Below are 46,349 nucleotides of genomic sequence, written 5' to 3'. Positions count from 1 at the left end.
AAATACAGATTTGTCTGGCGACCATAGTGCTGTAGTCCCACCTGTCCCCATTCCGAACACAGAAGTGAAATGCAGTAACGCCGATGGTAGTGCAACGTACGATTGTGTGAGAGTAGGTCATCGCCAGACTTAATTTTTCCTGAAAAGGCCCGCTGAGTAAAAACTCAGCGGGCCTTTTCGCATCTGTACCGTAGACGAGTCTTTTTATCATAGGTGCAAAACAGATATATAAATTACGTATAATGCCTGCTCTGTTTTAGTTGTTCAGGAGTTTAGTGAACATGTCACAGGAGCTGCAGGGTTTTACATGGATTGATATCAGCGTTCTTATCGTCTATATGACAGCAGTGCTCGGTATCGGCATCTACTTTTCCAAAAGCAGAATGTCAGGTAAGGAGTTCTTCAAGGCTGATGGATCAGTTCCATGGTTCGTAACCTCAGTGTCAATCTTTGCTACCATCATCTCCCCTCTGTCCTTTCTTTCTCTGGCAGGCAAGTCTTACGACGGCACCTGGATGCTGTGGTTTGCCCAGCTGGGCACCCTGATTGCCGTCCCTCTTACTATACGTCTGTTTTTGCCTGTATATGCCCGTCTTAATATAGACACTGCCTATCATTATCTTGAGATTCGCTTCCAGTCACCGGCTCTGCGAGTGCTCGGAGCAGTGATGTTTATGATCTTCCAGCTGGGCAGAATGGCTATTGTTATGTATCTGCCATGCGTAGCCATCGGCAATATGGCCGGTATCAGCGTTGATCTGCTGATCCTGGCAATGGGCGTGGTCTCTATAGTCTATTCCTGTACTGGCGGTCTTAAGGCTGTGCTGTGGACCGATTTTATGCAGGGAGTCATCCTGCTTGGCGGCATTGCACTGACTCTGATCTATATCGTGCTCAAGCTTGATAATGGCGCAGCTGACATTGCTGATGCTCTGTTTTCCCAGGGGCGCTTTCTGACCGCGCGTGATCAGCTGATCGACTGGAACAACCTGCTGGGCACTTCTATTGTGGTTACTCTGATTGGCGGCGGTCTGACTACCTTCTGCACTTACATATCTTCTCAGGATATTGTTCAGCGCTTTACCACCACTACCAGCGTTCGTGACCTAACCCGTATGACCATAGGCAATGGCCTGCTGTCCATTACCTGTGCTTCACTGTTCTTTATGATTGGTACTGCACTGTATTTGTACTATCAGCAGCGCCCTGAAGCCATAACTGAGGCATTTCGCAACTCTCAGGATCAGGTAGTAGTTTATTTCATCACCAAAGAGCTTCCTGTCGGAATTACCGGCATTATCCTGGCAGCTCTGTATGCCGCTGCCCAGTCCTCGATTTCAACTGGTATCAACTCCATTGCCACCTCATGGGTAATGGACGTGCAGTCACGTATCTCCCCTGATATGTCGGCTCACAGACAGACCAGAATAGCCCGCTATATTTCCCTTGCTGTAGGTGTTGCTGCTGTAATCACAGCGATGTACCTGGCTCGCATTGATATCAAGTCAGCCTACGAGCTCTTCAAGGCTTTTCTGGGACAGGCTCTTGGAGCTCTGGCAGGCGTATTTATTCTGGGTGCTCTGACCCGCAAAACCACCGCAACCGGCGCCTTTGCTGCTTTTGTTGCAGCCACAGCACTGATACTCTACTGCCAGTTCAACATACCTTCCATCTCATTCTGGACTTACTCAATAATAGCCATTGTCACCACCTTAACTGTGGGCATAGCAGTATCTAGGATCCAGAGCATGATTACCGGCAGGGCCTACCATGCTCCTGAGGGCTCAACTCTGGTCAAGACACGCTCTGGCAGCAGTGCTGCTGCAGGGGGCGCCCTGTCATAGCTGCGAGGCTGTATTAACAGCCTGACCCCGCAATGCTGCTGACATTGAGCAGATGTCCTGGGTAATTTAAACGGCATATTTATCATGTTTTATGAGTACTGGTGTTCTATTGATTTTTATTGATGTAGGGCAGCCACGCCGCTTGCTTGATGAAGGAATCCTTTATTTATCAGGATGATTTTGCCAAGGGCATATACAAGAATCAAGTCATACGCCCCTTAGTGACATCTGATAAAAGCTGATATATATGCAGTTTTTTATTCCTGAAACACTATGGTCAATGTCAGTGCTGCGGCCGATGCTTCGGCCATCTGCTGCCCACAAATGAAACAGGCTCAGATCTGATGATCTGAGCCTGTTTTCTATGTGCTGCCTGGCAGCTCACATCTGATACTCAGTATCAGCCTTGCTTGTTTTTACCTGTACCATGCGGAGCATCAGAGGATTGCGGCTGTACTGCTCTGCACTGGTCAGAAGATTTGTCCTGCGCGTTCATCTGAGCTGCAAGACTGGCAGTTTGGGCGGCCTGCCGTCTAAACGAAACAGGCTCAGATCTAAAGATCTGAGCCAGTTTGCGTATTAGCAGCAGGCTTTATGCTTATGAGGAAGATCTGCTTACTCTCCTGCCAGGGCGCTTTAAAACTTTAGCAGATCATGCCGGATAGGCTTTAGTATCATAAGGTCACCAAATGAAAGAATTAATGCTGCTAATAACCATAAGGGTTGTTTCTCTTCCTTGCATCTTCATATGCATAATAGGCTTCCATCCTTTTTTTATTAGCCAGTTCCGCTTTTGTTTCTTCCAGCTCCTGTTGCAGTCTTATATTTTTCAGATGCTGGTTATATATATGCTGTTCCATTGCTCTTCTATTCAACTCATCATTAAAAGGATCGTTATTGTCTTTCTGAGCATTGTATGTTTCGGAATTGAAGTCGTAGGTTGCTCTTTCTTTACTGTAAGGCTCCATTTCGCTGAATACGTTTGGTTCTGGCTCTACTATTACCAGTGCCTCCAGAGGTATATCTCCATACCTGTTGGAAGAATCAGTGCTGTCGGATCCAAAAATAACGTATAGGAAGACCAAATTAATATATAAACTTATTCCAAGACATATGTAAGAATTATATCCAGTGGTCAAAAATTCGCCGATATATGGTGTACTAAGGTATTTTAATATCTCACTTTGTTCAGCAGCCAAAGGTAGAGAAAAAATAACAAATACGAATGAAGATGGCGCTGCTATAATCGGAATTAACAGCCATAATATTGACTTATTTGAGTCGTGAAGTCGCCTTATAGTTGCTGTAAAAATAGCCAAGATAAACCATAGTGATATGGCATGAATAACATATGTATGGTAAAAATAAGCCATTCTAATTAATTCAGGTATCCCTTCAATAAGTATTAATTGGGAGACCAGAAACTCGCAGAAAATAAGATAAAAGAGAAATGCAGTAACTATTGCATGATACTCATACTTGCTTGCTCTGCCACGAATATTAAAGAGGTTGGTAAAAAGGCTTAGTCTTGCCAGATTAATTCTATGATACATAACATCTCCACTAATAATCATATTATTTGCAAATTAAATGATTATTAAAAGGTTATATGGCCATTCGTGTCAGTTTTTTTAATTAACCCCATAAGAAAATCAAAGGTAGATAACAGCACGGACAGGCCAGTTGGAGCCATCAGTATGTAAAAGAGTCCTGCTAAATAACGTCCCGTATAGAACTTATGAATACCTAAAGCCCCCAGAGGTAAAGGAAAACTTAATAAGGAATAAATAGACTTCCTGGCATTGCTGATAGTGTCAACTTTTGGTGGTAGTGGTGGGGGCGGGTTGATGTCAATTCCTTTATTCAATACATATGGGAATCCATTAAATAACATCAGATGTACGTCCATGCCCAGCTCAATCTCGCCTCTTGATCTGATGAACGGAACAGAAATTGTGCTTCCATCCCCAGTTTCAACGATAAAAAAGCCTTCCTGAATTCCGACTATAGTTGCCATAATTCCTCCGTTCAAGAATGAAATAATGCATGCAAGACCCCAGGGAACATGCGATTAATTACTATAGCTTAAAATTATATTTTTAATATATTAAGCATAACGAATTATTACATTCTAAGTAAAACAGGCTCAGATCTGATGAACTGAGCCTGTTGTCTATGTGCTGCCTGGCAGCTCAGATCTGATACTCAGTATCAGCCCTGCTTGTTGTCACCTGCACCTGGTGGTGGCGGAGGGGTGAAGCCCTGCGGAGCCTCAGGGGCTGGCTGCTGTGCGGCTACGCCCTGTTCTGCTGCCTGGTCCTGCTGGGCCTGGGCGCTCATCTGCGCTGCAACAATTGCAGCCTGGGCAGCCTGTGCAGCCTGGGCAGCCTGCTGGGCAGTATAGACAGCCAGTGGGTCAGGTCCGAACTGATTGTCACCTGTGGTGCCTGGACGCACAGTCTGAATAATGAGGTAAATGGCAGCTGCAGCAGTAAGGAGCCATAACACTGCACTGAGTGTCAGCATGCCTTCGCTTAATAACAGTAAGCCAAGAACGCCGAACACAGTTGCAAGGAGGCTTAAAACTGGAGGCATAATGATTGCCAGAATAGCTGGCATACCGCTCTTGTCCAGATCATGGAAGCGTCTTACTGAAACGGCCAGATATGGGATGAACATGGCAATTGATATTGCCAGAGAGGCAATAGGACCAATATAGGAAATGGCAGAGATTTGAGAGCTTACTACGTTCACAATGCCGTAGAACAGCATGAACCACCAGTACTCTGAACGTGGGGCACGGCCTTTAAAGTTGCGATAGTTAACAGTCATGCATGACTTGACTGCATCCTGGAACTGGATCATAAGTACTCCTGAATGTTTTGTACTAACAATCATGAAGATCTGACTGAGCGGATCTCAATGACATAAAGAAAGAACAGACCTGCTGCAGACTGTAAACTGCTGCTTCAGTCCTGCGGTGCATGCCTCATGACTGAATAAGCCAGCTAAGCATGTGACGGGCTGACAGTAAAGCCAGCCGAAAAATATGTGAAGCAATTTCCAGGCCCATGCTAATTTAGCAGCATTACTGTGCTGTTTATTTCTGGCAAAACCTTATTAGCATGCTGTTTATCTGAACTTGACACTCCAGTGGCAGTATATTTTGCACTGTTATGGATCGGACAAAATGAACATGTACGATGCTGTGCTTTTCCTGTTTTTCTTATGTAATGATAGAGACATTGTTAAACAAAATTATTTCAGGAGTAACGTCACATGCGTTTATTAATCTGTCTGGTGTTTCCATGGCTGGGCTTCTTTACCATCGGCAGACCATTGGCCGGTTTTCTCTGTTTTGTTCTGCAGTGTACGCTTATAGGATGGATTCCGGCAGCAATCTGGGCAGTATACTCGCTGAGCCAGTACAATGCCGATAAGAAGATTGAAGCTGCTTTGAGAATGAAATAAGTACAGACCTTGCGGTCAGCTTCAGACATAACGGCCCGGAAAGCCCCGCTTCATGGTGGGGCCCCGGGCCGTTTGCCATTATGGAGCCGACATGTGATGATCCGGCTTTGCACATTACTCTGCAGAAGGTCAGTCAGCGATGCCCGGATCTTGATGTCTGAATGCGGCTCAGATGTTGATGAATCCCTCACTGTCAGGTTGGCTTGCTGCAGTTTTTTGAAAGTCTGCAAATACCACCTCCAGGGGCAGGTAGATGCCATGGCAGCCACCGGCGGCACTCAGAGTGTCGTCTATGCTATGTGCAAGGCTCTCGGGCAGCATGGACTGCTGTTGTGATAGCTGGCTGGTTATGGGCGGTAGAACAAAGTCAGCAGCAGGTAAGCAAAGCCCTGAAAGGGATGGCCTGAGTAGAACTTATGAGCACCGCCGCATATGAGTGTCAGACACAGTATCAGACATACACTTTTCTTTATGCGCCTGTATCCGGACTCATGGTAAGGCGCGCCATTCTCCACAATGATGCTGACCTGGTTACCTGCATAGACCTAGCTACGGCAGTGCTTAACAGGTATCTGGACCATCTGACCATTGCCCCTGTCCACAAGGCAAATCCCATCTCTGATTTAAACCACTCTGGGCATATTCATATCCTGTGTGCCTGATTCCCCGAAAGGCAGCGTGCCTGAGGGCATCATCCGTGGGGCTCTCTTGTGCCTGTCATCTGACGGCGCTACTGTAACTTTATCTGAGCTGCACCATTCCTGTAACCACTGGACAGAGCTTTGTCCCGGCTATGCAGCTGCCAGGTGGAATCTTTTTGACCGCGTGCTCAACTTTATCCATTAGGCCTCTGGGCTGCGGGGGCAGCTCATGAGCATGATTTTAGTCCATGCTGAGCCTTTCTTAGCTCACATGACTGGGGCTGACAGCTGTCCCTGGCATGCGCATGCAGCGGCAGCACTCCGTCCATGAGCTTGCAGCCTCCAGACTCCGTCTTTTAGCTTGCAGCCTCCAGAATCCGTCCGTGAGCTTCCAGCCGTCAGCGCAGGCCCACAGGGCATGGTCTGTGGCTGCAAATGCCAGCAGCTTGGGCTGATGGCGGGGCGGTCAGTAGTGCGGAGGCGGGGTCTCTTCGCTTTCCGGGCGTACGGCTGAAGGCTCTGACTGCATGGAGGCCAGAAAGCGTATCTGCTTTTCGGCCTTATCCATACGGCGCAGCATCTCATCAAGGAAAGTACCGTTCTCATGGAGTGAAAGCTCAAGCCAGGCTATTCTTTCCTGCATCTTTTCATTGTCTTGTTCTAGGCGCTCGCAGCGCTTGAGCAGCTGCAGGTATTGTTCTTCAGTGTGCATATTTATCCTTCAGGTTGTAAGGATTAGTCAGGTGAGCATATGACCCGGCGGAGCCGGGTATGAGCTTGCTTTGGCAGTGGCTGCAGCGGCTCCAGCTCAGTAACGTTCGCCGGGTACTGCCAAGTTCACAGAGTAGTTCCGGCATCATGGCCGATGGCTCGGCTATGAGCTCAGCAGGTCGTCATAATGCTGCTTTCAGTCTCAGTATGGGGGAGCGCAGGTCCTGCGGCAGGGGCTGAAGCTGGCTGCGGCCATTGCGTCTGTCCAGAGCTCCTGTCGAACCACAGCATGTCATCATCCCTGAGTGTGCACCACGGCGGGCTGCAGGTCTGTGGCTGTGCGTCAGGCATTATAATAGTCACGGGCTGCAAATGCAGAATTATCCCGTTGACGATCGGCCTCAGGGCTGTTTGCTGCGCAGCGTACTGCTACGCAGCTGCGGCCGGAGAGCTTGTCTTAACTCACCTCAGGAGAATGCCATGGCCAAAGTAGAAATGGTCGATATTATTAACCGTGATGATGAGGTCATTGATACCGTACCACGCTCTGTTATGAGGGCCAATCTGCTGCCGCACCGCTCTACCTACGTGGCCGTTGTCGACAGCAAGGGCCGCATCCTGGTAGAGCTGCGTACCCTGACCAAGGATTATGCTCCTGGTTTCTTTGATGCCTGTGTAGGCGGTGTAGTACAGAGCGGTGAGGATGTGCATGAAAGCGCTGCCCGCGAGCTGCTTGAGGAAGTGGGCATAGACGTGTCAGCCAACAAGAACCTGACCTTTACTCATCTGGGCAAGCTGCTCATTCCTTATGCCGTATCCGACGGCTTTGTCATGGCCAATCTCTACCTGTGCAAGGGTGACTGCATCACCTCCCGCCAGAAGAGTGAAGTCAGCGGCATCATGATGCTCTCCGAGTCCGAGCTTATGGCCCTTAAGAGCCAGTGTGCCCGCGACAGCTTCATTGCCTTTGAGGAGATTATGCGTCTGTCCCGCGAGCGCGGCCTGCTCTGATAACAGCGGCCTTACCTGAGCTGATGCTCTTTCGCGGCACAGCATGGCATCATGCTTTGTGCACGCAGCACTGTGCTGCTGATGTCAGCGGGTTGAGCTGACAACTGCTGGACATGGCCATGAGCCATAATGCTGCCTGACCTGTTGTAGCTGCAGCAACCGCTGCTGCGCAGCTGCATGGCCACATGGTATGAACAGCATGGCTGACTGCAAATCACAGAGCCTGCCTACCTTGCATGTGCGCAGCTGACATGTATGAGCTGGGCTGAAAATGTCTGAGCTCAGACATCCTGGCCAGGGAGGTTGCCTGGGCGGCTGCCTGGGGGCCGGAGTGCCCGGGCCGAATCGGATGAAAGGCTCGTGTGCAGATATGACAAAGGCACTGTCTGAGTGAATCGGACAGTGCCTTTGTCTTTATGGGCCGGCCGGGACGCCTGCAGGGCAGCCAGACGGGCCAGTGAGGCGGCCAGCTGGAGCCTGCGGCGGCCGGGTGTGCCAGGGCTTAGCGTTCGAGCAGGCTCTTGTGCAGGTGGGTCAGAACCTCAACAGCTTCGCTTTCGCCTACCAGGAAGCACAGGTTGTGGCTGGAGGCGCCATAGCAAATCATACGTACAGGATAGCTGTCGATAGATGAGAACACTTCTGCGGTGATGTGAGGAGTGCGGGCCATGTTGTTGCCAATTACAGCTACCAGAGCCAGACCGCTTTCTACCTTGACATGGCAGAACTCACGCAGCTCATGGAACAGGGCCTCAGGGATGTTGGACAGACCTGAGGTCTGAGAACCGGCATCGAGGGTAATGGCAATGGATACCTCTGAGGTTGATACCAGATCAACGGACAGACGGTACTTGGCAAAGATGCTGAATACTTCGGCAAGGAACCCGGTAGCACCAACCATCTTAGGTGAAGAGAGCACAATCAGGGTCTGATTGCGGCGCAGGGCTACAGCGCGGAAAGATGGTGAGTGATCGGTAGTTGGACGAACCCATGTACCGCCCTTCTCAGGCTCCTTGCTTGAGCCTACATATACTGGAATGCCGCATCTTACGGCAGGTACCAGAGTGGAAGGGTGAAGGATCTTGGCACCGAAGGTGGCCATCTCAGCAGCCTCAAGATAGGTCAGCTCAGAGATAGGCATGGCCTCAGGAACCAGACGCGGGTCGGTGGTGTAAACACCTGGTACGTCAGTCCAGATGGAAATAGTGCTGGCATGGCAGGCCTCACCAAGCAAAGCAGCTGAGTAGTCAGAGCCGCCACGGCCCAGAGTAGTAGTCTGGCCGCTGGAGTCAGCGCCGATGAAACCCTGGGTGACCACAATGGTGTCACCGCTGTCCAGAATTGGCTGCAGATGCTGCCTGGTCAGAGTTGAAATAACCTCAACCAGAGCCACTGCCTTGCCATAGGTGGAATCAGTACGCATTACCTGACGGACATCAAAGCATACGGACTTGAAACCGCGCTGCTTGAAGATCTCGGTAATCAGATAGGAGGACATGAGCTCGCCGTGGGAGACAAGGCGGTCGGTAACCATGTCAGTACGGGTCATGGTAGCCTGAACGGACAGATCGCGTACTGTGGACAGATACTCGTTGACAACTGCCTCATGGCGCTCGCTGTCAGGGAGATTTTCGAAAATAGCTTTATGAATGGCAAAAATCTGGGAGATGATTTCCTCACGTTTGGTGCTGTCAGGAGCACCTGAGGCAAGTTCAACCAACAGATTGGTAACACCGGCACAGGCACTGACCACGACCAGTTTGGTGTCAGGGTTCTGGGTAACCACATCAACACACTTGTTCATGGCCTCGTAATTGGCAACGGAGGTACCACCAAATTTTGCGATATCAAGATTCTGCATAGCTATCTAATACATTTAGTTACACTGGTAAAAGAGACACGCCATATTATTGGACATGAAAAATCCCTTGTCTGAAACGGACTCAACTGAGAAGTTGATTAAATATTAAGGCCGCCAGGCAAGTGCTTGCAAGCGCAAAAAAGCAGCGCACATAAATTGCGCAAATTTATCGTAAAGGCCCGCAATCCCTTATTTCATGGCATTTGTGGTCATGCCTGCGATAAATACCAGTTTTGCACACTTGCTCCCTGACGGGGCGTTCTTAATAGTGGCACTATTTTAGTGCGGTTGTCGGGGGTGATCTTTATTGTTGCGTTAAAATAGTGCAACAACCCCGCACTAATGTGATCTCTGTATGCTTATTGCCCTGTAATTGTTCATAAGCCTCCCCTCATGAGCCGCAATGATCCCAGGTCATGATCATTAAGCTTCATGACTTTGCACAGCAAGAGCAACTGCAGCACACTCAATTGCGTCCTTGCCAATCAGCACTGCACACAGCCAGCCAGGCGGTCAGCATTGCACACAGCCAGCCAGGCGGTCAGCATTGCACACAGCCAGCCAGGCGGTCAGCACTGCACACAGCCAGCATGGCGGTCAGAGCTGCCTTGATTGGCGGCTCTGGCCAGCTTTTATGCCGGGGCCAAAAAAGATGTGTGCAGGGACGCTAATGTGGCAGGGCAACTGGTTGGCTTCTCGGAGCAATTGCCAGGTAACCAGGGCAAAGCTGCTCCTGGCAATGCGGGGGCGGGCAAGGCGGGGCCAGGCTGGTACGGGCTGCTCCGGTCATGGCCTGGCTGCAGTGCTGTTAAAAAAGCAACGGCCCTGCACCTGAAAGAGTATCAGGGCAGAGCCGTTGAGCCGGAATGCTGGTCCGGAAGTCAGTGCTGCCTGGCGTCTCCTGTGCCATGTCGGCTGCAGCCAACCACACTGGCCGACTGCATGGCCGGCTGTCAGGGGGCTGGCCCGGTGAGCTTCAAGGGGCAGCAGGTGACGGCCATGCTGCAGCTTGCTGCCATAGGCCTGCCGGGCTGGGCAGCCCAGGAGTTACAGGGGGCTGATGGGCCGTGTATGCCTGGACTTATGGGGCCTTACGGGCCTGGTGGACCGGGGCACTTATGGTTACTTGCGGGCTTCAAACTCGTAGCAAGGCACATAATCCTTCTGAGAGAGCAGGATACGTCCCTGGCTTATAAAGTCAGACATGAGCTTGCCCATGTATTCGATAATGTCACGGTCACCATGGAGCTTGAACGGGCCGTTCTTTGCTACCTGTCTGATACCGTATTCCTTTACATTACCGGTTACGATGCCTGAGAAGGCGCGGCGCAGACTGGCAGCGAGCAGATATGGCTCCTGATCTTTGGAAAGGTTGAGTGCGGCCATGCTCTCATGGGTTACATCAAAAGGATTCTGCAGCTCATCAGGGATATACAGAGACCAGTTGTAGCAGTAGGACTCATGAATAAGTGAGCGGTGCTCGTAAATGGTCTTCATGCCCTCGGAGACAGTATTGGCTACAGCCTCAGGATCATCAATGATGATGGTGTAGTGACGGCGGATTTCATCACCAAAGCAATGAAGAAGAAACTCGTCAATGGCATCAAAGTAAGGCCTGGAGTTTTTGTTGCCGGTCAGAATGATAGGCAGGGTGTTGTGGCGGTTTTCATTGCACAGCTTGATGCCCAGAATATAGAGCAGTTCTTCGGCTGTACCAGGACCGCCCGGGAATACCAGCAGCACGTGGCCAAGACGGACAAAGGCCTCAAGGCGCTTTTCAATGTCCGGCATGATTACCAGCTTGGAAACAAATGGATTAGGCGGTTCAGCGGCAATAATGGACGGCTCGGTAAGACCGATACGTTCACACTGAGCGGCATTGTCCTGACGGGCATGACCGTCAAGGGAGCCCTGCATAGGAGCTTCCATAATACCTGGACCACATCCGGTGCAGATATCAATACCACGCAGACCCAGGGCGCGTCCTACATTGTATGCATAGGAGAACTCCTCGTCAGAAATGGCGTGACCACCCCAGCATACAGCCAGATTCGGAGACTGGTTGGCAACCATGGCATGAGCCGAACGCAGACTCTTGAAGATTTCATTGGTAATCCAAGCACTGCGCTCACGCGGATCAGCAGGAAGAGTGCTGTCCTGATTGACACCAATCTGCACAATATCACGCAGTACTGAGTAGAGGTGATTTTGCAGAGTCTTGATAACCTTGCCTTCGACAATGGCTGACTCAGGAGGGTTAATCAGCTCAAGCTTAAGGCCTCGCTCATTGCGCACCACATTGATTTCAAAGCTCTGGTAGTTATCCAGCAGCTCTTTGGAGTTGTCGGTCAGGTTGCCGCTGTTCAATACTGCAAGAGAGCAGTTACGGTATAAATCGTAGAGCTCTCCCTTGGATTTTAAGGAAATAAGATCTGCCTCAATCTGAGTGAGCAGAGCCATATCTCCTTCAGGCCAGACAATATGTACTCCCATAATTACCCGCTTACTGCCATAACAGCAGAGTCATACCCGGCCACAGGCCAGGAAAAATACCAGTGCGGTTACACAACGGGCTCCATCACAGACAAGCCCTGCGTCCTAACCGCGTTCATGGGCCAAACGGCCCCGTAAAACTGCAGTGCAGAACTTCATCTTAGCGTGATTTTGTTTACGCAAATAGACAAAAAGGTAAAAACTGCACAAAATTCCGCCCCGTCATGCTCACGATGTGAGCTGCAACAAAAAAATGAGCCTCCCGGGCACAGCCAGGGAGGCTCATTTGAAATTCATTCATATCACTGACGTCAGTATATCACCTTAAGCGCAGCACCTGGGCCTCATGACGCCCTGAAGGACAAGCTTGCCACATCAGGCAGCATAAGCTGCGTAAGGTGCGCCGCATGCCGCCCGGCATGCATATGCATCTGCCCGGCATGAAGACGGCGGGCATGCAGATGCAGCCGCCCGGCATGAAGACGGCGGGCATGCAGATGCAGCCGCCCGGCATGCATATGCATCTGCCCGGCATGAAGACGGCGGGCATGCAGATGCAGCCGCCCGGCATGAAGACGGCGGGCATGCAGATGCAGCCGCCCGGCATGAAGATGCCCTGGCATGCTCAGGCAGCCGCAGGCTGCCATGACATACGTGACAGGCGGTTACAGGCGCTGCAGGGGCTGTTTTCAACCAGGGAGCGCTCTTCATGGCAACTGGGGCATGAGGGCAGACCATGCGGGCCTGCAGTGCGGCCGGGCATGGGGGCCTTGCCTGCCGTGTCCCATGGATGAAGCGGGCGCAGTGCAGGCAGGATATGCCCTGATCTGGCTGTGCTCTGTGCCCTGTGCTTACTGACGTGAGGTGCGTACCGGGGCGTCGTAGACGCGGGCGTTGGAGCGCACTGGAGAGATGTCGATGCCGCCTCGGCGGGTAAAGCAGGCGGTAACAGTGAGCTCATCGGGCTTGAGGAGATTGCAGATGTCAGTAAAGATGCGCTCGACACACTGCTCATGGAAGCCCTGGTGACGACGGTAGGAAATGAGATAGGCTAGCAGGGAGCCGTGATGAATCTTCTTACCTACATAGGAGATTTCCAAAGAAGCGTAGTCAGGCTGGCCGGTAACAGGGCAGCGGGAGCGGAAGATATTGGTGTTAAGGCTCTCGGCAATACGGGGACCGTTATCCATAAGGCGCAGCAGATCAGGGGTAACCTCAAAGTTCTTAAAGCGCATTTCCTCAATACCGGCCTCGTGCTCAAGCAGAGGATGATCAAAGTTCATTACCGGCATGGCGCGGGCGCTTAAAGGCAGAATCTTAACCTCAACCTCAGTCTGCAGGATTTCATTGAGATCGCGCACGATAATGTCACGCACCTCATTTTCGCTGGCAAATACAGTCTGGCTGAAAGACCCCAGGTAGAGCTTGAGGCTCTTGGACTCAATGATGAAAGGAGACTGGCAGTTGACCTTGAGGGTGGCCATATGACACTGAGGCAGACCCTGAGGATTTAACCAGGTCAGCTCATAAATGCGCCACAGGTCATATCCTGTGAAGGCAGCAGGGGTGAAGTCACTGCGTCCCTGAGCTCGTGCAATAGGAAAGAGCACTGATGGATTGTATTCATCGCTGTAAGAAGTGTCCTTGCCAAGTAAAAGCTGAGATTCAGTCATAAAAATACCAGTATCAGGGGCTGCTCCCCTGAGGCAGCAGCCGTTGTACACAAATAATTGTTCAGTTTCTTTCCCCGCCCATGCCATCAGCTCTGCTTTAACCACACCATGGCAAAAGAGCACAGTGACCGGCCTGCAGGTCAGCACCATGGGCTTAGGCCACGGCGCCGTACCCGGCACGCAGCGTACAGTCAGCATCCTGGCTACGAGCTGCTGCAGTCAGAATCCCGGCCACGACCTGCTGCAGTCAGCAGTACGTCCTGAAATGCCAGGGCCTGACAGCAGTGAGCTGCGCAGCGTACGTGCCTGTTGGGCTGAGCTGGCCAGCTTTGGCTGGCGCTGGCGCAGCTTATGTGCAGGCAAGGGCCATAATGCCGGAAGCTTGTGGCTGCCACTCTTTGTGGCTGTCAGGCATCAGGCAGGGGCAGGCTGCAGCAGCTGCCCGGGGAAAATATGGGGATAAAGGAACCTGCCTTAAGAACAGGTCGTAGCATATGACATGGAAGGGTAATTCAGGTCCTTTGAGACCGCAATACAGACAAATTCTCAATAATCGCAACAGGCTGCCTGTCTGCCCCGTAATAGCCCCTGAGGCCTTGGAGTACAGATACTCAGGACAGCATGATAATAAGCTCCGCTACCTGTCCCATGCTCCATAAAGGACAGGGCGTGGCCCATGGGAAACGGCTCTCATTTATGCCTTGTAAATAAAACTTTCAGCTGTCACAGGCATGGCGAGCATCCCAAAGTAAGCCTGGCATCAGGTACATGAGCCTCGTGCATGGCAGTCCCGGCGGCCAGCATGCCGCCATCAACAGGCACAGCCACACCAGCCACAAATCACCTTACATAAGGCAAAGACATACAGACTGCAGTCGCAGCAAGACTGACAGGATGCCTGTGCTGCCAGGATACCAGTACTGCACTGAAAGCGGCAGCCACATGGCAATGGGCCTGAAGTCATTTCGCCTGGCAGTGCCAGTAAAAGTGGTCCTGGTACTGTCCTGTGCCGACCGCTTAATGTGCTGTAACTGTTTTCAGCATGGGCTCTGATTGTTCCTGGCGGCCGAGGGCCTGGTGACCCGATTTATGTCCTGAGAACCTGTGAAATGCATGTGAATTAAGCATGGGCTGAGAACTCATGAGCTAATGCTCTCAATCCCGGCATGACTGCCGCATCGGTTGCCGCATGGGGCGCTGCATGCCTGAGGGCTGCTGCCGCATAGGCTCTGCATGCCTGCGTGGCTGATGCTGCATGGGTGCTGCATGGGAATAGTAAGTCTGTGCATGAGGCGGCAGTAACGCGTGCGGTTTGATGGTCAGGGCCTTATGAATTCGGCCTGAGGTTCAATCGCTGCAATTATGGACAGTCACTTGCTGCAGGGCTGAGATTATAAAACAATCTCACATACTGTTTTACAGAGCGTATTTTAAGGCGTGTTCTGCAGGTAGCCCTGCACTTTAAAGGTCACCCATGGTGCATCCTAAAATGGACAGGCATACCAGGGCAGCTGTTTCTGTTCTTAAAATGCGCGGGCCCAGAGTAATTCCGGTAAAGCCTGCCTTGCGGGCAAGCTCCACCTCATCAGCAGTAAAGCCACCCTCAGGTCCTATAAGCAAACGGTATTTGCCACTTACAGGCAGCTGGGTAAGTCTGCGTCCTGCTCCCGGGTCGAGAGTCAGGTTGATAAAGCCCTGCTCATCAACAGGACATGAAGAGGCATCATCACCTGAAGATGCCTGATGGGAGTTTACAAAGGAACTCAGGGACTGCAGAGGTTCGACTGGAGGTACTACATTACGGCCGCACTGCTCGCAGGCAGCAATGGCAATACGCTGCCAGCTTTCAGTCTTTTTGGCGGCACGGTCGGCATCGAGTTTGACGCCGCAGCGCTCTGAGGTCAGGGGAATAATGCGGCTGATGCCCAGCTCTACGGCCTTTTGCAGGGTAAATTCCATGCGGTCGCCACGGCTGATGACCTGCACCAGCTCTACCTCAACAGGGCTTTCGACATTATGGCCGAGCTTTTCCTTAAGCATGGCCACAGTCTTCTTGCCTGTAACTGTAAGCTCACTTAAATACTCATTACCCCTGCCATCAAAAAGCCTGATACTGTCGCCAGGCTTGAGGCGCAGCACACGGCTTACATGGCTGGCACCAAAGTCATCTAGCTCCAGCTCGGCTCCAGCCTGATCTGGCATGGCAGCATCATAAATTCTGGGTATTCTCATTTCTCTTTTGTTCACTAATCGTCACTGACAGCACCGGCACCATCGCCAGCATCAGCACCAGCATAAGTACCATAACCATCACTGTGCCCAATGCCTATGCTCATGCCCATGCCCACAGGAAAACAGGTCATGCCCATGCCCGCAGGAAAACAGTTCATGCCCACGGGCGAAGAGCCCATGGCCCCAGGTAAGATGCACCTCAGGTCCTTCTCCCAACGCTCTGCAAACGAATAATCGCTCCACGGGACCGGCAGCTGCACCAGCAGGTAAGGACAGGTAACAGACAGAGGCGCAGGACCTGGTCTTGCTCATACCGGGCCAGTGATGGCCATGGTGTAGCTTGCCAGACACAACAGGGCATAGCCTGGTGCCTGTGCCCGGCTGACATCAGTTCAGACATCTGGAAACGTCCTGCAGCAATAATCAATATCGTCTGTCCGCCCAAAGAGCCTTTCCGGCCACTTGCTGTCAGGTAAGGCAGCACTGGCCTCCATACCTGACAGCACTGACGTCCCGGCCAGACAGTGCATGAATTGCCAGGTATTCTCTTTCACAATGCTAATGAGGCTGGCCAGCCAGGGCGTCCTGGGGCAGCTGCAGGCTCTGAGCTCCATGCATTGCGCTATGGTCTTGCAGGTCATAATTGCCTGAGCATGCGGTGCTGCAGGTATTAAGTGGTCGAGCATGCGGTACTGCAGTTCTTCAGTGCCTGAGCTTGCGGTGCTGTATGTCTGGAGGACATGAGCTGGTGTTGAGGGTTGCAGGGCAGGCTGTCATGGCCCGGCTTGCCGGAGCTTGAGTTAGTGGTGGTTATGCCGGTCGGGGCGGCTACTTGCCTGAGGACAGACGGCAGCTTGCGGTTACATATGGATTGTCATTGCCCTGCTCGCGGGTGATGAGCTCATTGCGGCGGCACTCCATCTTAGTGGCAGGGTACATCTTGTCCCAGGCAAGATAGAGCTTCTTTTGCTGATCTGCAAGGCGGATTTTATATTGATCGGCCATGTACAGGTGGGCGCGGGCGATTGGGCCACGGGCCTCAACTGGTGGCTGGGCACGCTTGCCCTTGAAGTCCACTACCATCTGGCATTTGCCATATTTTGATGGCTTACCATTCCAGTCAGAGAACTGGAAGTTGCCACGGTCACCATTGACCTCGCCAATGGCTGGATAGAGATTGTGCAGATCACCTTCCATCAGGTCAAACTGCTTTACATCGCCACAGTTCTTGCGTCCGCCATCGCGCCAGCATTTGAGCTGGTGGCCAAATTCCCATGCGGACATCACATGCTCAACTTCAATGCGGCTGGCGCGTTCCTTATTCTTGCGTACCTTGTAGCCGCAGCTGTCGAGATCGACAGACCAGCGTACTTTCTTGCCGCTCTTCTTATAGCTGATATCACAGCCACAGTAGATTGTAGAGGTATTGCCAAATTCCTTGTCCAGCTGCTGGTAAATACCAGGCAGGACACGTTTGGCGGCGCTGAATGACTCTACGGCCAGAGCCTGAGGCATGAGCATTACTGAAGAGACAGTGGCAGCTGCAGCCAGAGTGCCCAGCAGCCGGATCAGAGAAAGACGCATGGATAACCTCTTGTGATATGGATACGGGTTACCTATTTTACCTTAAAGCACAGGCCCATGAAAAAAGCTGATTATCCCTGTCATATCCTGGATCATCCCCCGGCATCGACAGTAAGTCACGTTACAGCGCAGGCAATATACAGTCGCATTACAGGCACGGCCGCCCATGTGCAGTACAGTCACGGCCGCCATGGTGCATTACAATCAGGGCTGCCCGGGTTCAGTACAGTCATGGCTGCTGACGTATGCCAAAGAGCGCAGCTCTGATTAGTTTCAGAGCAAATCACCTTGCAGGCAGGAGAGTCTGGTATCAGTCTGTGCAGCAGGGATAACGTGATAACGTGATAACGGGATGACTGGGTGACGGGCGGTCCATGTGCTGCTGTACAAACGATGTGCGGCTGCTGCGCTCTTTCGTTACGGAGCGCAGTGATGCAAGCAGAGGGATACGTGTACTGGCTGCTGGCTCTCTTACAGGACCGTCAGTCACAAAGATCGGGTATTGGGGCTGATGGAAGAGAAAGGAAAGACAAGGGGAGATGGGGGCAGACAGGAAAGAGAGTGGTGATGAGTCGGACAGGAACGACAGGGGGATGATAAGTTCCTGAGGGATGGCGCATCCTGAGCTGACAGGGCAGATTAGTCGGTGCCGGCATGTGGGGGCAGACAGTGATTATGTATCCTCAGCGGAGGTCGGGGCCGCTGTATGGCCCCGGATAGTGATCAGCGGCGTTTTCTGCCTACTGTGCAGGCTGAGGTAATGAAAGGATTGTCATTGCCCTGAAATTCAGCAATAAGCTCATTGCGACGGCACTCAATTACGTCTGGTGGATACTTTTCATTCCACTGTTCAAAAAGCATGTGCTGATCGCCGCCAATGGAGATACGGTAGCGCTGGCACATGTAGAGCATGGCACGGGCAATCTGACCGCGAGACCTGTCAGATGGCTGGGCACGTCGGCCTGCAAAGTCTACGACTACAGGGCAGCTGCCATACTGGGAAGGACGCTCACCCCAGTCATCAAAACGGAAAGTGGCGCGGTTACCACTGATTTCACCGATGGCCGGGAAAATATTGTGCATGTCGCCATCCATGAGATTGAACTTCTCATCGATAATACAGCCTCTCCGGCCGCCATTGAACCAGCACTCAAGGCCCTGGGCAAATACCCATGGGGACATGACACGGTCAAAGGCTACGCTGTTGGCACGCTTTTCAGAGCGGCGTGGCTCATAACCACAGCCAAAGGTATCGGTAAACCACTCAGTACTGTCGCCTGACTGACGGTAAAACAGGGCGCAGCCACAGTAGAGGGTAGTGGTATTGCCTATCTCGCGGTCGAGCTGACTGTAGATTGAAGGCAGGATCTCAGAGGCTTTCTCAAAACTGTCCATGGCATGGACCTCAGAGGCCACGAGAACAGAGGAAAGTCCCACCATAGCAGTTGCGGCTGTCAGCAGCTTTCTGACTGACCAGAGCATACATTACCCTCCTTAAAATGATTTGCTGATTAAGAAAACAAGGCATGGCGATGCCATAAAAACGCAAAAGACGCACAGCCATAATCATGTGCAGACTGTGCCATCGTGCCTGCAGCGCACACATTATAACTGAATGCAAAAAAACCATCATAGACAATATGCAAATGCGCGCCAGTATTGCCAGTGATGCAGCACACAGCCGCCGCTCAGTGAGCTCGGGCAGCCGCCGCTCAGTGAGCTCGGGCAGCCGCCGCTCAGTGAGCTCGGGCAGCGGCCGCGCCGTGCGCTCAGGCAACCGCCACTGAGTGAGCACGGGCAGCCAGGCCCCTGAGGCCGTCAAAGTGTACACGGCTGCCGTCCTGAGCCACGACATAAGGCGGGAATTGCATCATACATTACGGTCAGCAGCGGCATATTTCCAGTAATTTTAACCTGATGCCAGTTAGAAATACTGACAAAGTATGCGCCCCATTGAGTCATGGGTATAAATACATCTGCATATGTGCCTGCGTGCACTTTTTAAAAGTGCACAGGCCTGAAAAGAGCTCACAATTTCATAAAGGCAACAGGCCAAAATGCCTCTGTGCTTTCTGAGCAGGCTTCATTATTTGCAGCAGCTTATGCAGCAACTGAGGTAGATGTTTATGCCACTGCTCTGGTATCAGGCCGGGTAAGGTGGCCTTGAGCGATTGTCATGAGCAGATCGTTAAGCAGCTTTTTCCAGCAGGCAGCGCCTGTTTTCACTGACAATCAGGCGGAAGCTGGGAAAGCCCGTAACCTGGAGCCGGGGCTTGGAACATGGAGCCTGAAAGCCGGGGACAGTGGCGTGGACCATGGAGCCTGAAAGCCGGGGACAGGTGGCTTGGACCATGGAGCCTGAAACTGTGGCCTTGTGACGGGCACGGGACCTGTCCAGGGATCAGGTCTTAAAACGGTTATTACCGCCATCAGATTGTATGTCTTGTATCCAGGCTGTGATAAACAACTGCAGTGCAAGGGAAAATTATAAATCCACTGACAGTAAAAACCGCGTGACCTGGCTAACAGTAATTGATTCCTGTGCCAAAACTGCGCCTGTCAGATCAGCTATCAGTGCACAGCAATCAGTTCAGGCGGCCCCCTTATCTCAGTGCTGTTCAGTCCTGGCTGACTGTTATGCCCATGGATGGCGCTGCAGACTTGCTGTAGCAGGGCGTGGCAGGCTGTGGCAGGCTATGGAAGGTGCTGGCAGTTAATGTACTGCGCCTCATGCAGCGCCTGGCATGGCCAGGGCTGCAGATGTAGAGGGTATCCATGGTAGTAGCTGGTGTGAGCTCCAGACTTGCAGGGGTAAATATGCAGCGTTTATCTTAGTATCAGCATAAGGGCAGGTTGATACTGGCGCGGGCGCTGTGGCTTAAGCCGGCCGGTCAGGACAGGGCCATGCATCTGACTCTGGCTGAAAGGCCAGAGGTGGCATGGTTGTCACGGTGGCCCGGCTTGCCATGGCGGCCCTGGTTGCCGCAGGGCCGGGGCGGCAGGCGGACGGCGGCCGGGGGCTGATTTTGTGCCAAAAGTGCCTGAGTCGATCACAGGTGCGTGCGGGGAATTGTGCTAACATGACCTGATTATGAGCGTTCGGGCTGGTGTGGTGCACTGAGCCTTTGTCAGGCGGTGACTGCGGGCAGGTCAGGACGGCTGTTTTGCCGTTCTTTCGTGTTCGGGCCGTACCGGGCAGATCAAGGATTTTGAGCAATAATTGGGAGTAGCACAGTATGCTGATCGATTTAAAGAAGGTTGCCTGTTTTGGCGTAGCCGGTAATTTCACCGGACATCTTGAGCAGGCCGGTGAGGACAAGGACTTCACCAAGGTAAAGACTGCTGAGGAGAATGCTCCTAAGGCCGTATTCCCAACCTATATCCCTGAGATCGGTGCAGACACCCCTGAATTTCTGGGCACTTTCCCATTTGATGACTACTCCATCATTTTCCCTGAGGGCGAGGAGAAGCTGCAGATTGAGCCTGAGTGCGCCATTGTTTTTGACGTTGAGTGGAACAGCGACAAGGTTGCCGGCTTAAAGCCTCTGGTTTTTGCTGCTGCCAATGACTGCTCTATCCGCAAGCAGGGTGCCACCAAGATCAGCCAGAAGAAGAACTGGGGTCATGCCTCCAAGGGCTTTGCCTCCAACTACATCAAGGTCGACAGCCTGACTGAGGGCGGCATTCTGGACCGTTACCGCATTGCCTCCTTCCTCGTTCGTGACGGCAAGGTCTACACCTATGGTGAGGACAGCGCGGTCAAGGACTACTCCTACTTCTACGAGAAGCTGGTCAACTGGCTTATCGACCGTCTGAACAATCAGAAGGATGAGGGCCCGGCCGAGAACATCAACCTCTACCTCAACCGCGCTAACCGTCCAACCCGCATCATGGTTTCCATAGGTGCCACCCGCTACAGCGAGTTTGGTCTTACCAACTATCTGCAGGTAGGTGACGATGCCCTGGTAGTGGTATACCCAGGTGACGTATACACCCCTGAGGAGATTATCCACCGTGCCGAGCGCGACAATCTTGAAGAGGATGATATCTCCGTACTGCGTCAGGAAATCGTTATCCGCAGCTAAGTCCCTTGAGCGCAGCAGCTGCCACAGCCGCCGCTGCGACAGCTTTCGCTGCAGCTGACCGGCACTTAGTGCCTTTCAGCAGCACAGCCTGCATGGGCCTATCGGCATGCAGCCTGGCTGGGCACAGCGGCATGCAGCCTGTCATCTGCAAAGGAGCGCCTGTTATCAGCACCACTGAGGTTCTGATGACAGGCGCTTTTTCATGCCCGTAAGCAAAGCCACGCCGACCGGATGGTCTGCCTGCCGACGGGCCTGATGACCGGCACGTCTGCCGGCTGGCCTGCAGGACGGCTGTGCGGCTGGCGGCAGGCTGCCTGACAGTTTGCTGGGGCCAGTATCTGAGCAAAGTACTGGTACGGCCCGCTGGCAAGTGCCGCCTGACTGTTCCTCTTATCTGGCAGGCACCGTGGCCGGGCACGTTGCCGGGGCGGGAGCTTGTGGCCAACAGGATCGGGCGGGCGTGCCTTGCTGTGCACTGGTTATGGGGCAGAGCAGCAAAGAGCGATCTTATGCGCAAGATTTGGCTGTTTTGGGCTTAATCATGGGCTTTGTGAGGCTGTCAGCTGGTACGGAGGGCACGTCCGGACTGGACGTGCCCCCTGAAGAAAATGCACAAAAACATGAATGTTGATATGGTCCATATCAGCCCCGTAATATACAATTAATCGGCCTGTACAATACTTTCAGCACCAGGGCTACATGGCCTTATCAGAGCATTATCATCTGGCCGTGCCGGTGCCCGCAGGACTGCCAGGTCCACACCGCAAATCCATCACACACAGCGGTAAGGCAGTTGCTGCAGCCTTTATCACACACAGCTGTATCAGGCTACTGGTTAATGCACGCGCTGCCCTGGCGTTACGGTCCGGGCTGTATCATATCTGCGCCTTGAGTCAGGGCCGCAATGGGCTGTTATTGGCTGTATCTGCAGCCTCAGAGCCCCTTGCTTACCTCATGGTTAGTGCCGGGGCGGGCGCCGGTGCAGCCGCAGGTGCGGCCGGACGCAGCACCTGGCGCTGCCATAGCGGCTGCCCGTGCAGCAGCGCAGGTGGCGCGTGCTTGAGCAGGCGGGGCTTGGATGTGGCATTGCACTGGTGGACCATAAGGCGCGGGCGCATTTGATGTGGCGGCCAGGCCGCATATTCGGTTTAGCAGTAATAATCCTGGAGGAGTAATTATGTGTACTCTATCTATTCAGGACGCCAAGCGCGTTGCTTTTGAATGTATTAGAAATTACGAAGAGAATTCGTCTGTCTATTACCTGGATATTGTCAAACAGGCACTGTCTCACTTTTACTCATCGCTGCTCAATGCCGAGTTCCTTGCTCACCTGGGCTATGAAAAATCATCCTCAGCCACCAAGGAATCACCTAACCGCCGCAATGGCTTTATTCACAAGAAGGTGCGCTCATCCTTTGGCCCTCTTGATGTCATGGTGCCACGTGATCGTGACGGCTCTTTTTCTCCCATTGCCGTACGCAAGCACTCCCGTGCCGTAACCAGTACCGAAAGCAAGGTACTGTCCATGTATGCTCAGGGCATGAATGAGTCTGACGTGCAGATCTGTATTCAGAAAATCTATGGTTATGAGCTGCCCGAGAGCAGCGTCAACACCATTTATGAGCGTGTTCTCTCTGACATCAGAGACACAGGAGCCGGGAATCTCAAAGAGCAGTATGCCTTTGCCTGCATGAGCCGCATTGATTTTAAATTACGTCGTGCCGCCCCTCAGGAAAACGACATGTCCCTGTACATAGTCCAGGGCGTAGACGGCAAGGGCAACCGTGAAATACTCAACTGCTTTTTAAGCCCTCCTAACCGTCGCAAGACACCGGTTGAGCTGCTGCGCAATCTGGAGCTGCGCGGGGTGCGCAATATTGCCGTCCTGATGTGCCTTGGTATGAATATGGACGAGGCTGAAGCAGAAGAGGTATTCCCATACTCAAGCCTCTACTGCCCAGCCCACAGCCCGCGTTTTAACGCCGGTACCGCACGCTGACACCGCCTGTCAGGCAGGCAGCTGCGGCTGCAGCGGCCGGCCTGGCAATCATCCACTGGCGGCTGCCTGGCTACAGGTTCAGATGTTGCGGCCATAAAGCACAAAGGCAGAACCTCCCTTAACAGGGAAGTTCTGCCTTTGTTATTTGTACCGGCAGAGCAGTCTCTGCCGGACATGCAGCCACTGCCCAGGAGCAGTGACTGCAGGAGGGACAGGCCTTGGGGGGCCTGCTGCCATAAGGGAGCAGGTCAGGCCGGGACTTGACAGCAGCTTAGCTTAAAGCGGCGATCAGGCTCTCAACCTTGTCAGTCTTTTCCCATGGGAAGTTGTCGCGGCCGAAGTGACCGTAAGCGGCAGTTTCCTTGTAGATAGGACGCTCGAGGTCGAGCATGTTGATAAGGCCGTATGGACGCAGATCGAATACCTCGTTGACGATATTGGCGATCTTCTCATCAGCTACGGTGCCGGTGCCGAAGGTGTTTACGGAGATGGAAACAGGACGGGCTACACCAATGGCGTAGGAAACCTGAATCTCACACTGGCTGGCCAGTTTGGCAGCAACGATGTTCTTGGCTACATAACGGGCAGCATAGGCAGCAGAGCGGTCAACCTTGGAAGGATCCTTACCGGAGAAAGCACCACCGCCGTGACGGGCAGCACCACCGTAGGTGTCTACGATGATCTTGCGGCCGGTCAGACCACAGTCACCAACCGGGCCACCGATTACGAAACGGCCGGTAGGGTTGATGAAGTACTTGGTCTCCCCGGTCAGGTACTTGACCGGGATTACCTTCTTGATGATTTCTTCCTGAACACCCTCAACTACAGTGGTCAGAGACACATCAGGGGAGTGCTGGGTGGACAGAACAACGGTATCAACGTGGGAGATGGAACCGTCATCATTGTAGGCAAAGGTAACCTGACTCTTAGCATCAGGACGCAGCCATGGCATGATGCCCATGCGGCGTACTTCAGCCTGACGCTTAACGAGCAGGTGAGCATAGGTGATGGCAGCTGGCATGCATACGGCGGTCTCGTTGCAGGCATAACCGAACATCAGACCCTGGTCACCGGCACCCTGATCCTCAGGATTCTGGCGATCAACACCCTGGTTGATGTCTGGAGACTGCTTGCCCAGAGCGTTTAAGAAAGCGCAGTAGTTGCCGTCAAAACCTACTTCAGTAGAGTTGTAACCGATATCGCACACGGTCTTGCGTACTATAGCCTCAAGGTCCACATTGGCCTTGGTGGTAACTTCACCTGCAATGACTACCATACCGGTCTTAACCAGAGTTTCGCAGGCAACACGGGCCTTGCTGTCCTGAGCGAGAATGGCGTCGAGAATTGCGTCAGAAACCTGATCCGCAACCTTGTCTGGATGTCCTTCAGATACGGATTCAGATGTAAAGAGACGTGACATGTATTTCCCTCCTAAACAATGTCAGAAACTGGATAAGGTACGGATCGGAAAAATAACAATAAGAAAACAAAGACAGATGATCCGTTACCGCGATGGCACCGTCCGGCTTCAGTTCAGTCTCATCCGGCAATCCCGAGGCAGGCCAGGAAAGACGGTGACAATACCACAGCATTTATCAGCAACTGCCATGAGCACATGAACCACTGCCTGTAAACACAGATGCATAGCAACTCAAGTGTGCAAGGTGTTTTATGCGCAGCTGCCGCAGTCACTTCATAAAAGAATATGAATACGCAGCAGGACACAGATAAATGCTGATCATCCTTGGGCATGAGTGGTACCGGCTTAAGCGCCATGAACCAGATGCGCCTGACACCATGGCTTAAGCCCGGGCACATTATAAAGCGCCGGACAATGTACCTTTGGTGTCGCGGATGAGCATGACTGAAAGCTGAAAACACAGCCAGGGCCACCAGGATAGAAAAAGCAGGTGTAAAAGCACGCTCTGTTCTTAACAGAACAGCTGCGCCAGATATGTATCCAGCCGCAGGCACAATATAAAAGTGCCTGAGCTGACACATATCGAGCCTGAGCCGGCACACTGGCCTTTGTCAGGTCTTTTCTACAAGCCGTGATTTCCCCCAGCGCCGTATCACGACAGCCGGTATAACCCTTACCTGAAGCCTTGACCTGAGGGCAGCATCAACACCAGGCACCAGCCAGGGATAATGACATGCTCAGAGGTTGATTAAGCAGCTCAGATAGCAGAGCGCGAGGCTGCTTATGTACTGTATGTACTGCCAGGTAAACGTTACTGATAAGACCTGACAGATACAGAGCACAGGGCAGGTGTTATCTGGGCAGCCAGGTCAAAAAAGCTGCCTGGTCGCCAGGTACTGCCGGGAATGTTCTGTGTCCGTGCAGGCCTTTATCCGGCTCTGCCGCCGGGGCGGTCGCATCCTCACAAAAAACTGAAGTACTGAGCATTGCTCAGCTGACAGGAATATGAGGGCAGGAAATCTTTCTAAAAGGTGATAAAAATCAAACCCGATCTCAATCTAGCAATAGGCGCGCCAGAATTTAAAACGGTATTTGATGTATGTTAAGACCTGTGATCCCGGGAGTTTATGCCGGTAGCTGAAAGTACCGGACATGATGGCGTCAAAGCCAATAAATATCGGCATGGAGCGATAAATAAGTGGGGCTGGGCCCCGGGGAATCCCTTGGGGAAACCCCACGTTTTTCGTCTGTTATGGTACTGATAAACTCCCTGAGCAGATGTCAAAAAACCTGCATTGGCGGGATCACAAAAAGTGCCATATTATAGCCCGACACCAGGCAATAGCATCACAGCCTGACGAAAAAAGCATTCATTAACTCACCATCTGGAGGCACAATATTCCCGCCGTTACACACCCTGGGAACAACCTGGAAAACCCCATATAATATCCATATAAACAGCTCAGATATGGCTTTTCCCCGCTCTCCATTCCAGCACAAATAATCATCTCATCCTCACTGCTCAGAAGCGGAAAGCAGCATCAGCACAGATGCAGCTGAAAAATATAAGCAACAGCAAACTGCCACGCATCGCTCTGAGTTCAGCTCACGCCCCTGCAAACTCTCATTACAGTCCGTACACACTATACAAATCCAAAACTGCAGTATCTGTACTCACACAAAAAGTCGCCAGCAGCCCACAGCCTCAGCACCTCAGCATTACCATGGCACCAGGCCCCGCCCAGTTACGAGGGCCTGAACTCAGTCCAAACGCCATGGCATCGTGCTCCTCCTGATTACCATGGCTCCATGCCCGCCCAGTTACGAGGGGCTGAACTCCGTCCAAACACCATGGCACCGTGCTCCTCCTGATTACCATGGCACCAGGCCCCGCCCAGTTACGAGGGCCTGAACTCAGTCCAAACGCCATGGCATCGTGCTCCTCCTGATTACCATGGCTCCATGCCCGCCCAGTTACCAGGGGAACAGTGCACCTTTCCGCTTTCATGGCAGTCAGCTGGAGCGGCAGCTGTCAGATACCGCATAGTGAGTATTTCAGAACTTAAGTAAAAGTACGGCCATCTGCATCTGGTGGCGCATCTCTTATGCAGTATGGAAAGCAGGCCTGCCCACCAGGCATTCACCATGGGTAAGGACCTGCGGTGATATGAATACCAGGGCCGATCTGAAAACTGCAGGCGGGCAGCAGGCAGCTGACTGGCAATGGCACAGTCTGACATTACAGGCATATGACTAAAAGCGTTCCCGGCCAGTCCCTTATTACAGCAGGGCGTGGGTGGACTGGTGGCCTTTGCGAGGTATTGCCAGGTATAAGTATGACCAGGACAGCTTTCAACGGCAGCAGCAAAATGCCCTGCAGCCATGACCAGGAACACGGGCTGAGTTCTGACAATAATGGCAGGGGTATATGTGCAGCAGGCATATGGATAGAACTGACTCTGGTGCCTTCTGCAGACGAAGAACGAGCAGTGCCAGCCAGTCTTCCTGTAAGTGACAGGCGCCATGAGTACTGCCGGTACGAGCAGGAATGAAAAGACTGGCTGTAATCAGTTGGAGTAGCAGGAGCATGGCAGCTGTCGGTGTCTGTGCATAACCTGTGTATACAGAGGCTGGTTGATATAGGCTGAAACTTACTGTTGAACATGCTGCATGAACAGCAAGGTTAGTTTCGCTCATGACTGGCAGGTCACCATATCAGGAGGTACTGACCTGGTAATACTAAGACAGGCACTCTGGCAGCAGGACGAGTCTGTCAGCATGCGGCGCAGCTGTTGACAGTGAAAGCCTGCAGCAGGCGGCAGCGGCAGGCAGCAGTCTGCCAGCAATATGAGTCATGGGTCAGGCAACATAAGTCGTGGTGCAGTCAACGTAAGTCAGGGAGCAGTCAAAGTAAGCGAGAAACATTAAGCATGGCGGGGCAGTTTTCTTAGCCAGTGAAATAATAGTTTTGTCCGAAGCTTATGGGCGGACTTACTTATTAGCCGGCTTGCTGATGGCCGGGTAATCACTAATGCCATATGACGAGACTGGGAAAATGATGGAGTGGCTCAGAATTGCTGAATAACTTGTCAGACTGCATTCACCATGGGACTGGCATTGATGTGATGTGATGTGATGTGAGGTGACTGGCACAGAGGCTTTTCGGATAAGGAGGAGCACTGGTGCTGCTCCATGGATCGGGGGAGTCAATTATGGTGACACTCAAGTGGTAAGACAGGTTGTCAGCAGATTAGGCCAGCGGCAAACACACCGCTTTGGCAGGCCTTGCGCAAGCCCTGGACTTGATACTGCATTTTCGTTGAGAATATTCTTGCCAGGGCATGGATATCCACATCAGATATGGCTATGATCTGTTAGTTAATTATGTAGTGACCGAACAGAGCGTATTTCGGTAACCTGTGCTCAAATCAGCAAACAGCAAAAGTCCGCAGAGCAATATGCCTGATAGAGCATTACCTTAAAGCTCCACAGTATTAAATCTGATGATTTATCAAAGTGCACATTGATGACGGCTGACTGCCGACCTTGCGGCCAATGCAGGGATGGTATTTACAGCTGTTATCCTGGTTAATCTGAGTATGTCCTGCTGTCCTCTATGGCATCCATCACCAGGCCATATTTGTATGGCCCCAGAGGTATGCCCAGAGGTCTGCACTGTAACAGTTTGAGGCAGTACACTAAGCTCTTTCAAAACAGACAGCACGACTGCTCTGTAAGAGCCATGCACTCCGACCGCCACCTGAGTCCCGGCCGGAAAGGTCTTAAGACCTTACTATACATTTCATACTCATTTACATTGACCCTGAGCCTTATAAGGCCCGGAATCAAAGCATAACATTACAGCTGTCCTGACCAGAGTTCAGGCAGCCCAATAGAGAGTAAGAACAATAATTTAACTGCACCTGATGGGTGATGGGATAGTTCAGGTCTTATGCAGCCCTGCTGCTGTAAGTAACAGAAATCAACAGCACATCAGGAGCTCTCCGGGCAAGAAAAACCGCTCCTGGTCAATGCCCGCAAGGCCATGCTGTGAAGGCCAGTGCAGAGACAGCCATTGCAACGACAGGCGGACCAGCGACAGCTATTGCAGCGACAGTGTGTGCCGCTACAGCCATTGCAACGACAGATGGTCCAGCGACCAATGCTGCAGCTCTGGCCGCGCAGGTCGTGCTCGAAGTGCTGCGACATGCAGCCTCTGTCAAATCCATACAGCTCTGCCAGATAAAGGCAGAAATCACCACATAAGAGCAAATAAAGCATAATGCTGAGCTGTAAGGATTTATCCGCAGGACCATAACATCCATATTTAATTTCATTAATAAGCACCCGGGTCAGGCCAGGCAGCTTAGGAATCAGCAGTATTACATTATCCTGAGCCCGCCTGCGTCCTTAATACTTGAGAAAGTAACCTTCAAAGATCGATTGGGTGGTTGACTTACTGGACACTGGCCACTGGGCACTTTGCAGCGGCTGATGTTAAGCCAGTCAGGCACAGGGTGAACATGTAAGGACATCTTAGTGGTAATAATGCATTACAGCAGGATGCAAGGTTGCAGGGCCATAATCTGCCAGGTTTTGCAATCTGCACGGCATTGCCAGGTCGAAATCACAATGAAAATTAAGTGCGAATAAAAGCAACAGAAATCGAAAAAGCTACCGATATAAAACAGGACTAAGATACAACATATATACCTTTGCTCATATGAAAGCCCGGCCCTGCAGTGATGCATGGTACCTGACATATACCTGCAGAGTACCGGACACAAGGTGGCTTGCTCAGCATAAAAAACAGATCTGACCGTGCTGATAAGCAAGGCGCAGCCAGCCAGGCTGCAGATACTGAAGCTGAAACAGGCGGCCCATGTCATTTAGGAATCAGTAAGTTGGGCGATTTGTCCTGTTGAGATTTACCTTGGCTGAAATGCGCTGGCATTGCATTGTAGGGATGTTCAGAGCAAAGAGAAGATAAGGCTCTGTTGATATCCCAGCGGCCCTGATAGCTGAGAGCAGCAATCTCGGCCGCATATTATGGAACAGTTATTTTTCAATTTTATATTTTCCTTTTATCCCTGAGCGGCAGCATCGACTGCAGTACATTCTGCCTTACTGGTTGCCGGGCAGACAGCAGGGCAGGCAGATGCTCTTTGGTATCCGCATGCTTCAGGGCGGGCCGCCGTGACTGCAGCTGTACTGCCCAGTGCTGGCTGCTCTGGCCGTATGGCCTGCAGGGGCTGTAAAGGGATGACATTATCAGATTTATTATGGCCTGAGCCGGCTTAGCAGCTGAGCGGGGCCGCATCATTGTTATTGAGGTTCTTATTTATATGGACATTAAGAAAATCGGCTTTATCGGCTGCGGCACCATGGGCTGCGCCATGGCTGGCCATCTTATGAAGGCAGGTTACGAGCTCAATGTATATACCCGTACAAAGGGAAAGGCTCAGGAGCTGATCAACAATGGTGCTCACTGGTGCGATACTCCTTTTGAGTGTGCCCAGGACTGCGATGTGGTTATCTCCATCGTGGGCTACCCTGATGATGTTCGTCATGTCTGGCTCTCTCCTATCAACGGCGCAATCAAGGGCATGAAGAAGGGGGCTATTGGTGTGGATATGACCACTTCTATGCCTGATCTTGCTGTTGAGATTCACAACAAGGCAAAGGAACGCGGCATCCGTATGGCTGACTGCCCTGTAACCGGCGGTGACATCGGTGCCCGTAATGCCACTCTTACCATGCTCTTTGGTGGCGACCGTGATGTCTTTGACGACCTTGCTCCTGTATTAAAGGTACTGGGCCCTCGTGCCGAGTACTTCGGTCCAGCCGGTAACGGTCAGCTGACCAAGGCCTGTAACCAGATTGCTGTAGCAACCACCATGTTCTCCACCTGTGAGTCCATTGTCTTTGCACAGCGCATGGGCCTTGATGCAGCTCAGGTTATCGATACCATTTCCCAGGGCGCAGCCGGTTCTTTCTCCTTAAAGAGCTACGGACCACGTATCCTAAAGGGCGACTTCAATCCTGGCTTTAAGATCAATCACTTCATCAAGGACCTGGATATTGCTCTGCGTGTCTGCAGCCAGAAGGGTATCAGCCTGCCAGGTGTTGATCTGGCCCGCAAGTCCTTTGGCATGTTAAAGGAAATCGGTAAGGGCGAACTGGGCACCCAGGCACTCTACCTGTTCTATTCCTCTGTCATGCTGCCACACGACTCCGATGACAGCTCCAACAACGATCTCAAGTAATCTCACCAGGCAGGCTCCCGCACTCCCATCCGGCTGCCAGTCAGCCTGACTGGCTTTCAGGCCGGAAGAGCGCAGGCAGTAAGACCAGCTGTCAGCCAGCCCATCAGTCAGCCAGACCTGCTGACCTCAGGCCAGCCAGCACTAAGACCTGCAGTCATGCTATATGCCGGCTGCATGGCCACTACATTGCCGGCACATGCCTGTGTCCAGCTGTGCAGTCATATGTGCATGTGTTTAAGACTGCACCGGCAGCAGCACCTGTACTGCATTTGAAGCAGCTGCCTGGGCGCAATGCGCCTGGGCTTCAAATCCCGCTCTGTTCATGACAGCAGTTCATGGCCAGGCGGGATTTGTGCTTTATGGTCCATAAGAAGATCAGCCCGACCACCGCCTTTTAAGCCCTGCATGGGCAAATGGAAAGCATACCGCGCCAACTCTCCATGCTGGATAAGTGGACATAGAGTGTCATAGTCTGCACGCTCTGCTGCAGGCCGGATTATAAGCCGTAAGAGCATACCAGCCAGCTTTTCCTGCGCCTGAAACAGTTGCAGTAGCCACAATTACCGGTGCATAAAGGCGGTTGATAAGGTGGGCTGAGCGGTTCATTCATGGCTGGCCATGGTATGCCGGGCTCTTACCATATGCCATGGCAGTAATCAGGACAGTGAGGATATTGCAATAGCCATTGTCCTGAGATGCATGTAATACTGCGCTACAGGACGCTCCTGACCATATCTGGCTCAAGGCCTCATCTGATTGGCTTTATAGCCTGCAGCATCGGCTGGCCTATGTGCTCAAAGTGCTGCAGGGCGGGCGCCGTGAGGCCGCCTGGGGATTGCAGGTACGTCGGCCTGTCATGTTGATGGTCCGGGCGATGAAGATGGGAATTTGGTGAGTGAGCAATGTGGCCGTATGGCAAAAGATTAACGTTTAAGTTTGTCAATTTGAAGCGTTTACGGGGCTCGGGCGGGCGCTGCCATAAGATATGCACAGGGCTGACGTGCTACAGGTCATGCCTTGATATACCTTAGAAAAGGGGTGGGGGCGGAGAGCGCCGTGCCGTGCTCTGCAATTATGGGCACGTGAACGTTATTGCGATTAAATGAGATGCACTTTGGCTTGGCATGGAACCGGCATTAATATCAATAAAAGATGAAAAATAAGCCGTAATTATATGCCCTGCAGTGGTGAGTTACTAAAGGCAGTAGCACCAAAAGTACCAGAAACAGAGTGCGTGTTCGTGCACGAAATACCGAAAAGTTCGATCCTGGTCACGTATGTGAGAAGTTATTGAGGGTTTTTCTCAACAGGTGGGGTAAGATGCCAATGAAAGGTGACATCAGCTCTCATAAGCGACATTATGAGATGGCCTATGGCATAAGCCTGCAAGGACAGTATTCATGTCTGTCGGTATTGCACACTGAGGTCACCTTAAGCTGTGGTCTGGCACTTTACTGAGCTGATGCTCTGTTCTTAAATGCTGCAGAGGTGCCCATATCATTTGCCCTGTTTACCCAAATCCTCATCAGTCATCAGATCTCAGGCCTGACACAGGCCTTACCCCTGAACTGGCTTTAACCTGCCGTGCGCCGGTCCCGGACATAGCGTGGACAATCCATGGCACGGACAAACCATGGCCTGGTATTAGACCTGGACTGGATTCTGTACACAAGATTTTCCATGGACGTCTGGTGAAAGTGGCGTCCTGAAATTACAGTTCAGCCATCCAGTCACTCGAGCAGGTAAAGCGGCTGAGCCGGTCTTGATGCCAGGCCAGCCTGTAACTTGAACAGGTAAAGCGGCCGAGCCGGGCTCGATGCCTGGCCAGCAGTAATGGCACTGGAGCTGACAGTTACACCAAAGGCATCTGTCGGTATGAAGACCTCCTCGCTTTGAGTAATGCTCGTGAGGGACAGGACTGTAAGTAAGTGGCATCAAAAGAAAGATCGTGACTTTCTTTGCCAGCAGGGCTTAAGACAGCTGTGGTCTTAAAGCCCGTCCATGACAGCACGACTTCCAGCGTAGCAGAGACCGGAAGCGGTTGCTGTCATAGGTCCCGGAGAAGGTCGTCAGTCAGACTAACGGACAGACAGGCCTGCCTGTCTGTTGGCCTGCACTTTTGTCAGAAGCTGCATGTAAAACAGCGATGCAGCTGCACCTGCAGCTGCATCTGCAGCTAAATTGCTGATGCAATTGCCACTGATGCTGCAAATGCAGCTGCCCATGAGCCGTTTGGGCCATGGCATTGACAGCTGCTGATATTGCAGTTGCTGATATGGCATGGCATGTGACGGCAGGGTTGCAGGTTCTTAACAGGCCTTTGACCTGAACAGCACAAAGTGCTGACATACTGGTGTCTTGCTGAGATAACAGTGAAAGTGACACAGTCGGGTGGAAGACTGTGTTAGCCATATCAGGATCCTGCCAGGGGATACGCTTTTGACTGGCGTCTGCCTGGGAAGACTGATGGAACTGAGTTTCACATTGAGGTTTTTGCTGCCTGTTACTGCAGCTGCGTTATGCTGTGGATTTTTTGCGGCAGTAAAAGAAAGATTTGATATTGAGGACAGAAATACACGTGCAGGTGTCAGGCTGGCGGGGTGCCCGGTCTGGTCGACATTGCCAGCAGGCCCCTAAAGTTTAGTCTGTATGCTGGATAAGCTGTCTTATGATCCATGGTCTAATTGTTGCTCCGGTCATAATGAGCATTGCCTGATGATGCTGTCCTGAAAACGGACTCAGCATAATTGCACTTTGGTGCAGCTGGGAAACCGTAAGAGGCCTGCCAGCCATTTTCTGGCTTTGACCTCTGGGGCTTGTGGGCCCTGTTATTTGTTATTACGCCATCACTGCTGTGCCGGCCTGGTAATATGCATACTTACATATGTATTAATCTTCAGATGCATATTTACTGATTTACATGGGGCTGACAGGGCTGTCCTGGCCTTACACTTATGGGAGTTGTCATGCGTTTTTTCATTGATACCGCCAATGTAGAGGACATCCGCAAAGCCAATGATATGGGTGTTATCTGCGGTGTTACCACTAATCCTTCTCTGATTGCCAAGGAGGGTCGTGACTTTGCCCAGGTGATTGCTGAGATTGCCTCCATTGTTGATGGTCCTATCAGCGGTGAGGTCAAGCCAACTACTCTTGAGGCTTCCGAGATGATGAAGGAGGCCCGTGAGATTGCAGCCATTCATCCAAACATGGTGGTCAAGATTCCTATGACAGTAGAGGGCCTTAAGGCAACCAAAATGTGCAGAGCTGAGGGCATCAGGACCAATGTGACCTTAATCTTCTCTGCCAATCAGGCTCTGCTTGCTGCCCGTGCCGGTGCCACCTATGTATCTCCATTCCTTGGCCGTCTTGATGACATCTCCATGCCAGGCATTGATCTGATTCGCCAGATCTCGGACATCTTTGCTGTAGGCGAGATTGACTCAAAGATCATTGCCGCTTCCGTTCGCAACCCGATTCACATCATGGACTGCGCTCTTGCCGGCGCTGACATTGCTACTGTTCCTTATGCTGTTTTAGAGCAGATGACCAGGCATCCGCTGACCGACCAGGGCATTGCCAAATTCCAGGCAGACTACCGCAAAGTATTCGGCTGATCAGAAAAAAGCGTACTGATGTCTAAAAAGGCCGATCTTTAGATCGGCTTTTTTGGGCTTTTAGGCTAAAATCTAGGGACTTTCCTTTGCCAGGCAGTAATACAAACATTTTGGCGTAAGGCCCATGTCCCAGGACCGCTCTGCCCGTGCCCTGTTTTTACGGCAGTGCCCGGGCAGAACGGTTCGGAATTCTACCTGTAAAGTACAGTCTGAAGAGACTCAATCCCTGTTTTACTGCTATCAAGCACGTAAGGATCTGATGGCTCAGCCCTGTCAGGATCCCTTATGGTCACAAGACCGGACTGCATCTATGATGCAGGCCGGTATGACCACGCCTGTGGGATATTGATAACCATTAACAGGACAAAAGACGGGAGCTCCCAGACGGGCTTATTACACCTGCAGACTGCCTTCAGGCCGTAAGTTGCCTGCTTACCTGGTCATGATACCTGCCATGTTGCCATGGCTGGCATCTCTGGCCCGGCAGCAGAGCACAGCCATATACGGTGAGAACGGTCTGAAAGCGTAAAGCTGCTGCAGCCATGCGCGACATGGCGCTGCACACATGGCTTCTTGCGGCCTCAAAGGCCTTACAACTGTGCTTATGATGCGGCGGTCATGCAGGTGCGGGCGTCTCATGATTATCCTGACAGGAAAGGATCATATTTTTCAGAGTTCAGATTTTCAGCCCCTGGGGGAGCACCATGTCTTTTGATAAGAAGAGCATAGCCGCAGCAGGCGCTGCCGCAGCAGCACTTGTAGTTATTGCCGGCGGTCCGGCCGTAAGTATTGCCAGTTATTCCACCGTTCTTGAGAAAGCCCGTGTAGGCATTGAGCAGTACATTGTTCACAGCGGCGGTCTGGAGCCAGGCAGCATTTCTGTTGCCTTCCATGAGCCTGGCTGGGGGCTGTTCAGCCACGATGTCACCATGGTTATTACCGATGGTGAAGACAGCGTTGCTGTCCCAATGAAGATTAATGCGGGCTACGCCAGATACAATATCGAGTTCGATCTCATCAACGCCCGCATTAACAGAGAGAATGCTCTTAAGTTCTACGAGCTCGATGACATGACTGCTCTTGAGGCTTACGGTACTGTAAACCTCCTCAATGACAAGCTGACCTTTACCTCCAACGGCAGCTTTCTCAACGATGACAAGGCTTTAAGAGCTCTGGCTGACAGCCGTGCTTTTGACCGTTTCCAGAAGTTACAGGCCCAAAAGGCTCTGGAGAAGTCCAAAGCTGAGGCTCAGGCCCGCGCTGCAGCAGCCAGGGCTGCCGGTATTGTAGAGCCTGCTCCTGCCCAGGCAGCTGCTCCAGTTGCTGTTGCCCGTCCATCCACTCCAGCCGCTCCAGGCCCTGCTCCAAAAGTTTCTCCATATGCTCAGGCTCAGGCCAATGCTCAGAAGCTCAGCCAGGACGCCGCAGCTGCTGAGGCTGCAGCTACAGCTGCCCAGACTCCAGCTGATCAGAGCTCCGAGGGTACTGTAAGCATTGCTCTTGGCGGCAATGATAATGTTAAGGCTACTGTAACTGTTGACGGCCAGACCCGTGAACTGATGACCAGGACTAATGTCAAGGGCGACGTAATCGAAGTCATCATTTCTGACGACAAGAATGCCAAGGTTCAGGCTGATGCCCAGAATACCGCTGGTGCTCAGGCCGAAAGTGCTCAGACCGCTCAGGCTCAGCAGGCAGTATCTGCACCTGAAGGTGCCACTCAGAATGCTCCAGTAGCTGAGGCTGCTCAGGCCACCGATGCCACCGCTGACAATGCCCAGACAGCCCAGACCACCGATGCCGCCGCTGACAATGCTCAGACTGCACAGGCTGCTCCTGCCGCTGCTGCTGAGGCGCTTCCAGTTCACACCGGTCCTGTTATTGACTTCCAGATGGATCCTTCCTTAAGCATTGAGGAAAATGCTGCAGCCTTTGTAAACCTGCAGAACAAGGCTCTGATGGATGAGGACAAGAAGAACCACGAACTGTTAAAAGCCATGGCTGCTGAAGAGTATGCCAAGCTGGTCAAGGAAACTGGTTTTAAGAACTCAGGTTCTTTCACCTTAAGCCTCAATGCTGATACTGCAGAGAATATTCACACCAATATTTCCGTAGACAGCTTCCACCGTGACGGCTCCGGCTTTACCAACCTCAATCTTATTGGTGAGAACACCGGTATCGTCAGCGTAAGATCTCTTGGTCGTGGCGAAGCCGCCATTGGTCAGATCTACCAGGTAGAGTTCGACAAGATTTCCCGTGCCTCTGATGTAGTACTCAAGGCCAGCGGCAACCGTCCAGATGCCAAGGGCATGTTCGACCTGAACTACCTGTTCAAGACCGGCACTTACAATGAGTTCCGTGACATCAATGTCAGCGGCAAGGTAAAGGGTCTGAACCTTGATCTGTTCAACAACAAGGAAGGCAGCATCTATGCTCTGGGTGATCTCATTGAGCGCAGCGGTATGGGCATTACCTTTGACAAGGGCTCAAGCTATGTTCAGCAGATTCATTCCCGTGCCAGCAAGTGGACTCCAGTTGAGGTTCGTGACGTAACCGTTAACTTCGACGGTGAGCTCAACCTGCCAAAGGACAGCTCCAGCTTCCTCATGCCAGCACCATCCGGCAAGATCAACATCGATATGGACGTTGATGTAACCACTGTTGCTGATCCGGCCTTTATCTCTGATCCTGATGTTATCAAGAGCTACAACGTAGAGAACGGCCGTTCAACCGGTGTGCTCGAGTTCACCAAGGACGAAGAAGGCATGCTGTGGATCAAGCTCAACGGTAATCCTGTTTTCTAAAGCAAGGCAATATAAGGCAAAGCACCATGGCCCAGGGCTGACCTGAAATCAGGGGCAGCCTGTGACCAGGCGTTGCAGCCAGCTGCGCCGCAAAACAGGCGCATCTGCCATGAAGACTGCGTAATTGCCATTACTGTCGCATCTGCCTGGCCTGCATCAAAGCATGACTAAAGTCATTGCAGGCAGGCTGGCAGTGCCTGTGACAGCAAGAAGCAACAGCAAGGGAGTAAAGCCAGAGAAGGCTTGACTCCGACGGCCGCTGAACTCATGTTCAGCGGCTGTTTAGCAATATGAAAGTGCATTTTCTGCTGCATTGATGCAAATGATTTTCGTCACTGGCTGCAGCAATTGAGAATGCCCCGGCCTGGGCATACAATGGTGCCCGGACTGGCCCCTGAAATTTCCTGAACTGACTGCCAACGGCTTAAAAGCAACAAAAATGCACAGCCGCAAGGCACAACTGCACCGGTGCCCCATGTCGCTACAGCGCGCGATGCCGCGCAGCAATGCTACGCATCCCCTCATCGCCAGGCACTGACGCGAAAGACGCAACAGCGCGATGCCGCGCAGCAATGCTACGCATCCCCTCATCGCCAGGCACTGACGCAAACGACGCAACAGCGCGCGATGCCGCGCAGCAATGCTACGCATCCCCTTATCGCCAGGCACTGACGCGAACGACGCAACAACGCGCGATGCCGCGCAGCAATGATACCTGTAGCCTGGAGCGATGCCTGGCATCGCATAAAGCTTTCAGTCAGCGTAGAGCGCTGCATGGCCTCATTCTGCTGAACAGGCATACAGTCCATTGAGCAAGCGAACAGTACCCTGAGCAGGCGTAGCGTTCACTGACATTAAGTCAGGCCATTGTCTGGCACAGTTGCACAGTGCATTGAGAGATTTCAGGAAGTGTAGTTAAAAATTTTTTAAAGGAGCTGCCCCGTCCGTCTAATCAGCGGACAGGTTACTGTCGTTCCCAGTGCGGGAGCGGCAGCGACCGGGTCAGCTCCTTTTGACTGTATGGCCCTTATCAGCACAGTGCGCTCTGGTTCAAGCCCTGGCGCCGCCGGCAGCGCCGCAGCTGCAGTCTTACCCGGCTGCATTTGCAAGGCTCAGGGCAGCCACAGTCATGCCATGGTAAATGCCAGAGCAGATTATGCCTGTCAACAGCCGGTGCTGCGGCTCAGGGCTTCAGCCTGCAGGTTTAGTAGAATGAGCCTGAAACTCAGGCCAGATAATGTTGTTCATTCCAGGAGTAAACATGTCCGAATATCAGCAGTTAGCTAATGCGATCCGTGCTCTGAGCATGGACGGTGTTCAAAAGGCCAAATCTGGCCACCCAGGTGCTCCACTTGGCATGGCTGATATGGCAGAAGCCTTATGGCGTGGTTTCTTACACCACAATCCAAAGAACCCTCATTGGGCTAACCGTGACCGTTTTGTGTTATCCAACGGCCACGCCTCAATGCTTATCTACTCTTTATTACACCTCACCGGTTATGACTTAAGCATTGACGATATCAAGAACTTCCGTCAGCTCGACTCCAAGACCCCTGGTCACCCTGAATATGGTGATGTTCCAGGCGTTGAGACCACCACCGGTCCTTTAGGTCAGGGTCTTGCCAATGCCGTAGGCTTTGCCATGGCTGAGCAGATGCTGGCCGCCGAGTTCAACCGCGACGGCATGAACATCGTTGATCACTACACCTATGTGTTCATGGGCGACGGCTGCTTAATGGAGGGCATCTCCCATGAGGCCTGCTCCTTTGCCGGTACTCTGGGTCTGGGCAAATTAATCGCCCTGTATGACTCCAATGGTATTTCCATTGATGGTGAGGTTAAGAACTGGTTTGCTGACGACACTGCAAAGCGCTTTGAGTCCTACCACTGGCATGTTCAGGAAGTAGACGGCCACGATGGTGAGGCTATCCGCAAGGCTATTGAGGCTGCCAAGGCTGAGACTGCCCGTCCATCACTGATTATCTGCAATACCACCATTGGTAAGGGTTCACCTAACAAGCAGGGCAAGGAGTCTTCCCACGGTGCACCACTGGGTGATGATGAAATCGCTCTGACCCGTAAGGCTATTGGCTGGGATCACCCACCATTTGTTATTCCTGAGGACATCTACGCCAAGTGGTCTGCCGTTGAGAGCGGTGCCAGCCTCGAGCAGGAGTGGAATGACCTCTTTGCCCGTTACAAGGCTGCCTATCCTGAGATGGCCAGTGAGTTTGAGCGCCGCATGAGCGGTGAGCTGCCTTGCGATCTCAAGGAGAAGGCCATGGCATGGGCTAAGGATCTTCAGGCTAACCCGGCCTCTATCGCTACCCGTAAGGCCGGTCAGAATGCCCTCGATTTCTTTGGTGCCATTCTGCCAGAGCTGGCTGGCGGCTCTGCTGACCTGGCTCCATCCAACCTGACCATGAATAAGGCTTCCAAGTCCTTATTACCTCACGCTATTCAGGGCAACTATGTTCACTGGGGTGTGCGTGAGTTCCTCATGTGCGCAGCCATGAACGGCATGATGCTCCACGGCGGCTTCCGTCCATATGGCGGTACTTTCCTTATCTTCTCCGAGTATGCCCGCAATGCTATCCGCATGTCCGCTCTGATGAAGATCCCAACACTGTTCGTATTCACCCACGACTCTATCGGTGTTGGTGAGGACGGCCCAACCCACGAGCCTATCGAGCAGACCGCTACCTTACGTCTGGTTCCAAATCTCGACACCTGGCGCCCATGTGACCAGGTTGAGACCGCTGTTGCCTGGACTGTTATGGTTGAGCGCCGCTGCGGTCCATCCAACGTTATCCTGTCACGTCAGAACCTCGAGCAGCTGCCACGTACTGACGCTCAGATTGCTGACATTGCAAAGGGTGGTTACATTCTCAAGGACTGCGATGGCACTCCAGACCTTATCTACATTGCTACCGGTTCTGAAGTTTCTCTGGCTTTCCACGCTGCTGAGGAACTGGCCAGGGAAGGCAAGAAGGTACGCGTAGTCTCCATGCCTTGCTGCGAGGTCTTTGACCGTCAGACCCCTGAGTACCGTGAGCAGGTTCTGCCAGCTGCCGTACGCAACCGTGTTGCTGTCGAAGCCGGCTCTACCACCACCTGGTACAAGTATGTGGGTATGGACGGCAAGGTACTGGGTATTGACCACTACGGTGCCTCCGCTCCAGCTGCTGAGCTCTTCAAGCGCTACGGCTTTACCGTTGAGAACACTGTTGCCTTCGGCAAGAGCCTCCTGAACAAGTAAAATATCGCAGAGACCGGCCATACAGTGGCCGCCTCTGCACGCGCAGCGTTTGCGCTGCATGCCCCAAAGGCCCCGGACCTGCTGACGCTGGACTGGGGCCTTTGTCATTATGCCCCGAAAAAAGATCAGCAAAATTCAAACACCAGAATAATACCAGAACCGCTCCTGCCACCCTTTTCACAAAAACAACCGCCGCTCCAGCAGCTGCAGGCAGCCAGCACAAACAGTTGCACAAAATAAGAAAAATAAAACTCAAAGGCACTGACAACACACAACCATGCCATAGTAAAAAATGACAGTTTTCAGGCTGTTCGGAGTGATTTATGACCGTTGTAGGGAGGATTTGAAAGGATTATCAGCAAAAATGGCAATTCAAAGGAAAATTGAAAGCCATCATGAAAGAATGAAATCGCGGCTTTTAGAAAGCATTAATATAAATCCAATAAAAAAGGCGGGTTGCAGCCCGCCTTAAATTAAAGAAAGAGAGAATAAAGGAAATCTAATTAGCCCTGACCTAAGAGGTTAATGGCAATAGTAGGGCGCTGGTTGGCCTGTGCCAGAACGGTCTGGGAAGCCTGCTGAATGATGTTATTCTGGGTCAGCGCTGCAGTCTCTGCTGCGAAATCTGTGTCACGAATTCTTGAGCGGGCATCAGCCTCATTTTCAGAAATGGAAGCCTGGTTACGAATAGTGCTCTCCATTCTATTTTGTAAAGCACCGAGTCCGGCACGCTTTGAATCAACGGCCTGAATTACCTTATCAATATTAGCCAGAGTGTTGGTGGCTAAAGAGGCTGTGGAAATGGTCCAGCGAATCTGTGATTTATTGTTGCCGTCATAAACAATGCCTTGCTTGCCAGCATCCTGAGTTGCTGTCTGCTTAGCCTCATTCAGACCTGCCATCTTAGCAAGACCTGACATAGTAAAAGGATCTTTCCAGTCGAGCTGTAAGGTATCATAGGCATTAGCTCCTACCTGGAAAGTGATGGTGCCGCCTTTGTTTGCAGCGACACTTGGAATAAGGCTGTTAGAGTTCTTAAGCCAGGCACTGCCATTTGTAGTGTCTTTTGGGCCATTGAGAACAGTGGCACCTGCAAAGGTGGTCTGACGGGCGATACGGTTAATTTCTTCGGAGAGCTGAGTTACCTCTTCCTGGAGAGCCTTGCGGTCTGCAGTGGAGTTGGTACCGTTTGCGGCCTGAACTGCGAGCACACGGATGCGCTGCAGCATGTTGGTGGTTTCGTCCAGGGCACCTTCGATGGTCTGGGCCAGGGCAATACCGTCATTGGTGTTGCGGTTACCCTGGTTAAGGCCATTAATCTGGGAAGTCAGTCGATCGGAGATTTGCAGACCGGCTGCGTCGTCTTTGGCAGAATTGATTCTAAGACCTGAGCTCAGTCTCTGGTACGAGGTATTTAAGGCGAGAGTACTGTTTGCAAGTTTGCGTTGAGCATTGATCGAACTGACATTGGTGTTTACGTAAAGTGCCATAGTGATTCTCTCTTCGTTTTATAACGCAGGTTCTGGTGAACCTGCGGAAGACAGTTTAGTTTCAGTCTTAATAAGGTGATACCTGCAATAGAGCATGGGACGTGCCAGGTAGAGCCGGGAATCAGCTAAAAGGGCTTATAAATAAGCCCTGTGCAGATAAATAAAGCATTATGCCGGGAAGAGCTCCATTACATTTTGTGATTTAGCTAACTAAAACACCCAGGAAAGTGTCAAATTTACTTGAACCTGGGGAAGGCAAAAATGGAGAAACTGCCAAAAATTAAACAAAAATGACACAAAACAGCTGAAAACCATCAGAAAATGCAAAATTGAGCCATATTTCTCCGGATTTTGGGCACTCACATAGCTGATTACCTGGCCATAAAAATTACTCGCTAAGAGGACAGATCTGCCATTAACCCAGTAAAGGCAATATACAAAACAAAAAAGGCGGGTTGCAGCCCGCCTTGAATGAAAGAAAGAGAGAATAAAGGAAATCTAATTAGCCCTGACCTAAGAGGTTAATGGCAATAGTAGGGCGCTGGTTGGCCTGTGCCAGAACGGTCTGGGAAGCCTGCTGAATGATGTTATTCTGGGTCAGCGCTGCAGTCTCAGCTGCGAAATCTGTGTCACGAATTCTGCTGCGGGCATCAGCCTCATTTTCAGAAATGGAAGCCTGATTACGGATAGTACTCTCCATTCTGTTCTGTAAAGCGCCAAGTCCGGCACGCTTTGAGTCAACGGCCTGAATTACCTTATCAATATTAGCAAGAGTATTGGTGGCTAAGGCAGCTGTAGAAATAGTCCAGCGAACTTCAGATTTTGCATTGTTATCATAGACAATACCTTCGTTGCCTGCACCTTGGGCTTTGGTTTCCTTAGCTGCGCCAAGTCCGGCCATTTTAGCTAATCCTGACATTGTGAAAGGATCTTTCCACTCGAGCTGTAAGGTATCATAGGCATTAGCGCCTACCTGGAACGTAATAGTGCCGCCTTTATTACCTGCTACGCTTGGGATAAGGCTGTTAGAGTTCTTAAGCCAGGCATCGTTACCTGTAGTAAGTTTAGGACCATTGAGTACTGTAGCACCTGCAAAGGTGGTCTGACGGGCGATACGGTTAATTTCCTGAGAGAGCTGGGTAACTTCTTCCTGGAGAGCTTTGCGGTCGGATTCAGAGTTGGTACCGTTTGCGGCCTGAACTGCGAGCACACGGATGCGCTGCAGCATGTTAGTAGTTTCGTCCAGGGCACCTTCGATGGTCTGGGCCAGGGCAATACCGTCATTGGTGTTGCGGTTACCCTGGTTGAGGCCGTTAATCTGGGAAGTCAGTCGATCGGAGATCTGGAGACCGGCTGCGTCGTCTTTGGCAGAATTGATTCTAAGACCTGAGCTCAGTCTCTGGTATGAGGTATTTAAGGCGAGAGTACTGTTTGCAAGTTTGCGTTGAGCATTGATCGAACTGACATTGGTGTTTACGTAAAGTGCCATAGTAATTCTCTCTTCGTTTTATAACGCAGGTTCTGGTGAACCTGCGGAAGACAGTTTAGTTTCAGTCTTAATAAGGTGATACCTGTAATAGAGCATGGGACGTGCCAGGTGGCGCCGGGGCTTAGCTAAAATGGCTTATAAATAGGCCATGTGCAGATAATTAAAGCATTATGCCAGTAAGAACAGCATTACATTTTGTGATTTAGCTAACTAAAACCATCAGGGAAGTGTCAAATTTACTTGTACCTGGGGATGGCAAAAATGGATAAACTGTCCAAAATTAAACGAAAACGACAGAAAACAGCCGAAAATCATCATAAAACGCAAAAATGAGCCGAATTTCTCCAGATTTTGGGAACTCATATAGCTGATCACCTGGCCATAGAAAATACTCGCTGAGAGTACAGATCTGCCATTAACCCAGTAAAGGCAATGTACAAAACAAAAAAGGCGGGTTGCAGCCCGCCTTGAATTAAAGAAAGAGAGAATAAAGGAAATCGATATTAGCCTTGACCCAAGAGGTTAATGGCAATAGTAGGGCGCTGGTTGGCCTGTGCCAGAACGGTCTGGGAAGCCTGCTGAATGATGTTATTCTGGGTCAGCGCTGCAGTCTCAGCTGCGAAATCTGTGTCACGAATTCTTGAGCGGGCATCAGCCTCATTTTCAGAAATGGAGGCCTGATTACGGATAGTACTCTCCATTCTGTTCTGTAAAGCGCCAAGTGCAGCACGTTTGGAATCTACAGCCTGAATGACCTTATCAATGTTAGCCAGAGTATTGGTGGCTAATGATGCTGTTGAAATTGTCCAGCGAATCTGTGACTTGTTATTTTGATCGTAAACAATGCCTTGCTTGCCTGCATTCTGATTTCCGGTTTTGTCTGCAGCATTAAGTCCAGCCATCTTGGCAAGGCCTGACAGGGTAAAAGGATCTTTCCAGTCAAGTTTCAGAGTGTCGTAAGCATTAGCGCCTACCTGGAATGTGATAGTTCCACCAACATTATTTGCTACGCTTGGGATAAGGCTGTTTGTGTTCTTAAGCCAGGCATCCTGGGCTGTAGTATTCTTTGGGCCATTGAGAATAGTTGCGCCGGCGAAAGTAGTCTGACGGGCAATACGGTTAATTTCTTCGGAGAGCTGAGTTACCTCTTCCTGGAGAGCCTTGCGGTCTGCAGTGGAGTTGGTGCCGTTTGCTGCCTGGACTGCCAGCACACGGATGCGCTGCAGCATGTTAGTGGTTTCATCCAGGGCACCTTCGATGGTCTGGGCCAGGGCAATACCGTCGTTGGTGTTACGGTTACCCTGGTTAAGACCGTTAATCTGAGAGGTCAGACGGTCGGAGATCTGAAGACCGGCTGCGTCATCTTTGGCAGAGTTAATTCTAAGACCAGAGCTCAGGCGCTGATAGGAAGTATTCAGGGCAAGAGTGCTGTTAGCCAGTTTGCGTTGGGCATTGATCGAACTGACATTTGTATTTACATAAAGTGCCATGACGATTCTCTCTTTGTTTTATAACGCAGGTCCTTTCGAGCATGCGAAAACATTTAGTTTCAGTTTAATAATGTTATAGCGGATATAGAGCATGTGGTGTGCCAGGTCGTGCCAGGAGCAATATAAAACGTCTTGTAAATAAGCTGCACTAAGATAAATAACAGAGGACTACCAAACCATGACTCGTAACTGGTCGTGATTTGTCTAACTAAAACAATCAGTGAAGTGTCAAATTTCCACGAGGAAATAAAAACAGCCTGGAAAGAAATTAACCGAAATGGCAGAAATTTGCAGAAAAATCCCAAATATGGCTGAATATTTCAAATTTTTGGCATTTACGGACAGTTTTTGCCTGACAGGTGCAAAGGAACAGACAATAGCTTCATAAATGTTTAGAAATCGTAATTAATTTGCAGGGGAGCTCTACTGTTATGAGCAGGGGACAGCAGGGCATCATGGCGCGGTAGCATGGCAGAAAGGGACAAAATCCGTAAGTAGTCCACATGGCAGGGGTGAATGCTGGGCACAAACAAAAAAGGCGGGTAAAGCCCGCCAGATAATAATTAAGAGAGAAGAATATGTAGCTGGTAAGTCTATTACTGTCCTAAAAGGCTCAGAGCGATAGTAGGACGCTGATTTGCCTGGGCCAGAATAGTCTGAGAAGCCTGCTGAATAATATTGTTCTGGGTAAGAGCTGCAGTCTCTGAGGCGAAGTCCGTGTCACGAATCATAGCCCGGCATTTAAGGATCGCCTTCTAGACATATATTTTTTTTATCGATACGTTGTATCTATGATGCAATTAAAAAAATATTGATAATACTTTTCAACTGTCAAGTATCTATCTGAAAATTGACTATAAATAGAAATATATACATACATGGATAAAATTTGGCAAAAAAAATGCTGTA

General features: G+C 51.5%; 25 protein-coding genes, 1 rRNA gene and 1 pseudogene. 12 read left to right on the top strand and 15 right to left on the bottom strand.

Annotated features, from left to right (window positions below; all coding sequences use genetic code 11):
* Positions 1-13: 13 nt before the first annotated feature.
* A 5S ribosomal RNA gene (gene rrf, locus MXE41_RS10340) occupies positions 14-129 on the top strand.
* A gap of 152 nt (positions 130-281) precedes the next feature.
* Complete coding sequence (locus MXE41_RS10335) at positions 282-1,844, top strand: sodium:solute symporter (protein WP_247100435.1); 1,563 nt, start codon at positions 282-284, stop codon at positions 1,842-1,844.
* Between the two features lie 707 nt (positions 1,845-2,551).
* Here the strand turns inward: MXE41_RS10335 and MXE41_RS10330 are convergent.
* From MXE41_RS10330 to MXE41_RS10320, 3 genes are all read right to left on the bottom strand, one after another.
* On the bottom strand, positions 2,552-3,397 hold the full coding sequence (locus tag MXE41_RS10330) for a DUF805 domain-containing protein (RefSeq protein WP_247100434.1): 846 nt from the start codon (positions 3,395-3,397) through the stop codon (positions 2,552-2,554).
* Positions 3,398-3,441: 44 nt separating this feature from the next.
* Positions 3,442-3,861: an NINE protein gene (locus tag MXE41_RS10325; RefSeq protein WP_247100433.1), complete on the bottom strand. Its 420-nt coding sequence runs from the start codon at positions 3,859-3,861 to the stop codon at positions 3,442-3,444.
* Between the two features lie 194 nt (positions 3,862-4,055).
* Complete coding sequence (locus tag MXE41_RS10320; RefSeq protein WP_247100432.1) at positions 4,056-4,709, bottom strand: DUF805 domain-containing protein; 654 nt, start codon at positions 4,707-4,709, stop codon at positions 4,056-4,058.
* 414 nt (positions 4,710-5,123) lie between these two features.
* Between MXE41_RS10320 and MXE41_RS10315 the strand changes: the two genes are divergently transcribed.
* Positions 5,124-5,315, top strand: a complete 192-nt coding sequence (locus tag MXE41_RS10315; protein ID WP_247100431.1) for a YqaE/Pmp3 family membrane protein — start codon at positions 5,124-5,126, stop codon at positions 5,313-5,315.
* 1,107 nt (positions 5,316-6,422) lie between these two features.
* Here the strand turns inward: MXE41_RS10315 and MXE41_RS10310 are convergent.
* Positions 6,423-6,668 carry a hypothetical protein gene (locus MXE41_RS10310; RefSeq protein WP_246979037.1) on the bottom strand — a complete coding sequence of 82 codons (246 nt, stop codon included), beginning with the start codon at positions 6,666-6,668 and terminating at the stop codon, positions 6,423-6,425.
* A 479-nt stretch (positions 6,669-7,147) separates the two neighbouring features.
* Here MXE41_RS10310 and MXE41_RS10305 point away from each other — a divergent pair, with 479 nt between their 5' ends.
* Entirely contained in the window at positions 7,148-7,678 is a 531-nt protein-coding gene (locus MXE41_RS10305; RefSeq protein ID WP_247100430.1) for an NUDIX domain-containing protein, read from the top strand.
* 502 nt (positions 7,679-8,180) lie between these two features.
* On the opposite strand, the gene lysC is transcribed toward MXE41_RS10305, so the two are convergent.
* Positions 8,181-9,539, bottom strand: a complete 1,359-nt coding sequence (gene lysC, locus MXE41_RS10300; RefSeq protein ID WP_247100429.1) for a lysine-sensitive aspartokinase 3 — start codon at positions 9,537-9,539, stop codon at positions 8,181-8,183.
* Positions 9,540-10,661: 1,122 nt separating this feature from the next.
* On the bottom strand, positions 10,662-12,032 hold the full coding sequence (ppnN, locus tag MXE41_RS10295; RefSeq protein ID WP_247100428.1) for a nucleotide 5'-monophosphate nucleosidase PpnN: 1,371 nt from the start codon (positions 12,030-12,032) through the stop codon (positions 10,662-10,664).
* A 407-nt stretch (positions 12,033-12,439) separates the two neighbouring features.
* Between ppnN and MXE41_RS10290 the strand changes: the two genes are divergently transcribed.
* The gene (locus MXE41_RS10290) at positions 12,440-12,826 is read left to right on the top strand and encodes a hypothetical protein (protein ID WP_247100427.1); all 387 of its coding nucleotides are present in this window, start codon (positions 12,440-12,442) and stop codon (positions 12,824-12,826) included.
* Positions 12,827-12,883: 57 nt separating this feature from the next.
* Here MXE41_RS10290 and queF read toward each other — a convergent pair whose 3' ends face one another.
* From queF to MXE41_RS10270, 4 genes are all read right to left on the bottom strand, one after another.
* Positions 12,884-13,705, bottom strand: coding sequence for an NADPH-dependent 7-cyano-7-deazaguanine reductase QueF (gene queF, locus MXE41_RS10285; RefSeq protein ID WP_246978004.1), 822 nt, complete (start codon positions 13,703-13,705; stop codon positions 12,884-12,886).
* Between the two features lie 1,461 nt (positions 13,706-15,166).
* The gene (locus MXE41_RS10280; protein WP_281503591.1) at positions 15,167-15,937 is read right to left on the bottom strand and encodes a 16S rRNA (uracil(1498)-N(3))-methyltransferase; all 771 of its coding nucleotides are present in this window, start codon (positions 15,935-15,937) and stop codon (positions 15,167-15,169) included.
* Between the two features lie 828 nt (positions 15,938-16,765).
* Positions 16,766-17,458 (bottom strand): endonuclease, encoded by a 693-nt coding sequence (locus MXE41_RS10275; RefSeq protein WP_281503592.1) that lies wholly within the window; start codon positions 17,456-17,458, stop codon positions 16,766-16,768.
* 786 nt (positions 17,459-18,244) lie between these two features.
* Positions 18,245-19,003: an endonuclease gene (locus tag MXE41_RS10270; RefSeq protein ID WP_247100424.1), complete on the bottom strand. Its 759-nt coding sequence runs from the start codon at positions 19,001-19,003 to the stop codon at positions 18,245-18,247.
* Between the two features lie 164 nt (positions 19,004-19,167).
* On the opposite strand from MXE41_RS10270, the gene MXE41_RS10265 reads away from it, so the two are divergent.
* The 3 genes from MXE41_RS10265 to MXE41_RS10255 all read left to right on the top strand — a co-directional run bounded on the left by MXE41_RS10265 (position 19,168) and on the right by MXE41_RS10255 (position 23,605).
* The gene (locus MXE41_RS10265) at positions 19,168-19,308 is read left to right on the top strand and encodes a hypothetical protein (RefSeq protein ID WP_247100423.1); all 141 of its coding nucleotides are present in this window, start codon (positions 19,168-19,170) and stop codon (positions 19,306-19,308) included.
* 1,449 nt (positions 19,309-20,757) lie between these two features.
* Positions 20,758-21,606 (top strand): DUF5718 family protein, encoded by an 849-nt coding sequence (locus tag MXE41_RS10260; protein ID WP_246978008.1) that lies wholly within the window; start codon positions 20,758-20,760, stop codon positions 21,604-21,606.
* A 1,177-nt stretch (positions 21,607-22,783) separates the two neighbouring features.
* Complete coding sequence (locus MXE41_RS10255; protein WP_247100422.1) at positions 22,784-23,605, top strand: transposase; 822 nt, start codon at positions 22,784-22,786, stop codon at positions 23,603-23,605.
* A gap of 271 nt (positions 23,606-23,876) precedes the next feature.
* On the opposite strand, the gene metK is transcribed toward MXE41_RS10255, so the two are convergent.
* Positions 23,877-25,025, bottom strand: coding sequence for a methionine adenosyltransferase (metK, locus tag MXE41_RS10250; RefSeq protein WP_247100421.1), 1,149 nt, complete (start codon positions 25,023-25,025; stop codon positions 23,877-23,879).
* A 5,345-nt stretch (positions 25,026-30,370) separates the two neighbouring features.
* On the opposite strand from metK, the gene MXE41_RS10245 reads away from it, so the two are divergent.
* From MXE41_RS10245 to tkt, 4 genes are all read left to right on the top strand, one after another.
* Positions 30,371-31,291: an NAD(P)-dependent oxidoreductase gene (locus MXE41_RS10245; RefSeq protein ID WP_246978011.1), complete on the top strand. Its 921-nt coding sequence runs from the start codon at positions 30,371-30,373 to the stop codon at positions 31,289-31,291.
* Between the two features lie 2,966 nt (positions 31,292-34,257).
* Positions 34,258-34,908, top strand: coding sequence for a fructose-6-phosphate aldolase (gene fsa / locus MXE41_RS10240; protein WP_247100420.1), 651 nt, complete (start codon positions 34,258-34,260; stop codon positions 34,906-34,908).
* A 704-nt stretch (positions 34,909-35,612) separates the two neighbouring features.
* Complete coding sequence (locus tag MXE41_RS10235; RefSeq protein ID WP_247100419.1) at positions 35,613-37,712, top strand: hypothetical protein; 2,100 nt, start codon at positions 35,613-35,615, stop codon at positions 37,710-37,712.
* 1,261 nt (positions 37,713-38,973) lie between these two features.
* Positions 38,974-40,971, top strand: coding sequence for a transketolase (gene tkt / locus MXE41_RS10230; RefSeq protein ID WP_247100418.1), 1,998 nt, complete (start codon positions 38,974-38,976; stop codon positions 40,969-40,971).
* Positions 40,972-41,474: 503 nt separating this feature from the next.
* Here the strand turns inward: tkt and MXE41_RS10225 are convergent.
* The 4 genes and pseudogenes from MXE41_RS10225 to MXE41_RS10210 form a co-directional block, all read right to left on the bottom strand.
* Positions 41,475-42,461, bottom strand: a complete 987-nt coding sequence (locus MXE41_RS10225; protein WP_247100417.1) for a flagellin — start codon at positions 42,459-42,461, stop codon at positions 41,475-41,477.
* A 502-nt stretch (positions 42,462-42,963) separates the two neighbouring features.
* Positions 42,964-43,950 (bottom strand): flagellin, encoded by a 987-nt coding sequence (locus MXE41_RS10220; protein WP_247100416.1) that lies wholly within the window; start codon positions 43,948-43,950, stop codon positions 42,964-42,966.
* 503 nt (positions 43,951-44,453) lie between these two features.
* Positions 44,454-45,440: a flagellin gene (locus MXE41_RS10215; RefSeq protein ID WP_247100415.1), complete on the bottom strand. Its 987-nt coding sequence runs from the start codon at positions 45,438-45,440 to the stop codon at positions 44,454-44,456.
* A 596-nt stretch (positions 45,441-46,036) separates the two neighbouring features.
* Positions 46,037-46,177, bottom strand: a pseudogene (locus tag MXE41_RS10210) (flagellin); the annotation flags it as partial.
* Positions 46,178-46,349: the final 172 nt, after the last annotated feature.

It is taken from the genome of Anaerobiospirillum sp. NML120449, from assembly GCF_023051105.1.
Lineage (GTDB): Bacteria > Pseudomonadota > Gammaproteobacteria > Enterobacterales > Succinivibrionaceae > Anaerobiospirillum.
Note: the sequence above shows the minus strand (reverse complement) of the source record. Positions and strands in the feature narration are given on the sequence as shown.

Coding starts and splice junctions, on each gene's coding strand:
- MXE41_RS10325 (WP_247100433.1), bottom strand. CDS start 3,861: ATGGCAACTATAGTCGGAATTCAGGAAGGCTTTTTTATCGTTGAAACT.
- MXE41_RS10320 (WP_247100432.1), bottom strand. CDS start 4,709: ATGATCCAGTTCCAGGATGCAGTCAAGTCATGCATGACTGTTAACTAT.
- fsa (WP_247100420.1), top strand. CDS start 34,258: ATGCGTTTTTTCATTGATACCGCCAATGTAGAGGACATCCGCAAAGCC.
- MXE41_RS10235 (WP_247100419.1), top strand. CDS start 35,613: ATGTCTTTTGATAAGAAGAGCATAGCCGCAGCAGGCGCTGCCGCAGCA.
- MXE41_RS10220 (WP_247100416.1), bottom strand. CDS start 43,950: ATGGCACTTTACGTAAACACCAATGTCAGTTCGATCAATGCTCAACGC.
- MXE41_RS10305 (WP_247100430.1), top strand. CDS start 7,148: ATGGCCAAAGTAGAAATGGTCGATATTATTAACCGTGATGATGAGGTC.
- MXE41_RS10315 (WP_247100431.1), top strand. CDS start 5,124: ATGCGTTTATTAATCTGTCTGGTGTTTCCATGGCTGGGCTTCTTTACC.
- queF (WP_246978004.1), bottom strand. CDS start 13,705: ATGACTGAATCTCAGCTTTTACTTGGCAAGGACACTTCTTACAGCGAT.
- MXE41_RS10260 (WP_246978008.1), top strand. CDS start 20,758: ATGCTGATCGATTTAAAGAAGGTTGCCTGTTTTGGCGTAGCCGGTAAT.
- MXE41_RS10215 (WP_247100415.1), bottom strand. CDS start 45,440: ATGGCACTTTATGTAAATACAAATGTCAGTTCGATCAATGCCCAACGC.
- tkt (WP_247100418.1), top strand. CDS start 38,974: ATGTCCGAATATCAGCAGTTAGCTAATGCGATCCGTGCTCTGAGCATG.
- metK (WP_247100421.1), bottom strand. CDS start 25,025: ATGTCACGTCTCTTTACATCTGAATCCGTATCTGAAGGACATCCAGAC.
- MXE41_RS10330 (WP_247100434.1), bottom strand. CDS start 3,397: ATGTATCATAGAATTAATCTGGCAAGACTAAGCCTTTTTACCAACCTC.
- MXE41_RS10275 (WP_281503592.1), bottom strand. CDS start 17,458: ATGCTCATGCCTCAGGCTCTGGCCGTAGAGTCATTCAGCGCCGCCAAA.
- MXE41_RS10225 (WP_247100417.1), bottom strand. CDS start 42,461: ATGGCACTTTACGTAAACACCAATGTCAGTTCGATCAATGCTCAACGC.
- MXE41_RS10280 (WP_281503591.1), bottom strand. CDS start 15,937: ATGAGAATACCCAGAATTTATGATGCTGCCATGCCAGATCAGGCTGGA.
- MXE41_RS10265 (WP_247100423.1), top strand. CDS start 19,168: ATGCGCGCCAGTATTGCCAGTGATGCAGCACACAGCCGCCGCTCAGTG.
- MXE41_RS10255 (WP_247100422.1), top strand. CDS start 22,784: ATGTGTACTCTATCTATTCAGGACGCCAAGCGCGTTGCTTTTGAATGT.
- MXE41_RS10335 (WP_247100435.1), top strand. CDS start 282: ATGTCACAGGAGCTGCAGGGTTTTACATGGATTGATATCAGCGTTCTT.
- MXE41_RS10245 (WP_246978011.1), top strand. CDS start 30,371: ATGGACATTAAGAAAATCGGCTTTATCGGCTGCGGCACCATGGGCTGC.
- ppnN (WP_247100428.1), bottom strand. CDS start 12,032: ATGGGAGTACATATTGTCTGGCCTGAAGGAGATATGGCTCTGCTCACT.
- lysC (WP_247100429.1), bottom strand. CDS start 9,539: ATGCAGAATCTTGATATCGCAAAATTTGGTGGTACCTCCGTTGCCAAT.
- MXE41_RS10310 (WP_246979037.1), bottom strand. CDS start 6,668: ATGCACACTGAAGAACAATACCTGCAGCTGCTCAAGCGCTGCGAGCGC.
- MXE41_RS10270 (WP_247100424.1), bottom strand. CDS start 19,003: ATGCTCTGGTCAGTCAGAAAGCTGCTGACAGCCGCAACTGCTATGGTG.
- MXE41_RS10290 (WP_247100427.1), top strand. CDS start 12,440: ATGCCGCCCGGCATGCATATGCATCTGCCCGGCATGAAGACGGCGGGC.